Below are 57671 nucleotides of genomic sequence, written 5' to 3'. Positions count from 1 at the left end.
ACACGGTCCACGTCGGGCTGATGCCAGTCGGGAACAGCCTGTTTGAAGACCCCCGCCCTCTCTTCTCGGCTCCCGAGGACTCCCCTGTCGTTCCAGTCGATGGCCCCCGCCACGCCGATTAGAAGCACGCCGAGTCAAAGTTTTGCCTGTGCGCTTCGACAGGCAATGGTGGTATTTCCCCTGGCAAAGCAGGCCCGGCAGCAATTCGTTCTTCCCCGTGAGGTGCAACGGGGGGATGGCGCATCAAGACCGCAGCTTGTCGGATATGAGAAGAAGCCGAACTAAATTTTCGGCGGCCTTGATCGTTGCTGGAGCAGGGCCAGTCGTCGTAGACGATATACGCCCTTCATATCAAGTGGCCCGTTCGTAAAAACAGGTATATCCCATGACCATGCCCCCGTCCTCCCAACCCCACTGGGAGCGGTTTCGCACTTTCCTGCAAAACAGTCAGCGCCTGGATACCGCCGCGCGTGTCGTGCTCGCGGTGTTTGGCGGCTACGGTTTCAGCGCCCTGGCAACCGTCAGCCTTTCCTGGGCCCTGCCCTTGCCGCCTGCGCAGGCGGTATTGACGGCAACGATGCTTTCGTTCGCCCTGTTCTGCGCCCTGGCTATCTGGGCCTTCAGCGCCTCCAGCGCCTGGCGGGCCTGGGGAGTTAGCCTGCTGCTGGCCGTCCCTCCCGCCATGCACCTTCTGGTGCGGGAGTTGCGCCCATGAAGGTGCGGGGTTTTCGTCAAGCCAATGCCTGGCTGCACAACTGGACCGGCCTGCTGCTGGGCTGGTTGTTGTATGCCATCTTCCTCACCGGAACCCTCTGTTTCTTCCAGAACGAAATCACTCTATGGATGAAGCCCGAGCAGCACGGCTCGCATCCCGATGCCGGCTCGGCGGAGCGCGCCTGGGCTACCCTGCAGCGCTTGGCCCCGACTGCCGAGCAGTGGCGCATTCAACTGCCAGGTGAGCGCAACACCGCCATACAAGTGAATTGGAACGAACCCGGCCAGGAAAAAAGACATGCCCTGACCCTGGACGCAGCAAGCGGCGAACCGCTGGAAGTGCGCGAAACGCTCGGGGGTCAGTTCTTCTATCGCTTCCACTTCCAACTGTTCGGCATCGACTACATGTGGGGTCGCTGGATCGTCTGCATCGCCACTATGCTCATGCTGGTCGCCATCGTCAGCGGCGTGATCGTCCACAAGAAAATCTTCCAGGAATTCTTCACCTTCCGCCCGGGCAAAAGCCAGCGCGCCTGGCTCGATGCCCACAACGCAACAGCGGTCCTGGCCCTGCCGTTTCATCTGATGATCACCTACAGCGGCCTTCTGCTGTTTATGTACATGTTGATGCCCTGGGGCATGCAAAGCGTCTACCAGGACGATACCCGACGCTTCTTCAGCGAACTCTTCCCGCGTGACCCCGTCGAGGCCAATCCGGCACCGATGCAGAACGGCGTTCCCCTGACCGACCTGCGCCCACTGCTCGATGAGGCCGAACGACACTGGCCACGCGGCGTCGGCAGTATCGAGGTCCGTCGACCGGGAACCGAACTGGCCGTCATCGAACTGCGCGAACTGGGCGGCGACAGCCTGCTCGACCGGGGCGCCGGCGAGCGCCTGCGCTTCGACGGCACGACCGGCGAACCGCTGGACATCCCTCCGCAGGCCGATGGCGGGACGGCCAAGGCCGTCTACAACGTGCTGACCGGCCTGCACCTGCTGCGTTTCGCCGGCGTGGAAATGCGCTGGTTCTTTTTTCTGAGCGGCCTGCTGGGCACGGCAATGATCGCCACCGGCCTCGTCCTGTGGGTGGGAAAACGGTTGCCGAAACGGCGCAAGAGCGGCACCACGCCCTTCGGCCATCGTCTGGTCGAAGTGTTGAATGTCGGCACCGTCGCCGGGCTCCCCGTGGCCATCGCCGCCTATTTCTGGGCCAACCGCCTGCTGCCGCTGGGCCTGGCACAGCGTATCGACTGGGAAATCCGCTGCCTCTTCATCGCCTGGGCGCTTTGCCTTGTCCATCCGTTGCTGCGCTCCTACAGGCGCGCCTGGATCGAACAACTGGCCTTGGCCAGCCTGCTGTATGCCGGTCTGCCACTGCTCAACCTCTCCCTGCCGGATAGCCATCTGCTGACCACGCTGGCCCATGGACAATGGCTGGTGGCCGGTATGGATCTGACGCTACTCGCACTCGCCGCCCTGTTCGGACTGGCCGCCTGGAAGCTGACCAGGCTGCCGTCCAGCGCCGTGCAAAACCCGACCCGCAAGGCCCCCCAGGAGGCACCGATATGATCTGGCTGGGCCTCGCGCTCTGCTTCAGCGGTTTCGCCGCGCTTTGCCTGAGCATGGACACGCACCATGAGCAGGTTTTCGGAACCGATGCACCGGATGGCAGGCGCCTGCTTCTGAGACTGCTCGGCTGGCCGACGCTGGTCATCGCCGTATTCGCCTGCGCGAACGCGCTCGGCCTCTCCGTGGGTATCGCCCTTTGGGCCGGCCAGCTCAGCATCGCAGCGGGAATCCTGGTCCTGCTGCTGGCCTACCGGCCGCGCCTGGTCGTTCCGCTGGCCTTGACCGCCCCTCCGCTGGCATTGCTCCCGCTGCTGTTTCGCTAGAGCCCGCCAAGCCCCGATCGCAGGTGCACGCCGGCTTCAACAGCGCGACCGCCACCGCATGCCGGTCAGCAGAACCGGATGCGGGCCCGGTCGCTACCTGGCGGAGCGCCAGGTTGCCGGGCCTCAGCCGGGCAACTGTTGAACATACCTCCCTCGATATTCTCGACATGGATGCCGTTGGCACGCTTCTGAGCCAGGAGGATGCGCCGCGGATAGCTGCTGGCGTTGCATTCCTGCCGGCTTTGCCGGGCCAGCAACGGACGTCCTCGAACTGGTAGCGCTGCGAGTGCCAACTCCATCCCCTCAGGCGAACGGATGAGCATTCGAAAATAATCGCGCCTCGTCGATACCCTGGACGGACCGGGCTTCCGTAGCTTGCGCGGCAGATATCTCCAGGTAGTAACACTGCCTCCACAAAATGATAAATATTCTCGTTTGACAGAGCTTTTCATTAAAGATAATTTGCCATCCATGTGGCTCGCAGCCCCCTTGGCCGCCATTCCCAGACCGAAGGAACGCCTACATGCCAAAACACGGACCTCTCGCCGACGGTTTCATGGACAGACCAGCGTTTTCCCCGAGATCCAGTCCTTCATCGACCATCGCGTAACACTGGTGAATAGCGCGGCAAACATCATTGGATGCCGTTCCCCGGCGGAGGCTGTCGTTCAGGATACGTTCTTGCGGCAGGAGTCCGTTCCACCAGCAGTGGCCGTTTCGATGAAGACCTATCTGAGCTGCATATTCCGGATCGTCCGCAATCTGGTGATCGACCATCATCGCGAGCAAACCTTCAAGCAGCGTCACAGCGGAAACGAAGAGGAAGCCTTGTCCGCCGCGCAACAGGAGGATGTCTCGCCGGAAAGCCTGCAGCCGCGCCAGGAGAAGCTGGAGCGGATCACCGAGGCCCTGAGCCAGCTTCCGGAACGCACGCGTTACGCCTTCGAGATGCACCGCGTGCATGGCAAGCAGCAGAAGGAAATCGCACGCGAACTCGGTGTTTCGCCGACCCAGGTGAACGTCATGATCCGCGACGCCCTGGTGCATTGCCGCAAGGCCCTCGAAGCGGAACACAACGCCTGAATCCATGTCCACCGGTGCTGGCTCTCGACCCGGACGGGCCCCGGCAACTATTGGATCGGCAGCAGGCAGCGCATCGACAAGCCTCCGCCCTCCATACGCCGCGCATCGAGCGAACCGCCGAATCCCTCGACGATGCCGCGACTCATCGACAGACCCAGCCCCAGACCTTCCGGCTTGCTGGTATAGAACGGCGTGAACACTCGCTCCAGTTCGTCGTCGCTCAACCCCGGCCCGCAATCGCGCACCTCTATCGCCACCCGGCCGTCGCCGGCACGCGCAGTCAGCAGAATGTCGGTGGGCTGTCCGGGATGCGCCTCGCGGTTGGCGTCGATGGCATTGCGCAGCAGGTTGAGCAGCACCTGTTCGAGCAGCACCCGGTCGGCGTAGACCGGCGGCAGGTCGTTCGGCAACTGTGTCTCGATCGTCACCTGGCTGGCATTCGCCTCCCAGCCGCAGAGGCGTACCGCCCCCCGCGCCACCTCGGCCACGTCGAGCGCCTGCACGCGACGCTGGCCCTTGCGCAGAAAGGCACGCAGCCGCTTGATCACCTCCGAGGCGTGCTGGGCGTGCTCGGTGATGCGCTCCAGTCCCTGGGCGATGCGCAGCGCTGCCTGCGGATTGTGCTCCAGCGATTGCAGATAACGCTGGCTGGCGCCAGCGTAGTTGACCACCGCCGCCAATGGCTGGTTGATCTCGTGGGCGAGTCCCGAGGCCAGCTCGCCGAGACTGACCAGGCGGGCGGTGTGCGCCAGTTCGTCCTGGTGGCGGTGCTGCTGCGCCTCGCGCAGCTCGCGCTCGGTCATGTCACGCGCGACCAGCGAGTAGTAGCGTTCGCCGCCGACCGCGGAATGCGCCAGCAGGACCAGCGAGACCGGCACCGAAGCGCCGCCGCCCGTCGGCTGCAGGCGCGCATCGGCGCTCCAGGCACCCTGTCGCTCGGCAGTACTCCAACCCGCGGCCTCCAGGCGCGCCAGATCGTCACGGGCGAAGAGTCCGGCCAGCGTCGGCATCGGCTGCCGCTCGCCGATCCCCAGGGTGCGTCGGGCGGCCGGATTGAGATAGGTGATCCGCCCGCTCGGGTCGATGAACAGCACCAGGTCGGTGTTGGCCTCCACCACCCCGGCGAGCCGCCGGTTGTTCTCCTCGGCCCGCACCCGGGCGGTGATGTCCCGCGACACACTGATCACCTCCACCACCGCACCGGTATAGGTGTCGCGGATCGCCCGGCTGGCTGTCTCGAACCACAGGTAATGTCCGGCGCGATGCCGCACCCGGTAGCTCATGGTGTGATAGCCGTGCTGCTCCAGCGCTTCCCGGGCCTTGCCCAGTTGCACCCGTTCGCGGGCATGCACGAGCGTACGCACCGACTTGCCGCGCAGTTCTTCCGGCCAGTAGCCGAGCAGTGTCCAGGAGGCCGGCGACGCGTCCAGGAAGTGGCCGTCTGGATCGTGCCGGGAAATCAGGTCGGTGGTGTTCTCGGTGATCAGCCGATACAGGCGCCGCGCCCTGGCTGCCTCGCGCTCGCCGAGGAGTTGGCCGGTGGCGTCCCGGCAACGCGCCAGCACCCGTCTTGTCCGCAGGTCGGGAATGAAAGTCCAGAGCAGGACCCGCTCGCCGAATTGCGCCTCGACATCTTCGATGGCGCGCCCCTGTTCGAGACAGGCACGCACCAGTTGCCCGTGGTTCGCCGGCAGGCAGCCGGCCAGCGCCTGCCGGCCGGGCTCGCCGAGCAACGCCAGCAGGGACTCGCTCAGTTCCAGGGGATGGGCGTGGGGGTCCAGCAACAGGCTGGGTTGCGGGTCGAGCGCCAGCAACGGCGAGGCGGTCGGATGATCGCTGCCTGATCGCATTCGAGTATGACCACCTTTGATTAAGAAATAAATGAAATATATATAGTAATATATCTATATATTTTCAGTAGTATTTACATATCAAATCGAGATTGCTATACAGATCGGCGAAGGATGTACCAGCCCTGCCGGAACGGGAAGGCAGGTAGGCAATAAGAACAATCAGCCGAAAGGACAAAAACATGTCGATCTTCGAACAGGGCCTGTCACGCTCTGAAGTCAACCATATTCCCCTTTCCCCGCTGAGCTTCATCGAGCGAAGCGCCGCTGTCCATCCGAACCGCCCCGCCGTGATCCACGGCTCGATCCGCCGCACCTGGGCCGAGACCTACACACGTTGCCGCCGCCTGGCGTCCGCCCTGGCCGGTCGCGGCATCGGCAAGGGCGATACCGTGGCGGTCATGCTGCCCAACATTCCGCAGATGCTCGAGGCGCACTTCGGCGTGCCGATGATCGGCGCCGTGCTCAACACCCTCAACGTGCGCCTGGATGCCGAGGCCATCGCCTTCATGCTGCAGCACGGCGAAGCCAAGGTACTGATCGCCGACCGCGAATACCAGGAGGTGATCCATGCGGCGATCGGCATGCTCGACCATCCGCCGCTGTTGATCGACGTCGACGACCCGGAGTACGGCGAGGGCCTGCCGATCAGCGACCTGGAATACGAAGCATTGCTCGCCGAGGGCGATCCGGCATTCGCCTGGCAGTGGCCGGACGACGAGTGGCAGGCGATCAGCCTCAACTACACCTCCGGCACCACCGGCAATCCCAAGGGCGTGGTCTACCACCACCGCGGCGCCTACCTGAACGCCCTGGGCAACCAGATGGTCTGGGCGATGGGCAACCATCCCGTGTACCTCTGGACCCTGCCGATGTTCCACTGCAACGGCTGGTGCTACCCCTGGACCGTCACCGCCCTGGCCGGCGCGCACGTGTTCCTGCGCCGGGTCGACCCGCAGAAGATCCTCACCCTGATCCACGAACACCGCGTCACCCACCTGTGCGGCGCGCCCATCGTGCTCAACGCCCTGGTCAACATGCCCGACTCGGCCAAGGCCGCCATCGACCACCCGGTGCACGCCATGGTCGCCGGTGCCGCGCCGCCGGCCAAGGTGATCGGCGCGGTGGAGGAAATGGGCATCAAGGTCACCCACGTCTACGGACTCACCGAAGTCTACGGCCCGGTCACCGTATGCGCCTGGCACGAGGAATGGGACGAACTGCCGCTCGACGAGCGGGCCCGGATCAAGGCCCGCCAGGGCGTGCGCTATCCGACCCTGGAGGGGGTGATGGTGGCCGATCCGCAGACCCTGGAACCGGTGCCGCGCGACGGCGACACCATCGGCGAAATCTTCATGCGCGGCAACACAGTGATGAAGGGCTACCTGAAGAACCCGAGCGCCACCGCCGAGGCCTTCGAGGGTGGCTGGTTCCACACCGGCGACCTGGCGGTCTGGCATCCGGACGGCTACGTGGAGATCAAGGACCGCCTGAAGGACATCGTGATCTCCGGCGGCGAGAACATCTCCACCATCGAGGTGGAAGGCGTGCTCTATCGCCATCACGGGGTTCTCGAAGCGGCCGTGGTGGCCCGCCCCGACGAGAAATGGGGAGAAACCCCCTGCGCCTTCGTCACCCTCAAGGCCGGCCACGAACGGACCAGCGAGGCGGAGATCATCGCCTTCTGCCGCGAGCACCTGGCCGGCTTCAAGATCCCCAGGCGCGTGGTCTTCAGCGAATTGCCGAAGACCTCCACCGGCAAGATCCAGAAATACGTCCTGCGCGACAGGGCCAGGGCGCTCTAACCCCAATCCCGGCGATTTTCACGAGCAGATCGAGCAGATGATGGCGTCCAGCCCCGGCTGGACGCCACAGGCCGCGGCGCGCCCGAAAAGGCCGCCGCGAATGGTACGGCGACAACAACAACAATCCGGAGCCAAACATGGACCGACCTGTTTCACGACACGCCCAGAGTTACGATCAGATCCGCAACAACCCGAAGTTCCGTCAACTGGTGCAGAGCCGCTCGCGCCTGGCCTGGTCGCTGAGCGCCCTGGTGTTCGGCACCTACAGCCTGTTCATGCTGACGGTGGCCTTTGCCCCGCAATTGCTGCATCGCCCCCTCGGCGAAACCAGCCTGCTGACCATCGGCATTCCGGTCGGTGCCGCGGTCATCGTCTTTTCCTGGTTGCTCACCGGCTGGTACGTGCGCAGCGCCAATACCCGCTTCGACGCCCTCAGCGCGCAGATCATCGAGGAGAGCCAGCAATGAACCCGCTTCGCATCCTCGGTCTCGCCGCTCTCTGCATGCTTTCCGCCGGCGTCCTCGCCGCCCCGGTGATAGTCGCTGAGAAACAACCGCTCAACCTGCACGCCATCGGCATGTTCTTCGTCTTCGTCCTCGGCACCCTGGCGATAACCTGGTGGGCCGCCCGCCAGACCCGTTCCACGGCCGACTTCTACACCGCCGGCGGCGGCATCAGCGGCTTCCAGAACGGCCTGGCGATCGCCGGCGACTATATGTCCGCTGCCACCCTGCTCGGCCTGTCCAGCCTGGTGTTCGCCAAGGGATATGACGGTTTCATCTATACCGTCGCCTTCTTCGTCGGCTGGCCGCTGATCACCTTCCTGATGGCCGAACGGCTGCGCAATCTCGGCAAGTTCACCTTCGCCGACATCGTCTCCTACCGGCTCGACCAGACCCGCATCCGCACCTTCGCCGCCTTCGGCTCGCTGACCGTGGTGTGCTGCTACCTGGTGGTGCAGATGGTCGGCGCCGGCCAGCTCATCAAGCTGCTGTTCGGCCTCGACTACCCGATCGCCGTGATGGTGGTCGGCGCGCTGATGCTGGTCTACGTGATCTTCGGCGGCATGATCGCCACCACCTGGGTGCAGATCATCAAGGCGGTGCTGCTGCTCGCCGGCGGCACGGTACTGGCGCTGCTGGCGATGGCCGAGTTCGGCTTCAGCTATGAAACCCTGGCCGCCCGCGCCGTCGACACCCACGCCATCGGCAAGGCGATCATGGGCCCCGGCTCGATGCTCGCCGACCCGCTCAACGCCGCCTCCATGTCGCTGGGACTGGCCTTCGGCATCGCCGGTCTGCCGCACATCCTGATGCGTTTCTTCACCGTGCCGAACGCCAAGGAAGCGCGCAAATCGGTGTTCTACGCCACCGGCTTCATCGGTTTCTTCTTCCTGGTGGTGGTCACCCTGGGCTTCGCGGCCATCGTCATCGTCGGCACCGATCCGCAGTATTTCGTCGGCGGCGATCTCAAGGGCGCGCTGATCGGCGGCGGCAACATGGTCGCCATGCACCTGGCGAAAGCGGTCGGCGGCAACCTGTTCCTCGGCTTCCTCTCCGCCACGGCCTTCGCCACCATCCTTGCGGTGGTCGCCGGCCTGGCGCTGGCCGGCGCCTCGGCGATCTCCCACGACCTGTACGCCACGGTGCTGAAAAAAGGCACCGCCAGCGAGCGGGACGAGATGCGCGTGACCCGCATCGCCACCATCGGCCTGGGGGTGGTGGCCATCGGCCTCGGCATCCTGTTCGAGAAACAGAACGTTGCCTTCCTGGTCGGCCTGACCTTCGGCGTCGCCGCCTCCACCAACTTCCCGGTACTGATCATGGCCATGTACTGGAAAGACCTGACCACCCGCGGCGCCCTCTGGGGCGGCTGTGCCGGCCTGGTCAGCGCCCTGCTGCTGGTGATCCTCTCGCCGGCGGTGTGGGTCACGGTGCTGGGCAACGCCAAGGCGATCTTCCCCTACGACCACCCGGCGCTGTTCTCCATGCCGCTGGCCTTCCTGGTCATAGTCGTAGTGTCCAGGCTCGACCGCAGTGCCCGTGCCGAAAGAGAACGGGCGGCCTTCGACGATCAGTTCGTCAGGGCCCAGACCGGTCTGGGCGCAGCCGCGGCAAGCGCACACTGAAGCCCTGTCCGCACCGTTCCCTGGCGACTGTCAGGGGGCGGTGCGCCGCTCGCCGCCAATGCAAAGCCCCTGGCGGCGAGCGGCGCGGGCACCTACTGTATGCAACGGATGGAATATGGGCCGGAGCCATGAAATCGCCCCCACTCAACATGGAGCCCGAGCATGAACGATCAGAAGAACAGCAACGATGGAAAACCACGCGTCGCCATCATCGGTGCCGGCACCATGGGCAACGGCATTGCCCAGGTCTGCGCGCTGGCAGGTCGGCAAGTCATCCTCGTGGATATCTCCGACAACGCCTTGGAGCGTGGCATCGCGACCCTCTCCGGCAACCTGGAACGCCAGGTGAAGAAGGGGTTGATCGACGAGGCGGACAGGCAGGCAGCCCTGGGCCGTATCCAACCGCAGACCCATTACGGCGCGCTTGCCGGCAGCGAACTGGTCATCGAGGCGGCCAGCGAGAATCTCGAGCTCAAGCGACAGATCCTCACCCTGATCGAGGAAGCGACGGAGTCCGACGCCCTGATCGCCAGCAACACCTCCTCGCTGTCGATCAGCGAATTGGCGAGCGTACTGGGAAAACCCGAACGATTCATCGGCCTGCACTTCTTCAACCCGGTGCCGGTCATGACCCTGGTCGAGGTCATCCGTGGCCTGCAGACCGCCGAAGCCACCTATGCCAAAGCCCTCGCATTCGCCGGGCAGATCGGCAAGACCGCCATCTCGGTGCGCAACAGTCCGGGTTTCGTGGTCAACCGCATCCTCTGTCCGATGATCAACGAAGCGATTTTCGTCCTCCAGGAAGGCCTGGCCAGCGCCGAGGACATCGACACCGGCATGCGGCTCGGCTGCAATCACCCCATCGGCCCCCTGGCGCTGGCCGACCTGATCGGCCTGGACACGCTGCTGGCGATTCTCGAAACCTTCCATCGCGATTTCGGCGACCCCAAGTACCGTCCGTCCACCCTGCTCAAGGAAATGGTCGCGGCCGGTTATCTGGGTCGCAAGAGCGGCCGCGGCTTCCACTCTTACACCTGAGCCACGCTCCCGACGGCAGCCCGTCCCGCGCGGGCGACCATCCCATGACAAGAAAACGAGGTCCGTCATGCCCGAATACCACGCCCCCCTGCGCGACATGCGCTTCGTCCTGCACGAGGTGTTTGCCGCCGACAAGCTCTGGGCACGCCTGCCCGCCCTGGCCGAAACGGTGGACACCGAGACCGCCGACGCCATCCTCGAGGAGGCGGCCAAGGTCACCGGCGAACTGCTCGCCCCGCTCAACCGCAGCGGCGACGAGGAAGGCGCACACTGGAACGACGGCGTCGTCAGCACCCCGGCCGGCTTCCGCGAGGCTTATGCCACCTATATCGAAGGCGGCTGGGTCGGCCTGGCCGGCAACCCGGCCTATGGCGGCCTGGGCATGCCGAAGATGCTCGCCGTGCAGTTCGAGGAAATGCTCTATTCCGCCAACGCCAGCTTCACCCTGTATTCGGCGTTGACCTCCGGCTGTTGCCTGGCGCTGGACGCCCATGCCAGCGAGGAGCTCAAGCAACTCTACCTGCCACGTCTGTACAGCGGCGAATGGGCGGGCACCATGTGCCTGACCGAAGCCCATGCCGGCTCCGACCTCGGCCTGCTGCGCACCCGTGCCGAACCGCGGGCCGACGGCAGCTACGCGATCAGCGGCGGCAAGATCTTCATCACCGGCGGCGAGCAGGACCTGACGGCGAACATCCTTCATCTGGTGCTGGCCCGCCTGCCCGACGCACCGGCCGGCTCGAAGGGCATCTCGCTGTTCCTGGTGCCCAAGTTCCTGGTGGCTCCGAATGGCGAGCTCGGTGCTCGCAACGCGCTGTCCTGCGGCTCGCTGGAGCACAAGATGGGCATCAAGGCCTCGGCCACCTGCGTGATGAACTTCGACGGCGCCACCGGCTACCTGATCGGAGAACCGCACAAGGGCCTGGCGGCCATGTTCACCATGATGAACTACGAACGCCTGTCCATCGGCATCCAGGGCATCGGTTGCGCCGAGGCCTCCTACCAGAATGCGCGGGCCTATGCCCGCGAGCGCCTGCAGGGACGCGCTCCGGGCGGTGCCCGGGCGCCGCAGAAAAGTGCCGATCCGATCGTCGCCCATCCCGATGTGCGTCGCATGCTGCTGACCATGAAGGCGCTGACCGAAGGCGGACGTGCCTTCTCCACCTACGTCGCCCAGCAACTGGATCTGGCCAAGTACAGCGAAGATGACGAGCGCCGTCATGCCGAAGCGCTGGTGGCATTGCTCACCCCCATCGCCAAGGCCTTCTTCACCGATACCGGCCTGGAGAGTTGCATCCACGGCCAGCAGGTGTTCGGCGGACACGGCTACATCCGCGAATGGGGGCAGGAGCAGTTGGTGCGCGATGTACGCATCGCGCAAATCTACGAAGGCACCAACGGCATCCAGGCCCTCGACCTGCTGGGGCGCAAAGTGGTGGCCAACGGCGGCGACGCATTGCACGCGTTCACCGGGGAAATCCGCGCCTTCCTGGACGCGCCGGCCGCTTCCCGCCCATTCGCCGACCGCTTGCTGGCCGCCGTGGAGAACCTGGAAAGCGTCAGCGCCTGGCTGCTCGAACAGGCCGAACAGGATCCCGCACTGGTCAATGCCGTGGCGGTGGATTACCTGAACCTGTTCGGCTACGTCGCCTATGCCTACATGTGGGCACGCATGGCTGCCGTAGCCCAGGCCAGCCGCGACAACGACGAAGCCTTCTACGGGGCCAAGCTGGCCACCGCGCAGTTCTACTTCACCAAGCTGCTACCGCGCATCCATTCCCTGGATGCCGTCATCCGCGCCGGCAGCGCCCCGCTTCTGGAACTGGCCGACGACCGCTTCTGATGCGCCCGGTGGCCGGCGGCATCGGGCCTCGCCGGTCACCGGGGCGTGCTCGTCGCCGCAACAGAGAGAGATAAAGCCAAACCTGGCGAATGCCGGATCACCTTCCGATCGATACGGCAGAAAAATTGGCATAGGGGTTGCCAAGCCACCGGAACAAGTCCATAATTGCGTCCGCTCTTCGGGCAGTAACGAAAAACTCTTAAGTATCAGAGAGTTAGAGCTTAGGTTTAAGCTTCGTTTCAAGCCAAAGTTTAGTTTGCAGGGTTGCTTGTTCGAACCTTGCTTACAGGCCGGGTGGCAGAGTGGTCATGCAGCGGATTGCAAATCCGTGTACGCCGGTTCGATTCCGACCTCGGCCTCCAATCGAGAAACGCCCCGAAAATAATTTTTCGGGGCGTTTTGCTTTTCGCGATCGCTTTTCGACAAGACTGTTTCTTCAACTTGCTTCATGGCTTCAGGCTATATATATTCCTATTCCTTGATAGGAATGATTTTCTGTATCCCATCCGCCCGGATGGCGAAATTGGTAGACGCAAGGGATTTAAAATTCCTCGCTGGCGACAGCATGCCGGTTCGATCCCGGCTCCGGGCACCAGTAATCATGCGGCTTGCAGCGACTCCGGCAGCTTTTGCCTTTAACTTTTCCCGCAGTTTCCCCTTGCCAAGCGCGCCTTCTTCCCTTTGTGCTCCCCGATACTGCGGTCATTACAACGCAGGTGTGGATCGACTGATCGCAGGTTGAAGAATACCGCTACCGGGTTGGGCTTTATCAATACCTGCTTCCGCTCTGAGTCGGTGTGCCGATATCTCAAGTCCTGCTATTTTCCTGTACTCCATCAATCGGGCCATCCAACTTCGCGACAGTTTCAATCCGCCACCGGAACTTGAATTGCGCTGTATCCATCATGCGACTGGTAATAGCGGATGAATGCGCTCATATCGGAGCGAACAACGGATACCGAGGTATTACTCGTTTTTCTCCAACGAAATGACGTTGGCCGGTAGTCCTTTTCTTGCAGGCTTCACAAGAGGGGCCGAGTAATCGGGGAGCACGAGCCGCACGCCTCGAACCAGCCATTCATGTCGGTCTTCCATGCTCGCCTCGACCAGGATGGCCTGGGTCCACTTGACATAGCATTGACGAATTTCCATATCCGGCATGGCGTCGATGACAGGCTTCGCCAAGACGAGATTGAGCTCCTGTAGAAACGCAAGGATCAGGGCATCGCGCGCATCCGGCGAACCGGCGTCACCGTGTTCGGCGGCCAGCTTTCGAAGTCTGGCAAGATTCATGTCCATCACAGTCCCCATCCTTCCCCTGTAGGCTCCTTCATAGTGTCATTATGATACTGCACGGAAAAGCCTGCTGCTGTAGCCCTGCGGCTTGATCTCTGTCTTGATTCGCTTCCACACGAACCGGGAGCGAGCCCCACACACATACTCGTCACTCCCGTTCGCTCTTTTCAGACAGGCTCCGCGCCGTTTTTCGCTGCTCGGGCTCCCACCAGCCCCATCCGCTCTTTCCGGCTTTCTTGACCCGATACAACGCCCGATCCGCGCGTTGCAGCAATTCGCGTTTGTCGGCGGCCTGATCGGGATAGAGACAACCGCCCACACTGGCCGAGATACGTACGCTCGAACCACCAATATCCATTGGCTCGCCGAGCGAAGCGACGATGCGCTCGCAGATCGCTTCCATTTGCCCGCAACCTTCCACCTCGACCATTGCCAGCCCGAATTCGTCTCCACCGAGCCGGCACACCAGATCGGTATCCCTTACCACGGCCTTGAGCCTGTCTGCGACCATGCACAGGGCGGCATCGCCAACATCATGGCCATGCGTATCGTTGATCGGCTTGAAACCATCCAGATCCACCATCAGGAAAGCGAGACGCCGCTGGCGGCCACCGGAGGTTTCGTTGCGCCACCACTCTTGCAGACCGCGCCGGTTGGCGACCTTGGTCAGCGGATCGAGAAAGGCGTACTCCCTCAGCAGCCGGCTGTCGCGCTTGAAGTCGGATATATCCTTGTAGAAGGCGACCGCCACCCTTTGCTCGGGCAGGATCAGCCCGCAATGCAGCGCTGTCCGTATCTGACCGTCCCCAGCCAGGATGTCGACCTCGATCTCGGGAATGCTCATCGGCCCCGACGCATCGCCCGGCAACGCGAAATCGTTCCAGAGCCTGCGCAACAGCTTGCGCTGTCGTTCATGAATGTAGGCTTCCTCGATCAGTTGGTCCGCCGTCCGGAAATGACCGGACGGGTAGCCGAATAACTGGTCGAACGCCCGATTGCCGTACTGGATATGGGCACCCGGTATCGCAGCCCACGACACGGCGAAAGGCAACGCATCGAGGACGCGGGGCAATACCGGGTAGAACACCTTCAGCCAAGACCTCACGCCCCCCTCCCGACACCACCAGGAATCCCCCTGCAAGCCCCTACGACAGCCCTCCAAGAGGCTCGCCCCCCCCCCCCCCCCCCCCCCCCCCCAATCAAAAAGCCATTTAATGGCCTCACAGGGGCTCATTGGGCGCGAAAAAATGTAGCCCTGAAGCACCGGGCAACGGTATTCGCCGAGCAGGTCGCGCTGTTCGCGGGTCTCGACCCCCTCGGCCACGACGGTGAGGTCCAGGCTGTGCCCGATTCCGACTACTGCCGCCACCAGGGATTGCAGGCGGTTTTCCTCCAGGCACTTGTCGATGAAACTGCGGTCGATCTTGACTTCGGTCACCGGCAGATTGATGAGGTTGGACAAGCTGGAAAAGCCGGTGCCGAAATCATCCACCGACAAACCGACTCCGAGCGAACGGATGCCGTGCACGATATCCAGCATCTCCGGGGTCAGCGCCATCATCGTGCTTTCGGTGATCTCGATGGTCAGGCTGGCGCCTGGCAGTGCGAACTCGCGCAACAAGCCGGCCACGAACTCCGGCAGATCCCGGCTATGGAAGTTGATCGGCGACAGATTGACCGACACCGTCGGTACCATGGCTCCCCCCTCCCGCCACTCCGCCAGTTGCCGACAGGCCTCACGCAGAGCCCAGCGGCCGATGGCCTCGATCTGGCCCGTCTCCTCGGCCAGGCCGATGAACTTCGTCGGTGGAATGTCGCCGAATTCGTCGTCGTGCCAGCGCGCCAGCGCCTCGAAACCGTACAGTTCGCCACTCACGGTATGCACCTGGGGTTGATAGTGCAGGCTCAGGCCATCGCCGGCGATGGCACGCTTGAGCGCGGCGCTCAGCAACAAGCGATCCTGCAGCGCACGGTTCATTTCCGGGATGAAGAACTGGTAGCCGCCACCGCCCGTTCGCTTGACGCGGTACATCGCGCTCTTGGCGTTGGCGAGCAGGGCATCCCGATCCTGGCCGCCCTCCGGGTAGAGGCTGATACCCACGCTGGCGGACAGGTTCAACGCATGACCGCCGACCTCGATCTGCTCGGCGACGGTTTGCAGGAGTCGTTCCGCCATCAGCGATGCGCTGCGGACGTCACAATCGGGCGCGACAACGACGAACAGGTCACCCTCCGAGCGGCTGAGGAACTGACCGGGCCTCAGATGCCGCTGAAGCCGGTTGGCCATCGCCACCAGTACCTGATCGCCTTCAGCATGACCCAGCGCTTCGTTGATATCCTTGAAACGGTCCAGACCCAGATTGAAGCAAGCGATGTCGCCCCATGTCGCCGATACCAGCAGCTCATCGATGCGACGCAGCAGATGGCTGCGATTGGGCAGGCCGGTCAGCGTGTCGAGTTGAACCAGACGGTTCATCTGCTGGCGATCCTCCTCCCGTTCGATCGCCAGCGCGCACAGATGCACACTGGCTTCGGCGATGCGTTCCAGATGGGAATCGGGCCCGCCCCCCTCCCTGAAATAGAAGGCGAAGGTACCGGCCACGCTGCCATCGCGCCGCTTCACCGGATAACTCCAGCAAGCCCGCAGGCCATAGGGCAGGATCAGGTGTTTGTACGACGCCCACAAAGCGTCGGAAGCGATGTCGCGAACCATCACCGGCTCGCCGCGGTAAGCGGTCGTACCGCAGCTTGCCACCCCTTCGCCGATCTCCACGCCATCCCAGGCGGCGCTGCACTCGGGTGGGAATTGCGGCGCGGCCCACGGCCGGATACGCCCTTCCGCGATCCGCCACACCGAAGCGATCACTCCCGGTGCAATGGCTTCGATGCAACGGCACAGGCAGTTGCCCACCTCCTCGAACGACAGGCTACTGGTCAGGGCTTCCAGTACCTCATGTTCGAGGCTACGAATCTGCCGCTCCTCGGTGATGTCGGCCAATACGTCCACCGAGTAGCCATTCAGTTCATCGACCTCGTCGCCATCGAATGGCGAACTCGATATGCGAACCCAGAAGTCGCTTCCATTCTTGCGCCGGACCAGCATTTCCGTCTGGAACCGCTCCCGTCCCCACGGCAGGCTCCGGTGCCGCGCAAGGTCCTCGGCGGACACATTCGGGCTGGGAAAGACGGCCATCGGCTCCAGGCCGAGCACTTCACCGAGTTCGTAGCCAAAGGATTCGGTGAAGGCACGGTTCACGTGCACGATCTGGCGCTGCGCATTGAAGACCAGCATTGGCTGGTCGGTATGATCGATCGCCATCAACAACTGGCGATTCGCCCTGCCCATGACTCCATCGGGCATGCCTTCAGGAGACAGCGCCACGAGCAGATGGAAGAGCCGGCCATCGATCTCGATGGCCGACCGAGAGAAGAAAACGCCTATCTGCCGACCGTCCCGGCACTTCACAGCCAGGGTCTGTCCCGAGCCGGGAAGATCGGCACCGGAAGACGGCGTATCGCCCCTGCTGGAAAGCCCTGGCGACAGCACCAGCCCCGCGTCCCGCCCCAGCACTTCGTCGCGCCCGAGCCCCCATAGCCGTTCCGCAGCCTGACTGAAAAACACCACGCGGTTTCGCTCGTCGATCAGCGCGGCAACCAGTGCGGACCGATCCAGCGCGGCAAGCGGAACATCTTCGACTTCAACGATCACATTCTCCATAACCATCAGCACTCGCTCCATGCAGCGCGAATCACAGCAGCCGCAACAATTCGAAGAGGCCAACTCCGGATGGCGACGCACATCGCAGGCAATCCGTCCCACTATCAAGAAAACAGACAAAGAGGCCTTTTGCCAGCATAAAAATACAACACATGCAGCTTCCTGCCTCGAACAAACAGGCGGTTTCCAAACCCGACAAGATGCCCAACCTTGCTATCGGCACAGCGACTGACCACTTTATCCGTTGCCGCCCCTCCCTTATCGCCGCCAAAAAGTTCGGCAAGGGGGAAATGAAAAGGAGGCCAAGGGGAGAAGCCCCCAGCCGAAACTCACACAGGTGTCGAAAACCACGCTGGCGCCAGCATCTGCCGGCAGGTCCCTTCGGATTGCTCCGATCGGCGATGGCGAGGTTTCCAGCGCACTTCGCCCATGCTCGGCGGCCAGCCCCGGCAAGGCATGCCGGCGCGATAGCGCACCAGGATTAAAGAATCGGGCCGCTTTGCCGATATATGGCTTTGTCCAATTCGGGAAGCGCAGACAGCAAGAGCCTCTCCGGCAAGGCCAGTCCCAGAGCGACCCGACTTCAGGAGCAGGGGGCCAGTGCGAATGGGAGCATCCGACAGCTTCTTCATCGACGCAGCAACCAATGCGTCCTATCTGCCGGGTGCATATCATCCCGGCCTGGTTCTGCTGTCCATCTTCGTGTCGATCTTCTCAGCCACGATGGCGCTGCAGACGGCGCAGATCGCCCGACGTGCCGAAAGCGCGCTGTATCGCCATATCACCATCGGCGCCGGAGCCATCGCCCTGGGCTGCGGCATATGGACGATGCACTTCATTGGCATGCTGGCATTCGAGTTGCCCACGCATGTCCACTACTCGACCGGCTTGACCCTGCTGTCCTTGCTGCCGGCCTGCGCCGCTTCGTGGCTCGCCCTGCATATGCTGGTCCGCCCCGAGGTCGACGGCCCGCAACTGGCCATGAGCGGCACATTGGTCGGCCTGGGCATCGGCGCCATGCACTACAGCGGCATGGCTGCCATGCAGACTCCGCTGCTGATGTACTACGAACCGGTCACCTTCACCCTATCCATCGTTGTAGCGATCAGTCTGGCCGTCCTCGCACTGTGGGCAAGGACGGCAGCCTGATGCCGATACGCCTGGCCGTCGGCCGTGTGGATCTGCCGGACGAAGTGCTGTTCGTCGGCTTCGTCACCGACATCACCGACCGTTACACCCTGGAGGCATCCCTGCGCGAAACGGCCGAACGCGCCGAGCAGGCCGCAGCGGCAAAGAGCACCTTCCTGGCCAACATGAGCCACGAAATCCGCACACCGATGAACTCCATCATCGGCTTCACCGAACTGCTGCTCCAGAGCAACCTGAGTCCCGTCCAGCGCAACCACCTCAACACCATCCGCCAATCGTCGCGTTCGCTGCTCGGCCTGCTCAACGACATCCTCGACACGACCAAGATGGAAAAAGGCGGGCTGGAGCTGGAACGCACCGACTTTTCGCTCAAGGGACTGGCGATGCAGATCGAATCCTCGCTGTATCTGGGGGCGCAATCCAAACGCCTGACACTTGCCACCCACTATCCACGAGACATGCCCGAACATTTCCAGGGCGATCCGCTGCGCCTGCTGCAGGTACTGACCAACCTGGTAGGCAACGCCATCAAGTTCACCGAGCGCGGCAGGGTCGACGTGGTGTTCAGCCATGAAGAGGACATGGTGCACGTGCAGGTGCGCGATACCGGCATCGGCATGACGCCGCAACAGGCCGCATCGATCTTCGCCCCCTTCACCCAGGCCGACGCCTCGATCAGCCGCCGCTTCGGCGGCACCGGCCTGGGCACCACCATTGCACACCAACTGGTGGAACTGATGGGCGGCCGCATCGGGGTCGAGAGCGAACTCGGGCGCGGCAGCACCTTCCATGTCTATCTACCACTGCCCCCCGGGCGACCTCCGGCACCGGTGGACTTCGGCAGCGAGCATCCGGTCCTTCCGGCGCTGCGCATACTGATCGCCGACGATGTGCTGCAGAACCTGGAATTGCTGGCGTTGACGCTGGAAAGTGGCGGACACCGGATAGAGATGGCCCATGATGGCGACGAGGCGATCGAGAAATTCATCGCCAATCGCTTCGATGTGGTGCTGATGGACGTGCACATGCCCGGCACCGACGGCCTGCAGGCCACGCAACTCATCCGCCAGCACGAGCGAACCCACGGTCTTTCCCGTACCCCGATCATCGCTCTGACCGCCAGCGTGATGGCCGACGACCGCCATGCGGCGCGCCAGGCCGGCATGGATGGTTTCGCCGTGAAACCGCTGGATGCCCTCCGGCTGTTCGAGGAGATCGCACGGGTTCTGAACATCCAGTCTCCTTCCGGTCTCCCCGACGAGGCCTCCATCACGGCAAACGACTCCCGACGACTCATCGACTGGGCCAGGGGGATCGCATTGTGGGGCAGCGAAGCACGCCTGACCACGGCGCTGAGCCAATTCCTGAACAACGTGGCAGAAAAGTATCCCCTGCCGGACGAGACGACAGACGATGTCGACTGGAAAACGACACTATCCAGTCTGCATGGCATCCACGGAGCCGCCGGCAACCTGGCCCTGAGCAGCGTCGCGGAACTCGCCGGCACGCTGGAAAATCTCGTCCGGGCAGGACATCGCGAAAGACTGAGAGAGCGGATCGCGGATCTGCTCGCCCTGCTGGCGGCGGCACGGCGAGAACTGCCCTCCAATGGCTACCAACATGCCGATGCAACCCCGGCCATCTCACCTGCCTCGCCCTCCCCGGCGCCGTCGGAACTGTTGCCTGCCATGCAGGCGCTGCTGGATGTTCTGGGGCACAACGAGCTGGACGATGCAATCCTGGAAACCGTCTGCAGTGGACTGGAAATCCAGAACGAACGCGCGCATGCCCAGGCCCTGCGGGCCGCGGTCGAAGCTTTCGAGTTCCAGCAGGCCCATGCCCTGGTACAGCGACTCATCGCCGAGCGCAGCGCCGACGTACCGTCATGGGGGAAGGACATGGCATGAAACGCATGAAAGATCCACGCCACACGCTGCTGCTGGTCGATGACGAGACGACCAACCTGCAGGTGCTGCGCCACACCCTGCAGAGCGACTACCGCCTGCTGTTCGCCAAGGATGGACAGACGGCGCTGGACCTGGTACGCAGCGACCGGCCCGATCTGATCCTGCTCGACATCATGATGCCCGGCCTCTCGGGCTACGAGGTCTGCAAGGCGTTGAAACAGGACCCCTGCACCACCGCCATCCCGGTGATCTTCGTGACCGCACTGAGCGAGGCCGCCAATGAGCGACAAGGACTGGACCTCGGCGCAGTCGATTACATCAGCAAGCCGTTCAACCCGCACATCGTCCAGGCGCGCGTGCGTACCCACCTGTCACTGGTACAGGCACGGGAAGTGCGCGAGACACGCCTGCAGATCGTCCAGTGCCTGAGCACCGCGGCCGAATTCAAGGACAACGAAACCGGCCTGCACGTCATCCGCATGAGCCACTACGCCAGAATACTGGCTCTGGCCGTGGGCTACAGCGAGCGCGCCGCGGACGATCTGCTGCATGCAGCCCCGATGCACGATGTCGGCAAGATCGGCATCCCCGACGCCATTCTGCGCAAACCGGGCAGGCTCACCGAAGAGGAATGGATGATCATGCGCCAACATACCGTGATCGGCGCCAGGATCATCGGTAACCACCCATCCGGTCTGCTGCGCATGGCGGCGACCATCGCTTTGAACCATCACGAGAAATGGGATGGCAGCGGTTACCCGAATGCCCTGGCCGGCGAAGCCATCCCGCATATGGCCCGCATCGTCGCGCTGGTCGATGTGTTCGATGCTCTCACCAGCGGGCGTCCCTACAAACCTGCCTGGTCGGTCGAGGAGGCCCAGGCGTTGATCCGCTGCGAAAGCGGCAAACACTTCGACCCCGAGCTGGCGACGGCATTCATGGACCACATACCCGACATCCTGCGGATACGCGAGCACTGGGCCGATGCCGGAGAAAACGCGGACGCGCCAGCCCGCGGAAACAGCCACTCCTCCGACGCCGGCGCCTGAAAGCCACATGGGAAACGCGCCCAGGATGACCGCTCGCCTCCCGGTAAAGCAGCCACAGCCCCATGGGGGAGGCGCCGTCGACGACGAAAGGCTCCTTCGGTTTCACTGATCGCTCCGTTTCATCGATCGATGGTCGAGGCTTTGCCTCGAAACGGGAGGGAACCACAGGATTTGCCAGCCGTGGCGGAGATTACCAACGGGAAGCCATCAACGTCAGGGGCGATAGATCCAGAATCAGGTCAACGACTGCGCTCTGCGAAGGAGGGATTGGCGAGCTACCTCATGGTCATCCTGTGGTGTCTTGCGGGGTGGAGGCTACGGGATACGGCCGGTCAACCGGCTTGGGCGCCTTGTCGCCCGGCCCACTGATCGCGCGTCACGATCAGTTCGGGGAAGACTTCGCGCATCGCCAGAATATCCGCATCGCCCGTCACCAGGGCATCGGCCTTTGCGACATGCGCGAGTACCAGAAACACCTGGTCCTTCGGGAGGCAGGACATGCCCCAGCCTTCGATCCGATTCATTGCTTAGATTTTTCATTAAAATTAAAACATAGTACTAATTTTAATACATATTCCAAGCAATCTCCTTCTGGGTGATTGGATCATGTGCTATTTTTCCAATATGACTGGAAAATCTCGATACCAGATAATCAAGCGGCTGCAGGCGGAACTGTCCCGCGGGGCGCCGTTCGATCTTGTCACCCTGGCCCAGTACGGGGTGTCGCCCCAGCTCGCCACCCACTATGCCGGGGTGGGCTGGCTCGTGCGTCTGGCACAAGGGGTCTATGCCTTTCCGGGCGACGAGTTCGGCGTCCACGGTGCGCTCCTGTTCCTGCAACGGCGCTCCCCAGGCCTGCACGTCGGCGGCAAGAGCGCCCTGGCCTGGCAGGGGGTCCGGCACAACCTGGGGGGGCGGGACGCCTTGGTGCTGTGGGGCGAAGGCCGCTTCATCCTGCCGGCCTGGTTCACCTCGCGCTTCCCGGCACGCTATGTCCATGCCCGCCTGTTCGACTGGCCGGACAGCCTCCTGGCCGACAAGACGCTGGCCACCCCGCCAGGCCTGCCTGACGGGGTGCAAGTCGCCGTCTCCGAGCGGGCCGTCCTGGAGATGCTGTACGAAGTCGGGGTCAAGCAGAGCCTGGAAGAAGCCCGCAACCTCTTCGACGGGCTGCGATCGCCGCGCAAGGATCTGCTCGGGCAACTGCTCTCCTGCTGTACCAACGTGAAAGCCGTCCGGCTGTTCCTGGCCTGGGCACGCGCCACCGGCGTCGTGGATGTGGATGCCCTGCTGGAGCACTACCCCGTCCGCACGGGCGGTTCCCGTCGCTGGGTCAGCCGACTCGATGACGGCACTTTGCTGAGCCTGAAGCCTCATGGATAAAGCCTACGCCGATACCGTCCGCCTGCTGCTGGCCGTCACGCCCGCGGTGTTCGACAACGACATCTTCGTCATGAAGGGCGGCACGGCCATCAACCTGTTCGTGCAGGACATGCCACGCCTGTCGGTCGACATCGACGTGGTGTACATCCCTTGGCAGGTGCCGCGCGAGGAGGCGCTGCATGCGATCAACGGCGAACTGGCCGCCATCGCCGGGTGCGTCGCGCCGCTCGGGGTGCAGACGCGGCTGATCCGCAGCAAGGACCTGGGCGATACCAAGCTGATCGTCGAGGACGAGACTAGCCAGGTCAAGGTCGAGGTCAACGTCGTGTTCCGCGGCACCGTACTGCCTCCCGAACGCCGCTCGCTGAGTGCCAGGACCAGCGACCTGTTCGGCGTCGAGTTCGAGGCGCCCCTCTTAGAGCATTTTTACCTTATCCTGATTCATATCCGGCGGCCTCGAAGTAGTGCCTGCAGTCCTGTGCAGAGAACTGCGCAATCGCCTCGCCAATGCTCTGCCACAGCTCCGGCACGGTCCGCGCCGCCGCCTTTCTCAGCAGTGCCTTGAGCTTGGAGAAGGCCATCTCGATCGGGTTCAGGTCGGGGCTATAGGGTGGCAAGTAGCGCAGTGTGGCTCCTGCGCCTTCGATGGCCTGGCGTACCCCCGCCACCTTGTGGGCCGGCAGGTTGTCCATCACCACGATATCGCCGGGCGTCAGTTCGGGTACCAGAACCTGCCCGACATAGGCCAGGAAGACCGGGCCGTTCATGGCGCCATCGAGCACCAGCGGAGCAGTTAGCCCGTCCACGCGCAGGCCGGCGGTAAAGGTCGTGGTTTTCCAGTGGCCGTGGGGGATCGCGGCCCGGCAGCGCTCGCCGCGAGGGGCCCAGCCCCGCAGGCGGGCCAGGTTCGTCGAAGCGGCGGTTTCGTCGACGAAGATCAGCTTGCGCCAATCGAAACCGGACTGCTCCTCGATCCATCCCTGTCGGGCTGCCTGGACGTCCGGCCGTTGCTGCTCGGCTGCATGCGCCGTCTTTTTTTGAACGTCATGGCGTGCCGGTCGAGAAACGTCCACACCGTCGCCAGGCTGACACGGACGCCACGCTCCCGTTCGAGGGTCGCGGCGAGTTCGGCCAGCGTCAGGTCGGGGGTCTGCTCGAGCAGGCCGAGCAGGTAGTCCGCATGGGGATCGAGCCGCAAGCCCCGGGGCTTGCCCTGTCGGCGGGCGACGAGTTCCCCGCCTTCCCGGAAGCGCCGTACCCAGACGATCGCCGTCGCCGTGCCGACGTCGAATCGCTCGGCGGCCCGCCGAGCCGACAGCCCGCCCATGGCCGCCTCGACGACGCGCCGGCGAAGGTCCGCACTGTATGCCCGAGCCATTCTGGTCTCCTTGTCCGAGCGGGAGAGGAGAACCGAAATGACCAGGAAGAGCAACCCCTGTATGTCGAATTCGTATTTTCTAAAAATGCTCTAGCTTCGGACGAACTCTACGCCGGCAAGCTGATCGCCGCGCTCGACCGCCAGCATCCCCGGGACCTATTCGACGTCTGGCGGCTGTTCGAGTCCGGTGGCATCACCGACGGCATGCTCGATTGCTTCGTGGTGTACCTGGCCGGACACAACCGCCCTACGCACGAAGTGCTGTTCGCCAACGAAAAGGACATCGCCGGCGAGTACGAGCGGGCGTTCGTCGGCATGACCGAGATCGCCTGCCCCCTGGAAACGCTGCTCGATGCCCGCACGCGATTGCGGCACGAGTTGCCACTGCGGCTAAGCGCGGCGAACAAGCAGTTCCTCAGCGGCCTGGTACGCGCCGAACCGGACTGGTCGCTGCTGCAATGCCAGCACGCTGCGCAACTGCCGGCGCTGCGCTGGAAACTCGCCAATCTGGAAACCTTCCGCAAGCGCCGGCCCGCGGATTTCGCCGCGCAGGCCGATGCGCTCGATGCGAAGCTGAGCCAGCTCTAGCGCTTTCCTACAAGAGCGCAAGCTCATCGTCAACGATGCCAAAGCGCTGGTGCATCCGTGGCCGATACGGCGTTTCTGGTCAGCCCCGGCGTGTTCCAGCGCTACGCCCAGGAACACCCGCGGGTAGCTTCGATCGCCAAGCAGGAGCAGCTTTCCGACTGGCAATGGGTGCAGAGGCGTTTCGAGAGGCTGCAACTGCATCGCAAGCAGGACAGTGGCCTGGACATCTGGACCTGCGAAGTCACTGGGCCACGCAAGTCACGGCGACTGCATGGCTATCTCTTACAGGCTCCCCAAGTCCTGTTCGAGGAAACGCCGCCCAACAATCCCTACCTGTCATTCGAAAGGTAAACGGAGGGCAAGCGATCTCGCCTGCCCAGGGAACGACTTGTGCCGGTCACACAGCGCCCATATAGTGAGTGAGTACGCTCTTATTAATCAGCTCCCAGTCAGGAGCGTTACAGGGGCGCATGTAGGTGTGACCTCTCCAAGCCCCTCCCAGCGCTATCAACCGACACGAATCCGAAGGAGCATTGCCATGAGATCCCGCGTCACTTTCAAGAGCCACGATCTGGACATCGCCAGCGTCCTGTATCTGCCGGCGGTCGCGCCGGGCGCGGTCATGACCGGCTTCATCGACAGTGCCGAGGATGTGCCGGCACCGGAATACGCCGCGATGATGAAGACCTTCGTCGACTTCCTCGTGCCCGACCTGTCGAAGGTCACCGCGCCGGAGCAGGTTGCCGAAGTGGTCTATCGGGCAGCCACCGACGACCCGGACCAGGTGCGCTACATCGCCGGCCAGGATGCTCAAAGCGTCTACGGCATGCGTTTGGCCGAGGGCAGCGAGCAGTTCCGCCTGAACCTGACCAAGAGGATGAACAGCACAGCCCACACCATGACATCGGACAGCCAGGAAGAACGGCCATGCAGATCATCCTTTTCGGTGCCTCCGGCATGGTCGGTTCGGCTGTCTTGCGGGAGGCCCTGGACGCGCACGAGGTGGAAAGCGTACTCGCGATCGGGCGCCACTCTTGTGGGGTCGAACATCCGAAGCTACGCGAGTTACTCCTGCCCGACCTGTTCGATTTCGCTGCCGTCGAGGACCAGATCGCCGGCTACGACGCCTGCATCTGGGCCATCGGCGTCAGTTCGGTCGGGCTCGACGAGGCGGCCTACGCCCAAGTCACCGAAGCGCTGACCCTGGCATGGGCACAGGCGCTGCTGCGCCGCAACCCCGGCCTGTCGTTCTGCTATTGCTCCGCGGCAGGCGCGGGTGGAAAGGCGATGTGGGCACGCGTGCGCCAGCGGGTCGAAAGTGCGTTGCAATCGATGCCTTTCCAGCATGCGGGCATCGTCCGCCCGGCCATCATCCGGCCCGGGCCGGGTATCCGTAGTCGCACCTGGGGCTACCGGATAGGCATGGTTCTGCTGAAGCCGATATTCCTGTTTTCGCCGGCCCTGGTGCGTACCTTGCCCTCGATGTTCACCACCTCGGAGATCCTCGGGCGGGCGATGCTTCGTGTTGTCCAGGGCCAGACCGACCCGTTTGTTCTCGAATCCATCGACATCAATCGCCTGGGAAGCCAACGATCACTTCAGCGATGACGATTGAGAACGCGGAGCACGCACCTTGGCGACTGCGTTTCTGGTCGATCTTCACCGGACAAGCACTCTCGCTTGTCGGTTCGGCCCTGACCCAGTTCGTCCTGCTGTGGTGGATCACCGACACGACAGGAAGCGTCGCCGCGCTGGGCATCGCCGGCGTGGTGGCCCTGCTGCCGCAAGCACTGCTGGGGCCGCTGGGCGGCACGCTGGCCGATCGCTACAGCCGTCGCCGGTTGATGGTGGTCGCCGATCTCATCAGCGCGGCCTGCATGGTCGTGCTGATCGTCCTGTTCCTCACCAGTCGCGTTGCGCTCTGGCACCTCTACGTGATGATGGCCGTTCGCAGTGCCATGCAGGCCTTCCAGCAACCGGCCGCGGCCGCCAGCACGGCCATGCTGGTGCCAGGCCGTTTCCTGTCGCGTGCCGCGGGACTCAACCAAACGCTGTACGGCATCATGACCGTGGGCGCGGCACCCTTGGGTGCACTGGCCATCAGCGCGATGCCGGTGGGATGGGCGCTCGGCATCGACGTGGTGACCGCCGTGCTGGGGGTCGTACCGCTGCTGATATACGCCATCCCACAACCGCGGGCCGCTGCCCAAGAGCGTACCAGCCCGTGGCAAGAGTTCCGGGAAGGGGTCGATACGGTCTGGAGCGATGCGGCCCTGCGCCAGCTCTACGGCCTGATCACGGCCGCCGTACTGGTCATCATGCCGTCGTTCACGCTGGTTCCGTTGCTGGTGAAGGCGCATTTCGGCGGCGGGCCGACGCAGGTGGCGCTGATCGAAAGCCTGGGCGGCATCGGCATGGTCGCCGGCGGCATCCTCGTCGCGGCGGTAGCGCCGCGGCGACGTATCCCCTGGGTGCTGTGGGGGTTCGCGCTGTCTTGCTTCGCGCTGGCGCTTACCGCACTGCCTTCGGGCGGGATGTTCTGGCTGGCGGTCCTGTTCTGGGTCGTCAGCTCGATCACCTACGCCCTGGGCAACGCGCCGTTCACGGCGATTCTGCAAACCCGTGTGCCCAACCACCTGCAAGGGCGAGTGCTCTCCCTGCTGACGACGCTGATGGGCTTGGCAGCGCCCGTGGGGCTGGCGATCGCAACGCCGCTGGGCGAAGCCATCGGAACTCGCTGGCTGTTCGTCCTGCTCGGCACAGTAGGCGGGCTGGTGATGCTGCTGGGGTTCCTGTCCCCGGCGATTCGGCGCGTCGATGACCAGACCGTGCTGCGGTGAAGGCTGAAAGCACCTGATTGCACCGTCCCGCCGGCCACCCTATGATGAGTGAGTGCTATCGTTATTTTCCGCAGCGTCGGTGCATCCGCGCAGGCCTGTGAACGTGTCGAGAGAGAAGTGAGACGCCGATGGCTCGTCCAAGAAGCGAAGAAAAGCGCCTGGCCCTGCTGAACGCCGCCGCCGAGACCGTGGCCGAGCATGGCTTGGCTGCGTCCCCGACCTCGCTGATCGCGAAGAAGGCCGGCGTCGCCGAAGGAACGCTCTTTCGCTATTTCCCGACGAAGGACGATCTCCTGAACGAGCTTTACCTCCACCTCAAGCAGGACATGTGCGAGGCGATGAAGAAGCATTACACCGCCACCGCCGCATCCCCCCTCCGCGAACGCGCACAATCCCTGTGGAACAGCTACATCGACTGGGGGCTCGCCCATCCCTTGGCCAACAAGGCGGTCAACCAGCTTGCCGTCTCGTCGTCCCTCACCCCGGAAACGCTTGCCAAGGCACAGGCCATGTTCCCGGAGGCCGTTGCCGAGACAGAACTCTCGGGGAACCAGGTGTTCGCGGGACAAACGGACTTCGCCGATGCCGTCTTCCTCGCGCTTGCCGATACCACGATGGCCTTTGCCGCGCGGCACCCCAGGAAAGCCAAAGCCTACAAGGCCAGCGGCTTCGAGGCCATGTGGAAGATGTTCAATGATGATTGAACCGTTGTCCTTTTTTCGACCTTTTTAATATCGGACGCCTCGCCCGGGTGCCGACCCTCATCGTCTATGGCGATCACCTCGATACGCCAGCCTGTCCGGGCCGGGCTGGCCGCAGCGATTCGCCGACTGCGAGCGGCTCGTCGATCGGCTGCAGGTCGCGGGCGGCAAGGCGGAAATGCTGTCCTTGCCGGCGCGCGGGCTGCATGGCAACACCCATATGATGATGGATCGCAACAATCTGCAGGTGGCCGACCTCATCCTTGGCTGGCTGCGACGCGTGGAGAAGTAACCGCACGCAGCGACTGCGCGCCTCAGCGCCCGACCAGGGCGAGCGAGGCTTCAGGCAGGCATGCGCCGACTAACTGCAACCTGGAGGCGGCTGCAGTGAGATCGGCCAGTTCCTCGGCGGTAAACGCCACCTCCGCACCGTCCAGGTTCTCCTCCAGCCGGTGCAGCTTGGTGGTGCCGGGAATCGGCACGATCCACGGCTTCTGCGCCAGCAGCCAGCCCAGCGCGATCTGCGCCGGCGTGGCGGACTTGCGCTCGGCGACCTCGCGGATCAGCGCCACCAGTGCCAGGTTGGACTCGCGTGCCTCGGCCGCGAAGCGCGGGACATGGCTGCGGTAATCGCTCTTGTCGAACTCGGTCGTCAGGTCGATCTTGCCGGTCAGGAATCCCGCCCCCAGCGGCGAGAACGGGACAAAGCCGATGCCCAGCTCTTCCAACACAGGCAGCACCTCGGCCTCCGGCCCGCGATACCACAGGGAGTATTCGCTCTGCAGCGCGGTCACCGGCTGCACGGAGGCCTCGGACATGCCGAAATGGCCTTGAAAATGGCCTTAAACGTCGTGGCTGTGGCTGGATTTCAGTAGCAGTCGCTGGAACGAAAAAAGAGGCTTTCGCCTCTTTTTTCAGGGACTTACAGACGTCGTTGGATGTCTGTAGATCCATATATGGAGCGGGAAACGAGACTCGAACTCGCGACCCCGACCTTGGCAAGGTCGTGCTCTACCAACTGAGCTATTCCCGCGTCTTAACGACGGGCGCTATTTTATAGAACCGTGACTTTCCGTCAATCCTTTGATTCGAAAACTCATTTCTTTTCAGCCGTGGTGCTCAGATGGGGCCAGGCCGCCAACAGGTACTGGGTCATGGACCATAGCGTGAGTGCCGCGGCGACGATCAACAGCGCGTAGCCAAGGACGACCCAGAAGGTCAATTGCGGAGGATTGGCCAGAAGCAGGACCAGGGCCACCATTTGCGCAGTGGTTTTCCATTTGCCCAGGTTCGAAACCGCAACTTGGGCCCGGGCACCCAGTTCGGCCATCCATTCGCGCAGGGCCGACACCATGATTTCGCGACCGATGATGATGATGGCCGGCAGGGTCAGCCAGAGATTGGCATGTTCACCGACCAGCAGCACCAGCGCCACGGCGACTATCAGCTTGTCCGCCACGGGATCGAGAAAGGCGCCGAAGGGAGTGCTTTGCTGCAGACGACGGGCGAGATATCCGTCGAACCAGTCGGTCACCGCCGCGAAAGTGAATACGGCGCTGGCTGCCAGGTAGCTCCAGGTGAACGGCAGATAGAACAACAGAATGAAAACCGGGATCAGCAGAACACGCAGAATTGTCAGAATGTTGGGGATGTTCATCGGCACGGCTGGGCTACGAAGTCAGCGGGCATTCTACTCGCTGTGCAGGGCCGCATAAATCGAATCGGCGAGCTTTTTGCTGATCCCAGGAGCCTTGGCGATTTCATCGATGCTTGCCCGGGAAAGCTCCTGGAGCCCGCCGAAAAACTTGAGCAGTTCGCGCCGGCGCTTCGGCCCCACCCCGGCGACCTCCTCCAGACTGGAGGTACGCCGTGCCTTGCCCCGCCGTGCCCGGTGCCCGGTGATGGCGAAACGGTGGGCCTCATCGCGGATCTGCTGGATCAGATGCAGGGCCGGCGAATCGGCCGGCAATGTGAATTCGTGGACGGCATCGTTCAGATAAAGGGTTTCCAGACCGGGCTTACGGGTGACGCCCTTGGCCACACCGAGCAGGATCAGGTCCGGTACCGCCAGTTCCCGCAAAACCTCCTGCGCGATCGCCAGTTGTCCCTTGCCGCCGTCCACCAGGAGAATGTCGGGAAGCTTGCCCTCGCCTTCCCGCAACTTGCCGAAACGGCGAGTCAACGCTTGCTGCATGGCGGCGTAATCATCGCCGGCGGTGACGCCCTCGATGTTGTAGCGACGATACTCGCCCTTCAGGGCGCCTTCGGGTCCGAATACCACGCAGGAGGCGACGGTCGCCTCGCCACTCGAATGGCTGATATCGAAGCACTCCATGCGCAGGGGCGGAGCATCCAGGTCAAGCGCTTCGGCCAGGGCCTCGAAACGAGCCGCCAGATGCTGACGATGGGCCAGCCGCGCGGACAGCGCCTGCTCCGCATTGGCAATCGCCAACTGCTGCCAGCGCGCCCGCGTGGCGCGCACCCGATGGCGAATGTGCAGCTCGCGGCTCCGCTGCTCCGTCAAGGCCAGGACGAGCGCAGGGAAGTCTTCGTGCGTGGCATTGACGATGATTTCGCCGGGTAGATCGCGCTCCGGGTTGGCCAGGTAGTACTGGCCGAGAAAGGCTGCCAGGACATCCCCCACCTCCTCCTCGATCCCCACCTGCGGGAAGAAGTTCTTGCTGCCCAGCACGCGCCCCCCACGCACGCTGATCAGATGGACGCAGGCGCCACCGGGCTTGACCACGGCAGCCAGCACGTCCACGTCGCCGCTGCCCCCCTCCATGCTCTGCTGATCCTGGACCCGGCGCAGCAGAGCGATCTGGTCACGCAGCTCGGCGGCGCGCTCGAAATCCAGGTGGACAGCCGCCCGCTCCATGGCGGCGGAAAGCTCCTCGGCCAGGGCGTTGCTGCGCCCTTCGAGAAACATCACCGAATGACGTACATCCTCGGCATATTCGGCCGGCTCGACCAGGCCGACGCAGGGAGCCTTGCAGCGCCTGATCTGATGCTGCAGGCAGGGACGCGTCCGGTTTCTGAAGTAGCTGTCCTCGCACTGGCGGACCTGAAAGGCCTTCTGCAGAAGACCCAGGCTTTCGCGTATTGAACCGGCACTGGGATAAGGACCGAAATAGCGTCCCTTCCGCTGCTTGGCTCCCCTGTGGATACCGAGCCGGGGAAAGGCGCCATCGGACAGGAACACATAGGGATAGGACTTGTCGTCGCGCAGCAGGATGTTGTACGGCGGTCGCCACTCCTTGATCAGGGTCTGCTCGAGCAGCAGCGCCTCGGTCTCGTTGGCGGTGATGGTGGTTTCGACTTGGGCTATCCGCGCCACCAAGGCAGCCGTCTTCGGTGCCAGCCCGCTCGTGCGGAAATAGCTGGACAAGCGTTTCCTGAGATTCTTGGCCTTCCCGACGTAGAGCAGCTCGCCTTTCGCATCCAGCATCCGGTAGACGCCGGGATGACTGCTGCAGTGAGCCAGAAAAGCCGCACCGTCGAAGGCATTCCCCATCAGCTGGATGCGTCGACCATGCCGTGTCGCACGGCCAATAGCGCCAGCTCCACGTCGCTGTTGATGGAAAGTTTCTCGAAGATGCGGTAGCGGTAGGTGTTCACGGTCTTCGGCGAGAGACAGAGCTTGTCGGAAATGCTCTGCACCTTCTCGCAATTGGCGATCATCAGGGCGATCTGGATCTCCCGCTCGGAGAGCAGATCGAAGGGAGAACCGCTCTGCTGCGGCTGGAAGGCCTTCAGGGCCAGTTGCTGGGCGATTTGCGGGCTGATATAGCGATGCCCGGCGAAGACTTGGCGAATGGCCTGGACCATCTCGTCGAGAGCCGCGCCCTTGGTCAGGTAGCCAGCCGCCCCGGCCTGCATGAGACGCGTGGGGAACGGGTCCTCCTCGCACACCGTCACCGCGATCACCTTGATGTCGGGATTGCTGCGCTGCAGCTTGCGAGTCGCCTCGAGGCCGCCGATGCCGGGCATCTTGACATCCATCAGGATCACATCGGGCTTGAGATCGCGCGCCTTCTTCAGGGCCTCTTCGCCGGAGCTGCCTTGTCCGACGACCTGCAGGCCGTCGATATCGGCCAGCATCCGGGTGATGCCAGCGCGGACCAGATCGTGATCATCGACCACAAGCACCCTAATCAACAGACACCTCGTTTCGTGTCGGCACAGACTACGAGCGACCTGCCTGGAATGCGTTCGGCCGGGGCCGAACTGTCAGGAGAATCGGCCAGCCACCTGCGAGGTGGGCAAGCCGGTCGACTCGACCAGTAGGTGGCGGAGGCGGTGAGATTCGAACTCACGGAAGAGTCTCCCCTTCGGCGGTTTTCAAGACCGCTGCCTTAAACCACTCGGCCACACCTCCGCGTAAGTGCGGACGGCAATTCTTACCGGATCACCTTCGAGTGTCAAACAGTTGTTTTCAGGTGATCTCCGGATAACCGGGCAATGAATATGAAATAGCCCGAATTTTCATTTTGTGCCCGGCAAACGCCGGTCAACTCGCTAAAGAATAACAATGATGATGAAAAGAATCGGAGATGGATACTACATGCCGACCCGGCATGCTAAGTTTTCCGATCTCGTCCTTGCGGAGAGTTGCCTGATGTTCGCCCGCCTTCTGTCCACTTCCCTGCTCGTCTTCTCTTGCAGCGCGGTTCTCGCCACGGAGTACCGGGTAGGCGAATTGCAAATCGATACCCCTTGGTCGCGGGCATTGCCGCCGAATGCGCCGGCCGGTGCCGTCTATTTCACCGTGAAGAACGGTGGCCGGATGGCAGATCGCCTGACGGGCGCCGATACTCCGAATGCGGCGAAAACCGAATTGCACACCCATCTCAGGACGGGCGAAGTCATGCGCATGCAACACATCGACTCGATCGAGGTTCCCGCCGGCGCGGAAGTGAAACTCACCCCCGGCGGGCATCACATCATGATCTTCAAGCCGAAACGACCGCTCGCGGCCGGCGAGCGCTTTCCCCTGACCCTGGAGTTCGAGAAGGCCGGCAAGGTCGAGATCGAGGTCGAAGTCCGCAGCGATGCTCCCGTCAGCGCAGGGCACGAGCACCACTGACTCAGGCTGCGCGGCGCCCCGTCACCGGTCCACGGGGATGCGCATGGTGACGAACTCCTCCGCCGCCGTCGGGTGAATGCCCAGCGTCTCGTCGAACACCTGCTTGGTGGCGCCCGCCTTGAGCGCCACGGCGAGCCCCTGGAGAATCTCGCCGGCCTCGGGGCCGACCATGTGGCAGCCCAGCACCCGCTCGGAAGCGGCATCCACCACCAGCTTCATCAGGCTGCGCTCCTGGCTGTCGGTCATGGTCAGTTTCATGGGCCGGAAGCGGCTTTCGAAGATCTTCACCCGATATCCGGCCTTGCGCGCCTGCTCCTCGGTCAGCCCCACGGTACCGATGTTCGGCAGGCTGAACACCGCCGTCGGAATCAGGCGATAGTCGACCGGTCGGTACTGCTCGGGCCTGAACAGGCGGCGGGCGACCGCCATGCCCTCGGCCAGGGCCACCGGCGTGAGCTGGACGTTGCCGGTGACATCGCCGATGGCCAGGATGGAAGGCTGGCTGCTGCGGTACAGCTCGTCGACCCGGATGTAGCCCCGCTCGTCCAGTTCGACCCCGATCTCCTCAAGCCCCAGGTCATCCAGCATCGGCCGGCGCCCGGTGGCATAGAAAACGCAGTCGCTCTCCAGGCTGCGCCCATCCCGCAGGGTGGCCCGCAGGCTGCCGTCGGCCTGGCGATCGATGCGGGCGATATCGGCGTTGAACTGCAGGTCCAGTCCCCGCTTGAGCATCTCGTCGCGCAGGTGCTCGCGGACCGCCGCGTCGAAGCCGCGCAGGAACAGTTCGCCGCGGTACAGCAGGCTGGTCTTGGCCCCCAGCCCGTGGAAGATCGAGGCGAACTCCACCGCGATATAGCCCCCGCCCACCACCAGCACCCGTTCCGGGCATGCCGGCAGATGGAAGGCCTCATTGGAAGTGATGGCGTGCTCCCGCCCCGGAATATCCGGCACCACGGGCCAGCCGCCGGTGGCGACGAGGATGTGCTCGGCGCTGTAGCGCTGCCCGTTCACCTCCACGCCATGCGCATCGGTCAGCCGCGCATGCCCCTCCAGCAGAGTGACGCCGCTGTCCGTCAGCAGCTTGCGATAGATGCCGTTCAGGCGCTGGATCTCGCGATCCTTGTTGGCGACCAGGCCGGCCCAGTCGAAACGCGCCTCGCCCAAGCTCCAGCCGTAGCCGCGCGCCTGCTCGAAGTCCTCGGCATAGTGCGCGCCATAGACCAGGAGCTTCTTCGGCACGCAGCCGACGTTCACGCAGGTCCCCCCCAGGTAGCGACTTTCGGCCACCGCCACCCGGGCGCCGAAACCGGCGGCGAAACGGGCCGCCCGTACGCCGCCGGAACCGGCGCCGATGACAAACAGATCGAAATCGTAGGCCATGCATCGTTCTCCCTTCAACGAACGGGCAGAATACCCCATGCGCCGGATATCCGGCCGTTCTGCACAAGTATCGCGAGGAGATCGGCATGCGCCCCACGCTCACCCATCTCGCCCTGCACGTCCCGGACCTGGAGGCCTGCGTGGAGTTCTACCGCCGCTTCTGCGGCATGCGGGTGTTTCACGAGCGGACCGGCAAAGGCGCCCGTATCGTCTGGATGGCCGAACCGGGCCGCGAACACGAATTCGTCTTCGTGCTGATGCCGGGCGGCCACTTGCGCAACCTGGCGGAGAACGACTACAGCCATTTCGGCTTCGCCCTGGAAAGCCGCGAGCAGGTCGATGCCATCGCGGCCGAGGCCCGGACCACAGGCTGCCTAATCTGGGAGCCGCGGGACGAACCCTACCCGGTCGGCTATTACTGCGGTCTGCGCGACCCGGCCGGCAACTACGTCGAATTCAGCCACGGCCAGCCGCTTGGACCGGGATCGGAAAACCTGTCGCCACCCCGGCCATGAGGGCCGCCGGCGGGCGGCCCCTCGTTCAGATACCCGGCATCAGTAGGCCTTGCCGAGCTTGTACAGGTTCTCGAAGCAGAAATTGGTGGCCTCGATGTATCCCTCGGCGCCACCGCAGTCGAAGCGCTTGCCCTTGAACTTGTAGGCCATCACGCATCCGTCCTTGGCCTGCTTCATCAGCGCGTCGGTGATCTGGATCTCGCCACCCTTGCCGGGCTCGGTCTGCTCGATCAGTTCGAAGATGTCCGGCGTCAGGATGTAACGGCCGATGATCGCCAGATTCGAAGGGGCGTCTTCCGGCTTCGGCTTCTCCACCATGGAGCTGACCCGGTAGATATCGTCGCGGATCATCTCCCCGGCGATGACCCCGTACTTGGAAGTTTCTTCCGGCGGCACTTCCTGGATCGCCACGATCGAGCAGCGGAACTGGTTGTACAGCTTGACCATCTGGGTCAGTACACCGTCGCCCTCGAGGTTGATGCACAGGTCGTCGGCCAGCACCACGGCGAAAGGCTCGTCGCCGATCAGCGGACGGCCGCAGAGAATCGCATGGCCGAGGCCCTTCATCTCGACCTGGCGGGTATAGGAGAAGGTGCAGGAGTCGATCAGCCGGCGAATGCCGATCAGGTATTTTTCCTTGTCGGTGTCGCGGATCTGATGTTCGAGTTCATAGCTGATGTCGAAGTGGTCTTCGAGTGCGCGTTTTCCACGGCCGGTGACCATCGCGACCTGCGTCAGGCCGGCATCCAGCGCTTCCTCGACCCCGTACTGGATCAGCGGCTTGTTCACGATCGGCAGCATTTCCTTGGGCATCGCCTTGGTGGCGGGCAGGAAGCGGGTACCGTAACCGGCGGCGGGAAACAGGCATTTCTTGATCATGGGAGTCCTTAAGAACGCAAATGACGGCAAATCTGATCGGGCGTCCGGAGTGAGCCAGCGCCACGCCCGCTATCCTACCGGAGAGGCATGTGCCCAGGCATGCCGGATGCCATGGGAATCAAGACCATACGAACGGACAGGGGTTCGCCGGCAGCATGCCCCCGGTAGATGGGGTATACGGGATTTGATTAGAATATAACGACATTTTGCAAAGATCACGACGGGTTCTTCCATGGAAAGCAAGACTGCGCGCCTCACCGTACTCATCGATCCGGTCAAGAAGAAGGCCTTCGAGGAGCTCTGTGCCGCCCAGGACCAGACGCCCTCCCAGGTAGTCCGCCAGTTGATCCGCGACTACCTGGAAGCCCATGGCGTCACCTACGCCACGCAGACCCGGGTCCCCGCCGTCAGGAAGCCGTGACCTCCGCCTTTTCCTCGCTGGCGGACAGGGCCTCGGCGAAGCTCGCGTGATAATCGCGTGCACCGATCAACTCCAGTATTCCCGCCCGCTCCAGCTTGCCATGCACCCGTGGGCTCGCTTCGCAGAGCTTGACCCGGATCCTGCGTCTTTCCAGTTGCCGGATGACTTCCTCCAGCGTCTGTAGACCGGTGATATCCATGAAAGGTACCCGCTTCAGGCGAATGATCAACAGGCGCGGATCGGTATGGGTACTGGCCAGCGCACGCTCGAAGGTTTCCGCCGCGCCGAAGAACAGCGGCCCCTCCACGGTATAGACCAGTACCCCGTCGGGCAGCCGGCTATGCCCGTTGCCGAGCAGTTCCGGCTCCAGATCCCGTTCGAGCTGCTGCCGCACGGCCACCGAAGAGGCCATGCGGCGCATGAACTGCAGCATGGCCAGGATCACGCCGATGTTCACCGCGATCACCAGATCGCTGAACACCGTCAACCCGAAGGTGATCAGCAGAATGCCGACGTCCGCCCTGGGCGCCCGCCGCAGCATGCGCTTGAAGTGCTTCAGCTCGCTCATGTTCCAGGCCACCACGAAGAGGATGGCGGCCAGCGCGGCCAGCGGAATGTTCGCCGCCAGCGGCGCCAGGAACAGCAGGATCAGCACCAGCACGAGCGCATGGACGATGCCGGCCAGGGGACTGTTGCCGCCGTTGCGGATGTTGGTCGCGGTACGGGCGATCGCTCCGGTGGCGGCGAAGCCGCCGAACAGCGGCGTGGCCAGGTTGGCGATGCCCTGACCGATCAATTCCTGGTTGGAGTCGTGCTTGGTTCCGCCCATGCCGTCGGCGACCACGGCGGAGAGCAGCGATTCGATGGCGCCGAGCATGGCGATGGCGAAGGCCGGGCCGATCAGTTCGATCAGCCGCGACGGAGTGATCTCCGGCAGCCCGAGCTGCGGCAATCCCTGGGGAATGCCGCCGAAAGCGCTGCCGATGGTGGCCACTCCGTCGAACCGGAAGAACGACTGGATGACGGTGGCGGCGACCATCGCGATCAGCGGACCGGGAACGCGCCGCAGCATTCGCAGGCGCGGTGCGAAGATGACCAGCGCCAGGCTGGCCAGGGCCAGCAGCGTGGTCGGCAGGTGCAGTTGCGGCAGCGACTGCAGCAGGTGCCAGAATTTCTCGTGGAAATGCGTGCCCGCCACTGCCGGCAGTCCGAAGAAATCCTTCCACTGGCTGACCCAGATGATCACCCCGATGCCGGCCGTGAAACCGACGATGACCGGGTCCGGAATGTACTTGATGACCGTCCCCAGGCGGCCGACACCGAGCAGCAGGAGAATGCCGCCGGCCATCAGAGTCGCGATCTGCAGGCCATCGACCCCGTGCTCGGCGGTCACCCCGGCCAGGATGACGATGAAGGCGCCGGTCGGACCGGCGATCTGCAGCCGGCTGCCGCCGAACAGGGAAACCAGCAGGCCGCCGACGATGGCGGTATAGATGCCCTGCTCCGGCTTCACCCCGGAGGCGATGCCGAAGGCCATGGCCAGCGGCAGCGCCACGACACCGACGATGACGCCGGCGACCAGGTTGCGCAGCCAGTGCTCCCGGCGCAGCAGACCGGCCTGCCATGCCTCACGTATTGCGATCATCATGATCCTCCCGGAACCGGAACATGCACATTATATTAACATGTGATGTTAATGACGAAGTCCCCGTCCCATGCCATCCTTCCTGCCAGAAAGACACCGGCAAGTCGGAACCCCACCGGCCGAAAACGCGGCCCCTCACCCCATACGATTCGCGATCCGTCCCGTTGGAAAGCGCTTCGTGTCCTTCCAGTCGGGCAGCCTTTTCCCGGCCGACGAACACGACCAGGCCGGAGCAGTGCGATGCGTGCCCCGACTGGAACTCATTCGAGCCCGACCGCCGGCGGGGTGTAGCCATGCGCTTCCTTTTCCAGCCAATCACGGAAGGCCAGTAGCGTCGGGTCCTCCACTTTCGCTTCGGGCAGGATCAGAAAATAGGCGCTGTCGCTGAGCGCACAATGGTTCATGGCTACCACGAGTTGTCCCGACGCCAGTTCCGCCTCGATCAGCATGGGCGGCATCAGCGCGACGCCCATGTCCTGGGCGGCCGCTTTCGCCAGCATGGTGAACAGTTCCAGACGCATCCCGCCCATGCTGCCGGCAACGCTCATGCCCAACGAGGCGAACCAGCTCCGCCAGGCATAGGGCCTCGTCGTCTGCTGGAGCAAAGGCATTGCGGCGATTTCTTCCGGCGTCAGGTTGCGGCGCCCGGCGAGAAGGCGCGGGCTGCATACGGGAACGGCCTCCTCGCGCATCAGGAAAAAGGCTTCGGTACCGGGCCATCCGGCCAGACCATGATAGAGCGCGGCATCGAACTCGGTCTGGTCGAACAGGAACGGGCGGGTCTGGGTGGTCAGATTTATGCGTACTTCGGGATTGGCATCGTAAAAAGACTTCAAGCGGGGAATCAGCCAGCACATCGCGAACGTCGGCATGACGGCGAGCTCGATGGTACGGCTCCGCCCCTGGTGCGCCATCAGGGAAAGCGTATCCCGCTCCATGGCATCGAGCTGATTCGCGATCTGCCGGCTGTAAATGCGACCGGCCTCGGTAATTTCCACCCCGCGCCGCGTACGCCGGAACAGCTTGACGCCGAGAAACTCCTCCAGCCCGCCGATCTGTCGACAGACAGCTCCCTGGGTCAATGAAAGTTCTTTCGCCGCTTTGGTAAAGCTCTCGTGACGGGCGGCGGAATCGAAAGCTATCAGGGTCGTTGTACTTGGTATTTTTCGACGCATATCGATTGTTCCATGGGCATCGCGTATCGAGCACCGGGCACCAGGGCCAAGTGCAAAATCAAAAACCATGGGAAGTGTGGACCAATGACGAAGCGTACTCCACCGGGCGTGCGACGCCATCGGTGCACGAGTGCGTCCCAGGCCCGATGCGTGTGCAAGCGGCGCGGCTTACTGCGGGCACGCCCCCGGGAGCGAACGCATCCACGACCGCTCTCCGGGCGGCCTCGAAAAGCCGATGATTCGAAGTGAGTTTTTTGCACGAGCATGTGCGAAAACATGGTTTGTGAGCGCTCCATACGCCCCCTAGCATTCGTTCATGTTCACATGACCGTGAATATTGGAAGTTGCAGTTTCTCCGTCCTGCACGTTGGATAAATTTAAAAATAAATACAGGGGACATCATGAATACAGATAGCGCGATCGTTGCGCCCGGCAAGATATCGGCCGAGAAAGACCGGCTTCACTCCATGACATTCAGCAGGCGCCTGAGATCGATCTTTTCCGGTTCGGTCGGCAATCTCGTGGAGTATTTCGATTGGTATGTTTATGCAGCCTTTTCTTTCTACTTCGCGCCGAAGTTCTTTCCCGCCGGCGACCAAACGGCGCAACTGATGAACACGGCCGGGATCTTCGCCCTCGGTTTTCTGGTGCGGCCGCTGGGTGGCTGGCTGCTGGGAAGTTATGCCGACCGCAGAGGACGCAAAGCGGCCTTGCTGCTGTCGGTCGCCCTGATGTGCCTGGGTTCGCTGATCATCGCCTGCCTGCCCGGCTATGACGAGATAGGCGTGCTGGCGCCCGTGTTGCTCCTGGTCGCGCGGCTGTTGCAGGGCATCAGCCTGGGCGGGGAATATGGCAGTTCGGCGACCTATCTCAGCGAGATGGCCACCCCGAACCGGCGCGGGTTCTACTCGAGTTTCCAATACGTCACGATCATTCTCGGGCAATTGCTCGCGCTCGGCCTGTTGATCGTTCTCCAGCGTTTCGTCCTGACCTCCGAACAGCTTCACGACTGGGGCTGGCGAATCCCCTTTCTGATCGGCTCCGGTATCGCGGCGCTGGCCATCTGGCTGCGCCGCAACATGCAGGAAACCGACTCCTTCAACGACCACCGCTCGGGCTCCGCCAGAAAGAGCAATCTTCGCGAGCTGGCCCGGCATCCGCGGGAAGTCGGCATCGTGGTCGCCCTGACGGCCGGCGGAACGCTGTCCTTCTACACGTTCACCACTTACATGCAGAAGTACCTCGTGAATACCACGGGCTTCAGCAAGGATGACGCCACGCTCATTTCCTCGCTGGCCCTGCTGGTTTTCATGGTCATCCAGCCGATCGTCGGCCTGCTTTCCGATTATGTCGGCCGACGCCTGATGCTGATCGCCTTCGGTGCGCTGGCCACCCTGTTCACCGTGCCCATTCTCAGTGCCCTGGCCGTCAAGCAGAGCATGGGGGTCACGCTGCTCTGGTATATCGCCGCGCTGCTCATCACCACGGGCTATACCTCCATCAACGCCATCTTCAAGGCGGAACTGTTTCCGGTCCATATCCGTGCCCTTGGCGTCGGCTTCCCCTTCGCGGTGACCGTATCGTTGTTCGGCGGAACCGCCGAATACATCGCCCTGTGGCTGAAAAGCATCGGCCACGAGAGCTGGTTCTACTACTACGTCAGCGCCTGTGCCGCGGTATCCCTGATCGTCGCCCTGTGCATGAAAGACACCAAGGCGACCTCGCGGATGGACGCCGGACACGCATGACAAGCCAAGACAAACACGCCGAGAAAACAAGAGAGGACATTCCCATGAGCGATGCAAAAGTCCGTTTCGACTGCTTCGACCCCCTGATGCTCGACCAGCAACTGACGGAAACCGAGCGCATGGTTCGCGACGCCGCCCGGGCCTATTGCCAGGAAAAACTGGCTCCCCGGATTCAGGAAGCCTTTCGGCAGGAGCGTACCGACCGGGAGATCTTCGCCGAGATGGGCGAGTTGGGGCTGCTGGGAGCGACCATACCCGAAGCCTACGGCGGCGCCGGCATGAACCATGTCTGCTACGGCCTGATCGCCCGCGAGGTCGAGCGGGTCGACTCGGGCTATCGTTCGATGATGAGCGTTCAATCGTCCCTGGTCATGCTGCCCATCAACGAATTCGCCACACAGGCCCAGAAGGAAAAATACCTGCCCAGGCTGGCCAGCGGCGAATGGGTCGGCTGCTTCGGCCTGACCGAGCCGAATTTCGGCTCCGATCCGGGCGGCATGGCGACGCGGGCGCGCAAGGCCGACGGCGGATACCGGTTGTCCGGCTCGAAGACCTGGATCACCAACAGTCCGATCGCCGATGTCTTCGTGGTCTGGGCCAAGACCGACGACGGCAGGATTCGCGGCTTCATCCTGGAAAAGGGCTGGCAGGGGCTTTCCGCGCCGGCGATCCACGGCAAGGTCGGCCTGCGGGCGTCGATCACCGGGGAAATCGTCATGGACGAAGTGTTCGTCCCGGAAGAGAACATGTTCCCCGAAGTGAGCGGTCTGAAAGGGCCCTTCACCTGCCTCAACTCCGCCCGCTACGGCATCGCCTGGGGCGCGCTGGGCGCCGCCGAGTTCTGCTACGAGACAGCCCGCCAGTACACCCTGGACAGAGCCCAGTTCGGACGCCCGCTGGCGGCCAACCAGTTGATCCAGAAAAAACTCGCGGACATGCTCACCGAGATCGCCCTCGGCCTGCAGGCCTGTCTGCGGGTCGGCCGCCTGAAGGACGAAGGCAACGCACCGGTCGAGGCGACCTCGATCATCAAGCGCAACTCCTGCGGCAAGTCCCTGGACATCGCCCGGATGGCGCGGGACATGCTGGGCGGCAACGGGATTTCCGACGAATTCGGCGTGGCCCGCCATCTGGTCAACCTGGAGGTGGTCAACACCTACGAAGGCACCCACGATATCCACGCGCTGATTCTCGGGCGCGCCATCACCGATATCGCGGCCTTCGCCAACTAGGCCGACTCCATCCACCTCAACGGCACAGGCGAAAACATGACCGGCGCTTTATCCCACATCCGCGTCCTCGACCTTTCCCGGATTCTGGCCGGTCCCTGGGCCAGCCAGATCCTCGGCGACCTGGGCGCGGAAGTCATCAAGGTCGAACGCCCGGGTGTCGGCGACGATACCCGGAGCTGGGGCCCGCCCTTTCTCAAGGACGAAACGGGGCGGGATACCGACACCGCCGCTTATTTTCTCAGCGCGAACCGCAACAAAAGGTCCATCACGCTGGACATGGCCAAACCGGAAGGACAGGCGCTGATCCGCGAGCTGGCGGGCAGATCCGACGTGTTGCTGGAGAACTTCAAGGTTGGCGGTCTCCAGCAGTACGGCCTGGATTATGCGGCGCTCAAGGCCATCAACCCTCGCCTCGTCTACAGCTCGATCACCGGCTTCGGCCAGACTGGCCCCTACGCCAACCGGGCCGGCTACGACTTCCTGATCCAGGGTCTGGGCGGCCTGATGAGCCTGACCGGCCTGCCCGACGGCCGGGAAGGCGCCGGTCCCATGAAGGTCGGCGTGGCGCTCACCGACGTCCTGACCGGCCTGTACGCGACCAGCGCGATCCTGGCAGCGCTGGTACACCGGGAAAAGACCGGCGAAGGACAGTACATCGACGTTTCCCTGCTCGATGTCCAGGTGGCCTGCCTGGCCAACCAGGCGCTGAATTACTGCACCACGGGACAGTCACCGAAACGGCTGGGCAACGCTCATCCCAGCATCGTGCCCTACGAGGATTTCCCGACCGCCGATGGCTACATGATCCTGGCGATCGGCAACGACGCCCAGTTCGCCCGCTTCTGCGCGGAAGCCGGACAAGCGGAGCTGGCGGAAGATCCTCGCTTCGCGACCAATGCGGAGCGGGTCCGCAACCGCGCGGCGCTCATTCCGCTGCTGCGGCGCATCACCGTGACGCGCGAAACCTCGGCATGGGTCCGGGCCCTGGAGGCGAAGGCCATTCCCTGCGGGCCGATCAACGATCTGGCCGGCGTCTTCGCCGATCCGCAGGTGAAAGCCAGGGAAATGCAACTGAGCCTGCCGCACCCGGGGCTCGGCCCGATCCCCCAGGTCGCCAGTCCGATCCGGCTGTCCGGCAGCCCGGTGACTTACCGCCGCGCCCCGCCGCAACTGGGGGAGCACACCAGCGAGGTGCTGCGCGATGTCCTGGGACTTTCCGAGCAACGCATCGAGCAACTGCGTCGTCAGGGCATCGTCTGACGCCCCACGGAAAAGCCGCGGGCGCGCAAGCGGATTCGGCCCGCATCGCCGCGCCCCGGAGCGGCCGAGAACCGCGGGGAGTCCGGGCCGGCAGGCCTGGCGCCAGCGTCGATCCCGACAGCGAACTGGCGAAAACCCATTTCTGAGCCACACTTGTCCAGTCACGGCCCGGCGCCAGTTCGCCCTCGCGGCCGTGAGGACTCCCGTGGCGAAGCCATTCGATCAACGGTCGAGGTTCTTTCGCCGATCGGCGTCCACACTTCATGAATGGCGAGCCGCCGACGCTCGCCGGGCGGTCATGGCCTCGAAAGGCCCCGCGAAGGCTCTGCCGAGCGCCTTCGGCCATCCTCTCGAGGCAACGACACAACAGGGAAGCCATCGCACCAGGAGGGCTGCGCGGCCGCAAGGCCCAAAGACTCACCGATGACTGCTGGCTTAGCGGGCCTTTTGGAAACCTCTTGCCCAAAGAGAGGAACGAGAGGTCCGGCAAGGAAGATTCGACTGGAGGATGACCATGAGCAAAGCCGCTGTACAGGCCCAGCGTATCGAGCCCCAGGATCGGAACATGCGGCCCGGAACGAGCCGGCCCGCCCCGCAGATCCGCACCGTCCAGGAAAACGAAAGCAAGAAGAAAATCCTCTTCGTCACCTCCGAACTCTCCGATCTGATCAAGACCGGCGGACTGGGAGAAGTTTCCGCCGCCCTGCCCCGGGCACTGCGTCTCCATCACGATGTCCGCGTGCTGTTGCCCGGCTACCGCCAGGTCATGCACAGCGGCCACCCCATCCGCCTGGTCGGCAGTCTCGCCGGGCATGCCGCCTTGCCCCGCTGCCGGGTCGGCCGCATCGACCTGGACGACGGCCTGATCGTCTATGTCCTCGTCAGTCCCGAACTCTACGAGCGCGAAGGCACCCCCTATGGCGACGAGCGCAATCGGGACTGGCCGGACAACCATATCCGCTTCGCTCGTCTGGGGCTCGCCGCCGCCGACTTCGCCGCCGGCAGCGCCGGCGTCAGTTGGCGTCCCGAACTGATCCACGCCCACGACTGGCCAGCGGGACTCGCGCCAGCCTACCTGCGCTGGCGCGGCCAAGGCACTCCCTGCGTCTTCACCATCCACAACCTCGCCTACCAAGGCCTGTGGCGGCCGGAATGCCGCGCGGAACTGGCCATCCCGGAGGAAGCGCTGCGCATGGAGCGCATGGAATTCCATGGCCAGTTGTCCTTCCTCAAGGCCGGCATCGCCTACGCCGACCGCGTCACCACGGTGAGCGCCACCTACGCCCGGGAAATCACCACCCCGGACTTCGGCTGCGGCCTGGAAGGCTTCCTCCGGGAAAAGGCCGAGCGGGGCCTTCTGAGCGGCATTCCCAACGGCATCGACGAAAGCTGGGAAGCGGAAACCGACCCGCACCTGTTGTGCAACTTCAGCGCCGGCGACTGCGCCGGCAAGGCCGTGCACGCCGAGTACGTGCGCCGCCGGTTCGCCCTCGAAGCCTGCGCGGGCCCGCTGTTCGTGGTGGTTTCCCGCCTGGTCCGGCAAAAGGGCCTGGACCTGACCCAGGCCCTCGCCGACACCCTGGTCGAACGGGGCGGCCAACTGGCCGTCATGGGGCGTGGCGAACCCGAGCTGGAAGACAGCATGCGGCGACTGGCCGAACGTTTTCCCGGCCGGGTAGGCGTGGACATCGGCTTCGACGAAACCACCGCGCGACGCATGTTCGCCGGCGCCGACTTCCTCCTGATGCCCTCGCGCTACGAGCCCTGCGGCCTCAGCCAGATGTACGCCCAGCGTTTCGGTTCGCTGCCCGTCGCGCGCCGGACCGGCGGACTGGCCGACACCATCGAGGATGGCGTGACCGGTTTCCTGTTCGAGGAAGCCAGCCTGGAAAGCTACCGCGAAGCCGTGCTGCGGGCCTTCCGGGTGTTCGCCACGCCGCACCTTCTCCACGCCATGCGCTGCCGCGCGATGACCGCGCCCTGTTTCTGGCGGCAGACCATAGACCCCTACCTGCAGCTCTACCGGCAGCTTCTGGAAGGCCGGCATGGCGAGGCATGAACGGAGACCTATCCATGTCAATGTCAATTTCCAACCATGACCAGCGACGTTTCGGCGCGCACCTGATCGACGCGCACAACACCCGCTTCACTCTCTGGGCCCCCGACGCCGAGCGCGTCGACCTGGAAATCCTCTGCGACGGTCGGCAGCCCATGAGGCGGGAACAGGGCGGCTGGTTCGTGCTCGAAGTTCCCTTCGGCGCCGGCACCCAGTACCGCTTCCGGATCGACGACGAAATCAGCGTGCCGGACCCGGCCTCGCGCTCCCAGGTCGTCGGCCTGCACGGCCCCAGCATAGTGGTCGATCCCGGCTCCTACCAATGGCGCCATCCCCACTGGCGCGGCCGTCCCTGGCACGAGACGGTGATCTACGAACTGCACGCCGGCCTGCTCGGCGGCTTCCACGGGGTCGAGGCGCAACTGGCCGAACTGGCCGAGCTGGGCGTCACCGCCATCGAACTGATGCCCATCGGCGAATTCCCCGGCACCCGCAACTGGGGCTACGACGGCGTACTGCCCTTCGCCCCGGAATCCGTCTACGGCTCGCCCGACGACCTCAAGCACCTGATCGACACCGCCCACGGCCACGGCCTGATGGTCTTCCTGGATGTCGTCTACAACCACTTCGGTCCGGAGGGCAACCAGCTCGGCCGCTATGCCGGGGCCTTCTTCCGCCACGACGAGAAGACGCTCTGGGGCGACGCCATCGACTTCCGCCAGCAGCCGGTGCGCGACTTCTTCATCGACAACGCCCTGATGTGGCTGCAGGAATACCGCTTCGACGGCCTGCGCCTGGATGCCGTGCACGCCATCAGCGAACGCGACTTCCTCACCGAGCTGGCGCAGCGGGTGCACGCCGCGATCGAACCCGGCCGTCACGTGCACCTGATGCTGGAGAACGAGAAGAACCAGACCGGCCTGCTCGGCGAGGGCGGTTACGTGGCGCAATGGAACGACGACGGCCACAACGTCCTGCACACCCTGCTCACCGGCGAACAGCAAGGCTATTACGCCGACTATTGCCAGGGCGCCGCGGAAAAGCTCGCCCTCTGCCTGAACGAAGGGCTGATCTTCCAGGGCCAGATCGCCCGCCAGGGGCAGCCGGGCCCCTGCGGCGAACCCAGTGCCCACCTGCCGCCCAGCGCCTTCATCCTGTTCCTGCAGAACCACGACCAGGTCGGCAACCGGGCCTTCGGCGAGCGCCTGGTCAGCCTCGCCAACTGCGACGCCCTGCGCGCGGCGACCGCCCTGCTGCTGCTCTCGCCGATGGTGCCGCTACTGTTCATGGGCGAGGAATGGGGCACGCACCGCCCCTTCCTGTACTTCACCGGCCACCAGAGCGAGGAACTGGCCCAGGCGGTTCGAGAGGGCCGGCGCCGGGAGTTCTGCCAGTTCGAGCCGTTCCGGGACATGTCCCTCTGCGAACGGATTCCCGACCCCAACGACGAAAAGACCTTCGCCGCCTCGCAGCCGGACTTCCAGTGCTGCCTCGACCCCAAGCACGCCGAATGGCGCGCCCTCTACCATCACCTGCTGGGCCTGCGCCGCCGCGAGATCATCCCGCGCCTGCCCGGCAGCCGGGCGCTGGGCAGCGAAGTGCTGGGCGCCGAGGCCGTGGTGACGCGCTGGCTGCTGGGCGACGGCAGCGTCCTGCGCATCGAACTGAACCTCGGTGCCCAGGCCGTACCGCTGCCGGAGCACTACAAGCACGGCCGGCTGCTGTTCGCCAGCCAAGACATGGAGGAATTCCACGAGCATCTGGGCAGGCTTCCCGCCCGGATGGCCCGTGTCTACCTGGTAACCCCGGATGAGCAACGATGAGCGCCTCCGCACCCTGGCCGCCGCCGCCGGGATAGCGGTCGACTGGATAGACGCGGAAGGACGGCCACGGAAGGTCACGCCGGAAGTCCTGCGCCGGGTGCTGGCCGAGCTGGAATTGCCGGCCGACAGCGGCGGCCAGATCGCGGACAGCCTCGAGCAGTTGCGCCGGATGAGCGGCGAACTGCCGCCGCTGCTCACCCTGGAGCGCGGGCAATCCCTCGACCTGTCCGGCCATTTCGAGCCCGGCAGCACCTTCGAACTGACCCTGGAGGACGGCCGGCGCCACAGCGGACGGCTCGACGAACAGGCCCGCCTGCCGCCGATCGAGCAGCCCGGCTATCACCGCCTGGCGATCGGCGCACAGTCGCTGACCCTGGCCGTCGCTCCGCCGCGCTGCATCGGCCTGGACGCACTGAGCGGCCACCCTTCGCCGCGGCTCTGGGGACTCGCGGTGCAGCTCTATTCCCTGCGTCGCCAGGGCGACGGCGGCATCGGCGACACCCAGGCCCTGGAAAACCTGGTGCATCGGGCGGCCAGGGAGGGCGCGGCGGGTATCGCCATCAGCCCGCTGCATGCCATGTTCAGCGCCGACACCCAGCGCTTCAGTCCCTATTCGCCGTCCAGCCGGCTGTTCTACAACGTGCTGCACAGCGCCCCCGGCAGCATCCTCGGCGAGCGCGAAGTGCGCACCGCGCTCGAAGCCGGCGGCCTGGCCGACGAATGGCAACGCCTGGAGCGACTGGAGCTGATCGACTGGCCGGCCGCCGCCGACGCCAAGCTGCGCCTGCTGCGCCTGTTGCACGCGGAATTCCGCCAGGGCGGCAATCCGCTCGAACAGGACTTCGCCAGCTTCCGGCGCAACGGCGGCGAGGCCCTGGACAACCACTGCCGCTTCGAGGCGCTGCACGCCTACCACGTCCGCCACCATGGACTGTACGACTGGCGACGCTGGGACCCGGCCCTGCGCTGCCCTGGCAGCGCCGCGGTGGCCGGCTTCGCCCGCGAATACGAGGACGAGATCACCTTCCACGCCTTCGCCCAGTGGCTGATCGTCCGCGGCCTGGAGCGCACCCAGCATGCCGCGCGCAGCGCCGGCATGCCGATCGGCCTGATCGCCGACCTGGCGGTCGGCGCCGACGGCGGCGGCAGCCAGGCCTGGAGCCGCCAGGCCGAACTCCTGCCGAGCCTGACCGTCGGCGCACCGCCGGACATCCTCAACCGCTCCGGACAGAGCTGGGGAGTCTCCGCCTTTTCGCCCTGGGGTCTGCGCCAGCACGGTTTCCATGCCTTCATCGAGATGCTCCGCGCCAACCTGGCCCATGCCGGCGGCATCCGCATCGACCACGTGATGGGCCTCCGGCGCCTCTGGCTGATCCCGCCGGGCGCCGAGCAGCGCGACGGCGCCTACCTGCACTACCCGCAGGAAGACCTGATGCGCCTGCTGGCGCTGGAATCCTGGCGACACGGAGCGGCGATCCTCGGCGAGGACCTCGGCACCGTCCCGGAAGGCTTCCGTCCGCTGCTCGCCGAGCGCGGCATCCTCGGCATGCGCGTGCTGCTCTTCGAACAGGACGACGATGGACGCTTCGCGCGACCGCGGCAATGGCCCGGCGACGCCCTGGCGACCAGCACCACTCACGACCTGCCCACCCTCGCCGGCTGGTGGCGGGAGCGCGACATCGACTGGCGCGAGCGCCTGCGGCTGGCCGATGCCGAAGCCAGCGAAGCGGCCCGCCGGACCCGCCGGCGCGAACGCCTGGCGCTGCGCGAGGCCCTCGCCGACAGCGGCGGCCCGGCGCTCGACGAGCCCCTGGACAGCGACGGGCTGATCGACGCCTGCGTGCGTTTCCTCGGCGCGACGCCGGCGCCGCTGGTCCTGCTGCCCATGGAAGATGCCCTGGGTCTCGACGAACAGGCCAACCTGCCCGGCACCATCGACGGCCACCCGAACTGGCGCCGCCGCCTGCCGGTGGAAAGCGACGGGCTGCTCGACGACGCGGCTCCGGCGCGACGCCTGTGCCTGCTCAAGGAAGCGCGCGGGACGCCCGGCGGGAGAAGTTGAATGAGCGGCCCGCGCGCCACCCTGCGCCTGCAATTTCACAGCGACTTCACCCTCGACGACGCCGTGCCGCTGGTCGACTACTTCGCCGACCTCGGCATCAGCCACCTGTACGCCTCGCCGCTGCTCACCGCGCGCCCCGGCTCGCGGCACGGCTACGATGTCATCGACCCGACCCGGATCAACCCCGAACTGGGGGGCGAGCCGGCCCTGCGGCGCCTGGTCGAAGCCCTGCGCAGCCACGGCATGGGGCTGATCCTGGATATCGTCTCCAACCACATGGCGGTCGGCGGCGCCGGCAACCCCTGGTGGCTCGACGTGCTGGAGTGGGGCCGGCGCAGCCCCTACGCCGCTTTCTTCGACATCCAGTGGAACTCCCCTGACCCGCTGCTGGAAGGCCAGTTGCTGGTGCCCTTCCTGCGCAGCGACTACGGCGAGGTCCTGCAGGGCGGCGAAATCCCCCTGCGCTTCGACGCACAGGCCGGCGTCTTTTACGCCAGTCACCATGAACACCGCTTCCCCATCGGCCCGCCGAGCTACGGCGAACTGCTGGGCGCCAGCGACCACCCGGCGCTGCGGGAACTGGCCGCGCAGTTCGATGCCCTCGCCGGCGAAGGGGGCTACCGGCGAGCCGCCGAGCTGAAGGCCAGGCTGTCGCGACTGGCCGCCCGGCCCGCGGTGCGCATCGCCATCGAGGCCCTGCTCGCCGCCTACGACGCGCGCCAGCCGCAAGGCTTCGCACGCCTGCACGCCCTGTTCGAACGGCAGTTCTACCGGCTGGCCAGTTGGCGCACCGCGGCGGACGACATCAACTGGCGGCGCTTCTTCGACATCAACGAACTCGGCGGCCTGCGCGTGGAACGCCCACGGGTCTTCGAGGCCACCCACGCGAAGATCTTCCAGTTGTTCGAGGAAGGCCTGATCGACGGCCTGCGCATCGACCACATCGACGGCCTGGCCGACCCGCACGGCTACTGCCGGCGCCTGCGCCGCCGCCTGGAACGGCTCGGCCGGGGCCGGCGGCGGCCGATCTACGTGGAAAAGATCCTCGGCCAGGGCGAGGAACTGCATGGCGACTGGCTGGTGGACGGCACCACCGGCTACGAATTCATGAACCAGGTGTCCCTGCTGCAGCACGCCCCCGACGGAGCAGGACCGCTGCGCGTGCTCTGGCACAGCCTCGGCGGGCGCCCCGCCGACTTTCTCGAAGAAGTGCGCCAGGCCCGCCGGCTGGTGCTCACCGGAACCCTGGCCGGCGACTTCGAAAGCGCCGCCCAGGCGCTGCTGCAGGTGGCGCGCGGCGACCTGATGACCCGCGACATCACCTTCGGCCAGATCCGCCGGGCACTGCTCGAACTGATCGTCCACTTTCCCGTGTACCGCACCTACATCGGCGCCTGCGGCCGTCCCGCCCAGGACGAGCCCTTCTTCCGCCAGGCCCTGGAAGGCGCCCGCGACGGTCTCGACGAAGCCGACTGGCCGCTGCTCGCCCACCTGGATCGCTGGCTCGGCGGCGAGCCCTGGCGCCGCCTGCCGCCGGGACCACGGCGCAAGGCGCGCCGCCACGCCTGCGTGCGCTTCCAGCAGGTCACCGCGCCGACCGCCGCCAAGGCGGTGGAGGACACCGCCCTCTACCGCTCGGGCGTGCTGCTCTCGCGCAACGACGTCGGTTTCGACAGCCAATGCTTCGCCGCCCCGCCGGAAGACTTCCACACCGCCTGCCTGCGCCGGCGCGAACGCTTTCCCGACAGCCTGCTGGCCAGCGCCACCCACGATCACAAGCGCGGCGAAGACAGCCGCGCGCGCCTGGCCGTGCTCAGCGAACGCGCCGGCTGGTACGGAGAGCGACTGCAGCGCTGGCTGCTGCTGGCCCAGCCGCTGCGCCGCAGCCATGGCGACGGTCCGGCACCGCTTCCGGTCGACGAGCTGATGCTCTACCAGACCCTGCTCGGCAGTTGGCCGCCGGACCTGGCGCCGGACGACGAGGCGGGCATGCGCGCCTATGCCGGACGGCTGCGCCAGTGGCAGGAGAAGGCCTTGCGCGAGGCCAAGCTGAACAGCGCTTGGAGCGCGCCCAACGCTCCCTACGAGGCGGCCTGCCGCGCCTTTCTCGACGACCTGCTGGAAAATCCCGTGGGCGTCCGGCTGCGCGAGGAGATCGCCGCCGCGGCCGCCGCCATCGCCCCGGCCGGCGCCCTCAACAGCCTGGCCCAGACCCTGCTGCGGATGACCGTGCCCGGCGTGCCCGACCTCTACCAGGGCAACGAATTCTGGGATTTCAGCCTGGTCGACCCGGACAACCGCCGGCCGGTGGATTTCGCCGCCCGCCGCCAGGCCCTGGCCCAGGGCCGGGAGCCCGCCGAACTCATCGGCCACTGGCGCGACGGGCGCCTCAAGCAGGCCCTCATCGCCCGTACCCTGGCCCTGCGCGCACGCTGTCCGGCGCTGTTCTCCGCCGGCGACTACCTGCCGCTGAAAGTGGTCGGCGAGCAGCGTGCGCGGCTGCTGGCCTTCGCCCGGCGGCACGCCGGACAATGGGCGCTGATACTGGCGCCGCGCCTGGCCGGCGACCTGCTCGGCGAGGCCGAACGGCCCGCGATCGAACCGGCGCGCTGGACGGATACCCGCGTGCTGCTCCCCGAGATCCCCGCGCTGCGGGGCGTCCTTTCCGGCGAGACGGTCCCGCGCGGAAAGAGCGAACTGTTCGTGGGAGAAGCCCTGGCGACCTTCCCGGTCGGCCTCTTCCATGGCGCATGAATACAATGACAAGGAGTGCGATGGCATGACGAGCGACGAGCAACATATCCGCGAACTGGCCTACCAGATCTGGCAGTCCGAGGGCTGTCCCGAGGGTCGGCAGGAGCGCCACTGGCAGATGGCCCGCGAGCTGGCCGAAGCCGAATCGCAGGCCGCCATGCCGAAACCCCGCACGCACAAGCCGGCCGCGCCGCGCAAGAGCGCCGCCAGGGCCGTGGCGACGGTGGGCGGAACGGCCGCCGCAAGCGCTCCCCCGACCAAGGCTTCCGACGCTGGGGAAAAACCGCGCGCGCAGCCCCCGGCGTCCTGAATCGCCGCCGAGCGAGATGCGCTCGCGATGTGCGCAGGGCGATCCTGCCGGCGGCGCCCTTGCGGCCCCATCCAACCCGCTCGCTCGCACGGAAGCCTTCCCGCGGCGCGGCGGTCTTCCGTCGAAACGGAGCGCCGCCGCTCCTCCCGGCAGTCGGAGAAACGAGCATGGATCGGCACAGGAAAACCAGGACAGCCCAGGTGAAGACATCCTCGCGCGTCCGCGAGGGCCTGCCCTTCCCCCTCGGCGCGACCTGGGACGGTCTGGGCGTCAACTTCGCGCTGTTCTCCGCCCACGCCACCAAGGTGGAACTCTGCCTGTTCGACAAGGCCGGGCGCACCGAACTGGAGCGCATCGAGCTGCCCGAATACACCGACGAGATCTGGCACGGCTACCTGCCGGACGCCCATCCGGGCCTGGTCTACGGCTACCGGGTGCACGGCCCCTACGCGCCGGATGCCGGGCACCGCTTCAATCCCAACAAACTGCTGATCGATCCCTACGCCAAGCAACTGGTTGGCGAACTGCGCTGGTCCGAGTCGCTGTTCGGCTACACCGTCGGCCACCCGGACGCCGATTTCAGTTTCGATGAGCGCGACAGCGCCCCCTACGTGCCCAAGAGCAAGGTCATCGACCCGGCCTTCACTTGGGGTCGCGACCGCCCGATGCAGACCCCCTGGGACCACACCATCCTCTACGAGACCCACCTGCGCGGCTTCACCATGCGCCATCCGGCGGTGCCGCCGGCGCTGCGCGGCACCTGCGCCGGCCTGATGAACGCCGAAGTGCTCGACTACCTGCTCCAGCTCGGCGTCTCGGCGATCGAGCTGCTGCCGGTCCATGCCTTCGTCCAGGACCAGCACCTGCTGGAAAAGGGCATGACCAACTACTGGGGCTACAACACCATCGGCTTCTTCGCCCCGCACCCGCGCTACCTGGCCAGCGGCAAGGTCCAGGAGTTCAAGGAGATGGTCGCGCACCTGCACCACGCGGGCCTGGAGGTGATCCTCGACGTGGTCTACAACCACACCGCCGAAGGCAACGAACTGGGGCCGACCCTCTCCATGCGCGGCATCGACAATGCCACCTACTACCGCCTGATACCGGGCGACCGGCGCTACTACATCAACGACTCGGGCACCGGCAACACGCTCGACCTCTCCCACCCCTGCGTGCTGCAGATGGTCACCGACTCGCTGCGCTACTGGGCCACGGAGATGCACGTGGACGGCTTCCGCTTCGACCTGGCGACCATCCTCGGCCGTCGCCCGGAAGGCTTCGACGAACGCCACAGTTTCCTGGTCGCCTGCCGCCAGGACCCGGTGCTGCGCCAGACCAAGCTGATCGCCGAGCCCTGGGACTGCGGACCGGGCGGCTATCGGGTCGGCGGCTTCCCGCCCGGCTGGGCGGAATGGAACGACCGCTTCCGCGACACCGTGCGGGCCTTCTGGAAAGGCGACGAAAACCAGTTGGCGGATATCGCCAGACGCCTCACCGCCTCCGGGGACCTCTACAACCAGCGCGGCCGGCGGCCGTTCGCCTCGGTCAACTTCATCACCGCCCACGACGGCTTCACCCTCAACGACCTGGTCTCCTACAACGACAAGCACAACGAAGCCAACGACGAGAACAACCAGGACGGCACCGACAACAACCTGTCCTGGAACCACGGCGTCGAGGGTCCCGCCGACGACCCGCAGATCCGCGAACTGCGCATCCGGCAGATGCGCAACTTCCTCGCCACCCTGCTGCTGTCCCAGGGCACGCCGATGCTGGTCGCCGGCGACGAATTCGCCCGCACCCAGCACGGCAACAACAACGCCTACTGCCAGGACAGCGAGATCGGCTGGGTCGACTGGCGGCTCGACGAGGACGCCAGGGCCCTGCAGGCGTTCGTGCGCCACCTGATCCGCCTGCGCCTGCGCTTTCCCATGTTGCGCCGCGGGCGCTTCCTGGTCGGCGCCTTCAACGAGGAACTGGGTATCAAGGACGTCACCTGGCTGAACCCTTCCGGCACCGAGATGACCATCGAGCAATGGGAGGAAGAGCACAACCGCTGCCTCGGCATGCTGCTCGACGGCCGCGCCCAGCCGACCGGCATCCGCCGCGCCGGCTCCGACGCCACCCTGCTGCTGGTGGTGAACGCCCACTACGACCTGGTCAACTTCCACCTGCCGGAGGTCGCCCAGGGCCGGCGCTGGCGGCGCCTGATCGACACCCACAAGCCGACGGCGGCGGAAGAGCGCTTCGCCTTCGGCACCGAGTACGGCGTCACCGGCCGCTCGCTCCTGCTGTTCGAACTGCTGCGCAACAACAAACGGAGCACCTGAAGCACAGCGCCACATGCCCGGGACGAGCGCTTCCCGCAAAGCATCGCATCGCGCGCCGGAACGCACCGGCGAGCCCCGGACCGCTCGCGAAAAAACGGGAACCCCATCCCCTGCAGCGAGTCTCGTTCATTAGGGCCTGTCGACATTTTGGCGTAGGCCGCCGGAACTCCCAGGCCTGCTTTCATCAACTCGGAGAGGAAGGCATTACCATGAAAATCCAAGACATCATGACCCGCGACGTACAGACCATCCGTATCGATCAGACGCTGCGCGAAGCGGCCGAGATGATGGAGAAAATCGATTGCGGAGCCTTGCTGGTCAACGAAGGCGACCGCCTGGTGGGGATGCTGACCGACCGCGACATCGCCATCCGCGCCGTGGCCAGGGACAGGGGCTGCGATACCCCGGTGCGCGAAGTGATGACGCCCAACGTGTGTTACTGCTTCGACGACGAGGACGTGCAGCATGTCGCCGAGAACATGGCCGACATCCATGTGCGCCGCCTGCCGGTGATGAACCGCGAGAAACGCCTGGTCGGCGTGGTTTCGCTGGGCAACATCAGCGCCTGCAACAATCCATCGATCAGCGACACCGTGCTGCACGGCGTGGCCCAGGCGCACTGATCGCGCCGGCAACCGACTGCCTTCCGGGGAGGTGCCCATGAAAGCGGTAGTTTTCCACGACATCGGCGACATCCGCCTGGACGATGTACCGGAACCCCAAATCGAAGCGCCGACCGATGCGATCGTCCGCCTGACCGCCTCGGCCATTTGCGGAACCGACCTGCACTTCATCCGCGGCAGCGTCGGCGGCATGCGCCCGGGCACCATCCTCGGCCACGAGGGCGTCGGCATCGTCGAGCAGTTGGGCGAGGGAGTGCGCAACCTGCAGATCGGCGACCGCGTGGTGATTCCCTCCACCATCGCCTGCGGCAACTGCTCCTACTGCCGCGCCGGCTACTACGCCCAGTGCGACGTGGCCAACCCCAACGGCAAGGAAGCCGGCACCGCCTTCTACGGCGGCCCCGCGCAGGCCGGGCCCTTCCAGGGACTACAGGCGGAAAAGGCGCGGATTCCCTTCGCCAACGTCGGCCTGGTCAAGCTGCCCAGCGAGATCAGCGACGATCAGGCCATCCTGCTCTCGGACATTTTCCCCACCGGCTATTTCGGCGCGAAAATGGCCGAGATCCGCGACGGCGATACCGTCGCCGTGTTCGGCTGCGGCCCGGTCGGCCAGTTCGCCATCGCCAGCGCCAGGCTGCTCGGCGCCGCACGGGTGTTCGCCATCGACCGCTGCCCGGACCGCTTGCAGATGGCGCGCCAGCAGGGCGCGGAAACCATCGACTTCGAGCGCGAGGACCCGGTGCGGACTCTGCGCCGGCTGACCGACGGCATCGGCGTCGACCGTGCCATCGATGCGGTGGGCGTGGACGCCGGGCACGAACACGCCTTCCAGCATGGCCACGATCCCGAGGAGGAGGAGCGCTTCGCCCGGGAAGTCGCGGCCGTGGCGCCGAAGCCCCACCCCGACGGCGCCAACTGGCAACCGGGCGACGCGCCCAGCCAGGCCCTGGAATGGGCAGTGGAAGCCCTGGCCAAGGCAGGCACCCTGTCGATCGTCGGGGTCTACCCGCCGCAGGCGCACAGCTTCCCCATCGGCCTGGCGACGGAAAAGAACCTGACCATCAACATGGGCAACTGCCATCACCGCAAATACATTCCCAAGCTGATCGAGCTGATCCTGGCCAAGCGCATCGATCCGGCGAAGATCCTCACCCAGATCAAGCCGATGGGCGACGCCATCGCCGCCATCAGGGCCTTCGATCGGCACGAGCATGGCTGGATCAAGGTCGAGCTTCAGCCGCAGCGGATGCAGGGCGGCACCGAGGGCAGCGAGGAAGTGTTGAGCGCGGACCAGTTGCTCGACGAAGGCATCGAGGAGACCTTCCCCGCCAGCGATCCGGTATCCGTCAGCCCGCGACCGGAACGACACTGAACGCCCCATGACCACGGAATCCCGGCTCGACCGGCCGAGCCCCGCTCCGCAGCCCGGAGCGGGGACCCGGCGCCGGAAAGCCCACGGCGAAGAACAGCGCGTCGACTCCCTGCACATCCTCACGGTGAACACCCACAAGGGGTTCACCGCGCTCAATCGCCGCTTCATCCTGCACGAGTTGCGTGAGGCGGTGCGTGACGTGTCGGCGGACCTGGTGTTCCTCCAGGAGGTGCTCGGTACCCACGAGCGCCATGCCCGGCGCCATCGCGACTGGCCGGAAACCCCGCACTACGAGTTTCTCGCCGACAGCATGTGGGGCGATTTCGCCTATGGGCGCAACGCCGTCTACCCGGACGGCGACCACGGCAACGCCGTGCTGTCCAAGTATCCCATCCAGCGCCACCGCAACCTCGATATCTCCGTTCCCGGTCCGGAGCGGCGTGGCCTGCTGCACTGTGAGCTGGAGGTGCCGGGACAACCGGAGGTACACGCCATCTGCGTGCACCTGGGCCTGCTCGAAAGCCACCGGCAGAAGCAGCTCGGCCTGCTTTGCGAGCTGATCGGCTCGCTGCCCGCGCAGGCGCGCATCCTGGTCGCCGGAGACTTCAACGACTGGCGCCTGCGCGCCTCCGCCC

The 57671-nt window shown here is 64.8% G+C and carries 44 protein-coding genes, 4 tRNA genes and 4 pseudogenes (1 of these 52 cut by a window edge); 36 read left to right on the top strand and 16 right to left on the bottom strand.

What is annotated here, in order from left to right; translation table 11 throughout:
• Positions 1–385: 385 nt before the first annotated feature.
• From AVCA_RS11570 to AVCA_RS11560, 3 genes are read left to right on the top strand one after another with little or no spacing between them, the layout of a single operon-like run.
• A complete protein-coding gene (locus tag AVCA_RS11570; protein ID WP_012701107.1) occupies positions 386–715 on the top strand; it encodes a DUF3649 domain-containing protein in 330 nt (109 codons plus the stop codon).
• Positions 712–2286, top strand: coding sequence for a PepSY-associated TM helix domain-containing protein (locus tag AVCA_RS11565; RefSeq protein ID WP_012701106.1), 1575 nt, complete (start codon positions 712–714; stop codon positions 2284–2286). Before AVCA_RS11570 ends, AVCA_RS11565 begins: the two co-directional genes overlap by 4 nt.
• Entirely contained in the window at positions 2283–2609 is a 327-nt protein-coding gene (locus tag AVCA_RS11560) for a DUF3325 domain-containing protein (protein ID WP_012701105.1), read from the top strand. The genes AVCA_RS11565 and AVCA_RS11560 overlap by 4 nt, the downstream gene beginning before the upstream one ends.
• Before the next feature lie 119 nt (positions 2610–2728).
• Here the strand turns inward: AVCA_RS11560 and AVCA_RS26770 are convergent.
• Positions 2729–2869: pseudogene (locus AVCA_RS26770) on the bottom strand (diaminobutyrate--2-oxoglutarate transaminase); the annotation flags it as partial.
• Positions 2870–3191: 322 nt separating this feature from the next.
• Between AVCA_RS26770 and AVCA_RS11555 the strand changes: the two are divergent.
• Entirely contained in the window at positions 3192–3692 is a 501-nt protein-coding gene (locus tag AVCA_RS11555; protein WP_012701104.1) for an RNA polymerase factor sigma-70, read from the top strand.
• Positions 3693–3739: 47 nt separating this feature from the next.
• On the opposite strand, the gene AVCA_RS11550 is transcribed toward AVCA_RS11555, so the two are convergent.
• Positions 3740–5542, bottom strand: a complete 1803-nt coding sequence (locus AVCA_RS11550) for a PAS domain-containing sensor histidine kinase (protein WP_012701103.1) — start codon at positions 5540–5542, stop codon at positions 3740–3742.
• Between the two features lie 182 nt (positions 5543–5724).
• On the opposite strand from AVCA_RS11550, the gene AVCA_RS11545 reads away from it, so the two are divergent.
• The 7 genes from AVCA_RS11545 (at position 5725) to AVCA_RS11515 (ending at position 12951) form a co-directional block, all read left to right on the top strand.
• Positions 5725–7347 carry an acyl-CoA synthetase gene (locus tag AVCA_RS11545; RefSeq protein WP_012701101.1) on the top strand — a complete coding sequence of 541 codons (1623 nt, stop codon included), beginning with the start codon at positions 5725–5727 and terminating at the stop codon, positions 7345–7347.
• Positions 7348–7484: 137 nt separating this feature from the next.
• Complete coding sequence (locus tag AVCA_RS11540; protein WP_012701100.1) at positions 7485–7814, top strand: DUF485 domain-containing protein; 330 nt, start codon at positions 7485–7487, stop codon at positions 7812–7814.
• Between the two features lie 35 nt (positions 7815–7849).
• Positions 7850–9475 carry a cation acetate symporter gene (locus AVCA_RS11535; protein ID WP_236616392.1) on the top strand — a complete coding sequence of 542 codons (1626 nt, stop codon included), beginning with the start codon at positions 7850–7852 and terminating at the stop codon, positions 9473–9475.
• Positions 9476–9637: 162 nt separating this feature from the next.
• The gene (locus AVCA_RS11530; protein ID WP_012701098.1) at positions 9638–10513 is read left to right on the top strand and encodes a 3-hydroxybutyryl-CoA dehydrogenase; all 876 of its coding nucleotides are present in this window, start codon (positions 9638–9640) and stop codon (positions 10511–10513) included.
• Positions 10514–10580: 67 nt separating this feature from the next.
• Entirely contained in the window at positions 10581–12356 is a 1776-nt protein-coding gene (locus tag AVCA_RS11525; protein ID WP_012701097.1) for an acyl-CoA dehydrogenase C-terminal domain-containing protein, read from the top strand.
• Between the two features lie 288 nt (positions 12357–12644).
• Positions 12645–12718, top strand: a tRNA-Cys gene (locus tag AVCA_RS11520).
• Positions 12719–12864: 146 nt separating this feature from the next.
• Positions 12865–12951 (top strand) — tRNA-Leu (locus AVCA_RS11515).
• 371 nt (positions 12952–13322) lie between these two features.
• On the opposite strand, the gene AVCA_RS11510 is transcribed toward AVCA_RS11515, so the two are convergent.
• Positions 13323–13655, bottom strand: a complete 333-nt coding sequence (locus AVCA_RS11510) for a hypothetical protein (protein ID WP_012701096.1) — start codon at positions 13653–13655, stop codon at positions 13323–13325.
• Positions 13656–13800: 145 nt separating this feature from the next.
• Entirely contained in the window at positions 13801–17376 is a 3576-nt protein-coding gene (dosP, locus tag AVCA_RS11505; protein WP_236616383.1) for an oxygen-sensing cyclic-di-GMP phosphodiesterase DosP, read from the bottom strand.
• Between the two features lie 600 nt (positions 17377–17976).
• On the opposite strand from dosP, the gene AVCA_RS11500 reads away from it, so the two are divergent.
• Genes AVCA_RS11500 through AVCA_RS11490 form a run of 3 tightly spaced genes read left to right on the top strand, consistent with a single transcriptional unit; the run spans position 17977 to position 21475 of the window.
• Positions 17977–18519, top strand: coding sequence for an MHYT domain-containing protein (locus AVCA_RS11500; protein WP_012701094.1), 543 nt, complete (start codon positions 17977–17979; stop codon positions 18517–18519).
• Complete coding sequence (locus AVCA_RS11495; protein WP_236616382.1) at positions 18519–20426, top strand: ATP-binding protein; 1908 nt, start codon at positions 18519–18521, stop codon at positions 20424–20426. The genes AVCA_RS11500 and AVCA_RS11495 overlap by 1 nt, the downstream gene beginning before the upstream one ends.
• Positions 20405–21475: an HD domain-containing phosphohydrolase gene (locus tag AVCA_RS11490; RefSeq protein WP_012701092.1), complete on the top strand. Its 1071-nt coding sequence runs from the start codon at positions 20405–20407 to the stop codon at positions 21473–21475. The genes AVCA_RS11495 and AVCA_RS11490 overlap by 22 nt, the downstream gene beginning before the upstream one ends.
• Positions 21476–21807: 332 nt before the next feature.
• On the opposite strand, the gene AVCA_RS11485 is transcribed toward AVCA_RS11490, so the two are convergent.
• Positions 21808–21999, bottom strand: coding sequence for a hypothetical protein (locus AVCA_RS11485; RefSeq protein ID WP_012701091.1), 192 nt, complete (start codon positions 21997–21999; stop codon positions 21808–21810).
• Positions 22000–22099: 100 nt separating this feature from the next.
• On the opposite strand from AVCA_RS11485, the gene AVCA_RS11480 reads away from it, so the two are divergent.
• Positions 22100–22858 carry a type IV toxin-antitoxin system AbiEi family antitoxin domain-containing protein gene (locus AVCA_RS11480; RefSeq protein WP_041807545.1) on the top strand — a complete coding sequence of 253 codons (759 nt, stop codon included), beginning with the start codon at positions 22100–22102 and terminating at the stop codon, positions 22856–22858.
• A pseudogene (locus AVCA_RS11475) lies at positions 22851–23276 on the top strand (nucleotidyl transferase AbiEii/AbiGii toxin family protein); the annotation flags it as partial. The gene AVCA_RS11480 and the pseudogene AVCA_RS11475, both read left to right, overlap by 8 nt.
• Positions 23277–23289: 13 nt before the next feature.
• On the opposite strand, the gene AVCA_RS11470 reads toward AVCA_RS11475, so the two are convergent.
• Positions 23290–24236 (bottom strand): IS630 family transposase gene (locus tag AVCA_RS11470; RefSeq protein ID WP_407919053.1). Its coding sequence is split into 2 segments (ribosomal slippage): positions 23290–23891 and positions 23891–24236, totalling 948 coding nucleotides; the frame shifts between segments, so codons are not numbered across the junction.
• A 57-nt stretch (positions 24237–24293) separates the two neighbouring features.
• Here AVCA_RS11470 and AVCA_RS24855 point away from each other — a divergent pair.
• The 5 genes and pseudogenes from AVCA_RS24855 to AVCA_RS11440 all read left to right on the top strand — a co-directional run bounded on the left by AVCA_RS24855 (position 24294) and on the right by AVCA_RS11440 (position 28368).
• A complete protein-coding gene (locus AVCA_RS24855) occupies positions 24294–24824 on the top strand; it encodes a nucleotidyl transferase AbiEii/AbiGii toxin family protein (RefSeq protein ID WP_269078203.1) in 531 nt (176 codons plus the stop codon).
• Positions 24825–24840: 16 nt separating this feature from the next.
• Positions 24841–25175 (top strand): annotated as a pseudogene (locus AVCA_RS11460) (conjugal transfer nickase/helicase domain-containing protein); the annotation flags it as partial.
• A 576-nt stretch (positions 25176–25751) separates the two neighbouring features.
• Positions 25752–26432: an NAD-dependent epimerase/dehydratase family protein gene (locus AVCA_RS11450; protein WP_012701087.1), complete on the top strand. Its 681-nt coding sequence runs from the start codon at positions 25752–25754 to the stop codon at positions 26430–26432.
• Positions 26429–27664, top strand: coding sequence for an MFS transporter (locus AVCA_RS11445; RefSeq protein WP_012701086.1), 1236 nt, complete (start codon positions 26429–26431; stop codon positions 27662–27664). The genes AVCA_RS11450 and AVCA_RS11445 overlap by 4 nt, the downstream gene beginning before the upstream one ends.
• Before the next feature lie 128 nt (positions 27665–27792).
• The gene (locus tag AVCA_RS11440; protein WP_012701085.1) at positions 27793–28368 is read left to right on the top strand and encodes a TetR/AcrR family transcriptional regulator; all 576 of its coding nucleotides are present in this window, start codon (positions 27793–27795) and stop codon (positions 28366–28368) included.
• Positions 28369–28679: 311 nt separating this feature from the next.
• Here the strand turns inward: AVCA_RS11440 and AVCA_RS11435 are convergent.
• The 6 genes and pseudogenes from AVCA_RS11435 to AVCA_RS11410 all read right to left on the bottom strand — a co-directional run.
• Positions 28680–29192 (bottom strand): annotated as a pseudogene (locus AVCA_RS11435) (aldo/keto reductase); the annotation flags it as partial.
• 130 nt (positions 29193–29322) lie between these two features.
• A tRNA-Gly gene (locus tag AVCA_RS11430) sits at positions 29323–29398 on the bottom strand.
• 63 nt (positions 29399–29461) lie between these two features.
• A complete protein-coding gene (pgsA, locus tag AVCA_RS11425; protein ID WP_012701082.1) occupies positions 29462–30022 on the bottom strand; it encodes a CDP-diacylglycerol--glycerol-3-phosphate 3-phosphatidyltransferase in 561 nt (186 codons plus the stop codon).
• A gap of 33 nt (positions 30023–30055) precedes the next feature.
• Entirely contained in the window at positions 30056–31879 is a 1824-nt protein-coding gene (uvrC, locus tag AVCA_RS11420) for an excinuclease ABC subunit UvrC (RefSeq protein WP_012701081.1), read from the bottom strand.
• Entirely contained in the window at positions 31879–32523 is a 645-nt protein-coding gene (gene gacA, locus AVCA_RS11415) for a response regulator transcription factor GacA (protein WP_041807185.1), read from the bottom strand. Before gacA ends, uvrC begins: the two co-directional genes overlap by 1 nt.
• A 130-nt stretch (positions 32524–32653) precedes the next feature.
• A tRNA-Ser gene (locus AVCA_RS11410) sits at positions 32654–32743 on the bottom strand.
• A 186-nt stretch (positions 32744–32929) separates the two neighbouring features.
• On the opposite strand from AVCA_RS11410, the gene AVCA_RS11405 reads away from it, so the two are divergent.
• Positions 32930–33451 carry a copper chaperone PCu(A)C gene (locus AVCA_RS11405; RefSeq protein WP_236616381.1) on the top strand — a complete coding sequence of 174 codons (522 nt, stop codon included), beginning with the start codon at positions 32930–32932 and terminating at the stop codon, positions 33449–33451.
• Between the two features lie 21 nt (positions 33452–33472).
• Here AVCA_RS11405 and gorA read toward each other — a convergent pair whose 3' ends face one another.
• A complete protein-coding gene (gorA, locus tag AVCA_RS11400) occupies positions 33473–34831 on the bottom strand; it encodes a glutathione-disulfide reductase (protein ID WP_012701078.1) in 1359 nt (452 codons plus the stop codon).
• An 86-nt stretch (positions 34832–34917) separates the two neighbouring features.
• Here gorA and AVCA_RS11395 point away from each other — a divergent pair, with 86 nt between their 5' ends.
• Positions 34918–35346, top strand: coding sequence for a VOC family protein (locus tag AVCA_RS11395; protein WP_012701077.1), 429 nt, complete (start codon positions 34918–34920; stop codon positions 35344–35346).
• A 39-nt stretch (positions 35347–35385) separates the two neighbouring features.
• Here the strand turns inward: AVCA_RS11395 and galU are convergent, their stop codons facing one another.
• A complete protein-coding gene (gene galU, locus AVCA_RS11390; RefSeq protein WP_012701076.1) occupies positions 35386–36225 on the bottom strand; it encodes a UTP--glucose-1-phosphate uridylyltransferase GalU in 840 nt (279 codons plus the stop codon).
• A 232-nt stretch (positions 36226–36457) separates the two neighbouring features.
• Here galU and AVCA_RS11385 point away from each other — a divergent pair, with 232 nt between their 5' ends.
• Entirely contained in the window at positions 36458–36646 is a 189-nt protein-coding gene (locus AVCA_RS11385) for a ribbon-helix-helix protein, CopG family (RefSeq protein ID WP_012701075.1), read from the top strand.
• Here AVCA_RS11385 and AVCA_RS11380 read toward each other — a convergent pair.
• Positions 36633–38291 (bottom strand): SulP family inorganic anion transporter, encoded by a 1659-nt coding sequence (locus tag AVCA_RS11380; protein WP_175555987.1) that lies wholly within the window; start codon positions 38289–38291, stop codon positions 36633–36635. The genes AVCA_RS11385 and AVCA_RS11380 overlap by 14 nt on opposite strands.
• A 260-nt stretch (positions 38292–38551) precedes the next feature.
• Entirely contained in the window at positions 38552–39466 is a 915-nt protein-coding gene (locus AVCA_RS11375) for a LysR family transcriptional regulator (RefSeq protein WP_012701073.1), read from the bottom strand.
• Between the two features lie 467 nt (positions 39467–39933).
• Between AVCA_RS11375 and AVCA_RS11370 the strand changes: the two genes are divergently transcribed.
• From AVCA_RS11370 to AVCA_RS11315, 12 genes are all read left to right on the top strand, one after another.
• Positions 39934–41214 (top strand): MFS transporter, encoded by a 1281-nt coding sequence (locus AVCA_RS11370; RefSeq protein ID WP_012701071.1) that lies wholly within the window; start codon positions 39934–39936, stop codon positions 41212–41214.
• 44 nt (positions 41215–41258) lie between these two features.
• On the top strand, positions 41259–42446 hold the full coding sequence (locus AVCA_RS11365) for an acyl-CoA dehydrogenase (RefSeq protein ID WP_012701070.1): 1188 nt from the start codon (positions 41259–41261) through the stop codon (positions 42444–42446).
• Positions 42447–42482: 36 nt separating this feature from the next.
• Complete coding sequence (locus AVCA_RS11360) at positions 42483–43706, top strand: CaiB/BaiF CoA transferase family protein (protein WP_012701069.1); 1224 nt, start codon at positions 42483–42485, stop codon at positions 43704–43706.
• Between the two features lie 514 nt (positions 43707–44220).
• Positions 44221–45765, top strand: coding sequence for a glycogen synthase GlgA (gene glgA / locus AVCA_RS11355; RefSeq protein WP_373860960.1), 1545 nt, complete (start codon positions 44221–44223; stop codon positions 45763–45765).
• A gap of 14 nt (positions 45766–45779) precedes the next feature.
• Positions 45780–47585, top strand: coding sequence for a malto-oligosyltrehalose trehalohydrolase (gene treZ, locus AVCA_RS11350; RefSeq protein WP_012701067.1), 1806 nt, complete (start codon positions 45780–45782; stop codon positions 47583–47585).
• Positions 47572–49647: a 4-alpha-glucanotransferase gene (gene malQ / locus AVCA_RS11345; protein ID WP_012701066.1), complete on the top strand. Its 2076-nt coding sequence runs from the start codon at positions 47572–47574 to the stop codon at positions 49645–49647. The genes treZ and malQ overlap by 14 nt, the downstream gene beginning before the upstream one ends.
• The gene (locus tag AVCA_RS11340) at positions 49648–52401 is read left to right on the top strand and encodes a malto-oligosyltrehalose synthase (protein ID WP_012701065.1); all 2754 of its coding nucleotides are present in this window, start codon (positions 49648–49650) and stop codon (positions 52399–52401) included.
• 25 nt (positions 52402–52426) lie between these two features.
• The gene (locus AVCA_RS11335) at positions 52427–52711 is read left to right on the top strand and encodes a DUF2934 domain-containing protein (protein WP_072432681.1); all 285 of its coding nucleotides are present in this window, start codon (positions 52427–52429) and stop codon (positions 52709–52711) included.
• A gap of 167 nt (positions 52712–52878) precedes the next feature.
• Entirely contained in the window at positions 52879–55041 is a 2163-nt protein-coding gene (glgX, locus tag AVCA_RS11330) for a glycogen debranching protein GlgX (RefSeq protein ID WP_012701063.1), read from the top strand.
• 209 nt (positions 55042–55250) lie between these two features.
• Positions 55251–55664 (top strand): CBS domain-containing protein, encoded by a 414-nt coding sequence (locus AVCA_RS11325; RefSeq protein WP_012701062.1) that lies wholly within the window; start codon positions 55251–55253, stop codon positions 55662–55664.
• A gap of 37 nt (positions 55665–55701) precedes the next feature.
• Positions 55702–57036, top strand: coding sequence for a zinc-dependent alcohol dehydrogenase (locus AVCA_RS11320; RefSeq protein WP_012701061.1), 1335 nt, complete (start codon positions 55702–55704; stop codon positions 57034–57036).
• Between the two features lie 7 nt (positions 57037–57043).
• Positions 57044–57671, top strand: the 5' portion of a protein-coding gene (locus AVCA_RS11315; protein ID WP_012701060.1) for an endonuclease/exonuclease/phosphatase family protein. 203 nt of this gene lie beyond the right edge of the window; the window shows 628 of its 831 coding nt (coding positions 1–628); its start codon is at positions 57044–57046; its stop codon lies beyond the right edge, outside the window.

The sequence above is a fragment of the Azotobacter vinelandii CA genome (genome assembly GCF_000380335.1).
Classification (GTDB): Bacteria; Pseudomonadota; Gammaproteobacteria; order Pseudomonadales; family Pseudomonadaceae; genus Azotobacter; species Azotobacter vinelandii.
This window is presented reverse-complemented; position numbering and strand designations above follow the sequence as displayed.

Excerpts from the sequence above, each read along its gene's own strand:
- AVCA_RS11570 (WP_012701107.1), top strand. The coding sequence starts at position 386 with ATGACCATGCCCCCGTCCTCCCAACCCCACTGGGAGCGGTTTCGCACT.
- AVCA_RS11565 (WP_012701106.1), top strand. The coding sequence starts at position 712 with ATGAAGGTGCGGGGTTTTCGTCAAGCCAATGCCTGGCTGCACAACTGG.
- AVCA_RS11560 (WP_012701105.1), top strand. The coding sequence starts at position 2,283 with ATGATCTGGCTGGGCCTCGCGCTCTGCTTCAGCGGTTTCGCCGCGCTT.
- AVCA_RS11550 (WP_012701103.1), bottom strand. The coding sequence starts at position 5,542 with ATGCGATCAGGCAGCGATCATCCGACCGCCTCGCCGTTGCTGGCGCTC.
- AVCA_RS11545 (WP_012701101.1), top strand. The coding sequence starts at position 5,725 with ATGTCGATCTTCGAACAGGGCCTGTCACGCTCTGAAGTCAACCATATT.
- AVCA_RS11540 (WP_012701100.1), top strand. The coding sequence starts at position 7,485 with ATGGACCGACCTGTTTCACGACACGCCCAGAGTTACGATCAGATCCGC.
- AVCA_RS11535 (WP_236616392.1), top strand. The coding sequence starts at position 7,850 with ATGCTTTCCGCCGGCGTCCTCGCCGCCCCGGTGATAGTCGCTGAGAAA.
- AVCA_RS11530 (WP_012701098.1), top strand. The coding sequence starts at position 9,638 with ATGAACGATCAGAAGAACAGCAACGATGGAAAACCACGCGTCGCCATC.
- AVCA_RS11525 (WP_012701097.1), top strand. The coding sequence starts at position 10,581 with ATGCCCGAATACCACGCCCCCCTGCGCGACATGCGCTTCGTCCTGCAC.
- AVCA_RS11510 (WP_012701096.1), bottom strand. The coding sequence starts at position 13,655 with ATGGACATGAATCTTGCCAGACTTCGAAAGCTGGCCGCCGAACACGGT.
- dosP (WP_236616383.1), bottom strand. The coding sequence starts at position 17,376 with ATGGTTATGGAGAATGTGATCGTTGAAGTCGAAGATGTTCCGCTTGCC.
- AVCA_RS11500 (WP_012701094.1), top strand. The coding sequence starts at position 17,977 with ATGGGAGCATCCGACAGCTTCTTCATCGACGCAGCAACCAATGCGTCC.
- AVCA_RS11495 (WP_236616382.1), top strand. The coding sequence starts at position 18,519 with ATGCCGATACGCCTGGCCGTCGGCCGTGTGGATCTGCCGGACGAAGTG.
- AVCA_RS11490 (WP_012701092.1), top strand. The coding sequence starts at position 20,405 with ATGGGGGAAGGACATGGCATGAAACGCATGAAAGATCCACGCCACACG.
- AVCA_RS11485 (WP_012701091.1), bottom strand. The coding sequence starts at position 21,999 with ATGAATCGGATCGAAGGCTGGGGCATGTCCTGCCTCCCGAAGGACCAG.
- AVCA_RS11480 (WP_041807545.1), top strand. The coding sequence starts at position 22,100 with ATGACTGGAAAATCTCGATACCAGATAATCAAGCGGCTGCAGGCGGAA.
- AVCA_RS11450 (WP_012701087.1), top strand. The coding sequence starts at position 25,752 with ATGCAGATCATCCTTTTCGGTGCCTCCGGCATGGTCGGTTCGGCTGTC.
- AVCA_RS11445 (WP_012701086.1), top strand. The coding sequence starts at position 26,429 with ATGACGATTGAGAACGCGGAGCACGCACCTTGGCGACTGCGTTTCTGG.
- AVCA_RS11440 (WP_012701085.1), top strand. The coding sequence starts at position 27,793 with ATGGCTCGTCCAAGAAGCGAAGAAAAGCGCCTGGCCCTGCTGAACGCC.
- pgsA (WP_012701082.1), bottom strand. The coding sequence starts at position 30,022 with ATGAACATCCCCAACATTCTGACAATTCTGCGTGTTCTGCTGATCCCG.
- uvrC (WP_012701081.1), bottom strand. The coding sequence starts at position 31,879 with ATGGGGAATGCCTTCGACGGTGCGGCTTTTCTGGCTCACTGCAGCAGT.
- AVCA_RS11405 (WP_236616381.1), top strand. The coding sequence starts at position 32,930 with ATGCCGACCCGGCATGCTAAGTTTTCCGATCTCGTCCTTGCGGAGAGT.
- gorA (WP_012701078.1), bottom strand. The coding sequence starts at position 34,831 with ATGGCCTACGATTTCGATCTGTTTGTCATCGGCGCCGGTTCCGGCGGC.
- AVCA_RS11395 (WP_012701077.1), top strand. The coding sequence starts at position 34,918 with ATGCGCCCCACGCTCACCCATCTCGCCCTGCACGTCCCGGACCTGGAG.
- galU (WP_012701076.1), bottom strand. The coding sequence starts at position 36,225 with ATGATCAAGAAATGCCTGTTTCCCGCCGCCGGTTACGGTACCCGCTTC.
- AVCA_RS11385 (WP_012701075.1), top strand. The coding sequence starts at position 36,458 with ATGGAAAGCAAGACTGCGCGCCTCACCGTACTCATCGATCCGGTCAAG.
- AVCA_RS11380 (WP_175555987.1), bottom strand. The coding sequence starts at position 38,291 with ATGATCGCAATACGTGAGGCATGGCAGGCCGGTCTGCTGCGCCGGGAG.
- AVCA_RS11375 (WP_012701073.1), bottom strand. The coding sequence starts at position 39,466 with ATGCGTCGAAAAATACCAAGTACAACGACCCTGATAGCTTTCGATTCC.
- AVCA_RS11370 (WP_012701071.1), top strand. The coding sequence starts at position 39,934 with ATGACATTCAGCAGGCGCCTGAGATCGATCTTTTCCGGTTCGGTCGGC.
- AVCA_RS11365 (WP_012701070.1), top strand. The coding sequence starts at position 41,259 with ATGAGCGATGCAAAAGTCCGTTTCGACTGCTTCGACCCCCTGATGCTC.
- AVCA_RS11360 (WP_012701069.1), top strand. The coding sequence starts at position 42,483 with ATGACCGGCGCTTTATCCCACATCCGCGTCCTCGACCTTTCCCGGATT.
- glgA (WP_373860960.1), top strand. The coding sequence starts at position 44,221 with ATGAGCAAAGCCGCTGTACAGGCCCAGCGTATCGAGCCCCAGGATCGG.
- treZ (WP_012701067.1), top strand. The coding sequence starts at position 45,780 with ATGTCAATGTCAATTTCCAACCATGACCAGCGACGTTTCGGCGCGCAC.
- malQ (WP_012701066.1), top strand. The coding sequence starts at position 47,572 with ATGAGCAACGATGAGCGCCTCCGCACCCTGGCCGCCGCCGCCGGGATA.
- AVCA_RS11340 (WP_012701065.1), top strand. The coding sequence starts at position 49,648 with ATGAGCGGCCCGCGCGCCACCCTGCGCCTGCAATTTCACAGCGACTTC.
- AVCA_RS11335 (WP_072432681.1), top strand. The coding sequence starts at position 52,427 with ATGACGAGCGACGAGCAACATATCCGCGAACTGGCCTACCAGATCTGG.
- glgX (WP_012701063.1), top strand. The coding sequence starts at position 52,879 with ATGGATCGGCACAGGAAAACCAGGACAGCCCAGGTGAAGACATCCTCG.
- AVCA_RS11325 (WP_012701062.1), top strand. The coding sequence starts at position 55,251 with ATGAAAATCCAAGACATCATGACCCGCGACGTACAGACCATCCGTATC.
- AVCA_RS11320 (WP_012701061.1), top strand. The coding sequence starts at position 55,702 with ATGAAAGCGGTAGTTTTCCACGACATCGGCGACATCCGCCTGGACGAT.